General features: G+C 71.5%; 41 protein-coding genes. 14 read left to right on the top strand and 27 right to left on the bottom strand.

Translation table 11 applies throughout. The annotated features are described in order from the left end of the window. Positions 1 to 272 precede the first annotated feature (272 nt). Positions 273 to 2099, top strand: a complete 1827-nt coding sequence (locus ACGFW6_RS38535; RefSeq protein WP_393520844.1) for an AMP-dependent synthetase/ligase — start codon at positions 273 to 275, stop codon at positions 2097 to 2099. A gap of 12 nt (positions 2100 to 2111) precedes the next feature. Here ACGFW6_RS38535 and ACGFW6_RS38530 read toward each other — a convergent pair whose 3' ends face one another. From ACGFW6_RS38530 to pqqA, 7 genes are all read right to left on the bottom strand, one after another. Next, complete coding sequence (locus ACGFW6_RS38530) at positions 2112 to 4181, bottom strand: PQQ-dependent sugar dehydrogenase (RefSeq protein ID WP_393520842.1); 2070 nt, start codon at positions 4179 to 4181, stop codon at positions 2112 to 2114. Between the two features lie 97 nt (positions 4182 to 4278). After that, positions 4279 to 5064 carry a heparin lyase I family protein gene (locus ACGFW6_RS38525; RefSeq protein WP_393520840.1) on the bottom strand — a complete coding sequence of 262 codons (786 nt, stop codon included), beginning with the start codon at positions 5062 to 5064 and terminating at the stop codon, positions 4279 to 4281. Between the two features lie 4 nt (positions 5065 to 5068). Continuing rightward, positions 5069 to 6316, bottom strand: a complete 1248-nt coding sequence (locus tag ACGFW6_RS38520) for a glycoside hydrolase family 105 protein (protein ID WP_393520838.1) — start codon at positions 6314 to 6316, stop codon at positions 5069 to 5071. Beyond that, entirely contained in the window at positions 6313 to 7398 is a 1086-nt protein-coding gene (gene pqqE, locus ACGFW6_RS38515) for a pyrroloquinoline quinone biosynthesis protein PqqE (protein ID WP_393520836.1), read from the bottom strand. Before pqqE ends, ACGFW6_RS38520 begins: the two co-directional genes overlap by 4 nt. Next, positions 7395 to 7649 carry a pyrroloquinoline quinone biosynthesis peptide chaperone PqqD gene (pqqD, locus tag ACGFW6_RS38510; protein ID WP_393520834.1) on the bottom strand — a complete coding sequence of 85 codons (255 nt, stop codon included), beginning with the start codon at positions 7647 to 7649 and terminating at the stop codon, positions 7395 to 7397. Before pqqD ends, pqqE begins: the two co-directional genes overlap by 4 nt. Next, on the bottom strand, positions 7646 to 8461 hold the full coding sequence (gene pqqC, locus ACGFW6_RS38505) for a pyrroloquinoline-quinone synthase PqqC (protein ID WP_393520832.1): 816 nt from the start codon (positions 8459 to 8461) through the stop codon (positions 7646 to 7648). The genes pqqD and pqqC overlap by 4 nt, the downstream gene beginning before the upstream one ends. A 22-nt stretch (positions 8462 to 8483) precedes the next feature. Further along, complete coding sequence (pqqA, locus tag ACGFW6_RS38500) at positions 8484 to 8633, bottom strand: pyrroloquinoline quinone precursor peptide PqqA (RefSeq protein WP_393520830.1); 150 nt, start codon at positions 8631 to 8633, stop codon at positions 8484 to 8486. 312 nt (positions 8634 to 8945) lie between these two features. Here pqqA and ACGFW6_RS38495 point away from each other — a divergent pair, with 312 nt between their 5' ends. After that, a complete protein-coding gene (locus ACGFW6_RS38495) occupies positions 8946 to 9776 on the top strand; it encodes an aldo/keto reductase (protein ID WP_393520828.1) in 831 nt (276 codons plus the stop codon). A gap of 81 nt (positions 9777 to 9857) precedes the next feature. Here the strand turns inward: ACGFW6_RS38495 and ACGFW6_RS38490 are convergent, their stop codons facing one another. From ACGFW6_RS38490 to ACGFW6_RS38480, 3 genes are all read right to left on the bottom strand, one after another. Further along, entirely contained in the window at positions 9858 to 10469 is a 612-nt protein-coding gene (locus ACGFW6_RS38490) for a hypothetical protein (protein WP_393520826.1), read from the bottom strand. A 287-nt stretch (positions 10470 to 10756) separates the two neighbouring features. Next, positions 10757 to 11458, bottom strand: coding sequence for an SDR family oxidoreductase (locus ACGFW6_RS38485; protein WP_393520824.1), 702 nt, complete (start codon positions 11456 to 11458; stop codon positions 10757 to 10759). Positions 11459 to 11550: 92 nt separating this feature from the next. Beyond that, the gene (locus ACGFW6_RS38480; protein ID WP_393520822.1) at positions 11551 to 12465 is read right to left on the bottom strand and encodes a class I SAM-dependent methyltransferase; all 915 of its coding nucleotides are present in this window, start codon (positions 12463 to 12465) and stop codon (positions 11551 to 11553) included. 137 nt (positions 12466 to 12602) lie between these two features. Between ACGFW6_RS38480 and ACGFW6_RS38475 the strand changes: the two genes are divergently transcribed. Next, on the top strand, positions 12603 to 13373 hold the full coding sequence (locus ACGFW6_RS38475; protein WP_393520820.1) for a phytanoyl-CoA dioxygenase family protein: 771 nt from the start codon (positions 12603 to 12605) through the stop codon (positions 13371 to 13373). A 61-nt stretch (positions 13374 to 13434) separates the two neighbouring features. Here ACGFW6_RS38475 and ACGFW6_RS38470 read toward each other — a convergent pair whose 3' ends face one another. Next, complete coding sequence (locus ACGFW6_RS38470) at positions 13435 to 15153, bottom strand: glycoside hydrolase family 6 protein (protein ID WP_393520818.1); 1719 nt, start codon at positions 15151 to 15153, stop codon at positions 13435 to 13437. A gap of 29 nt (positions 15154 to 15182) precedes the next feature. After that, complete coding sequence (locus ACGFW6_RS38465) at positions 15183 to 16652, bottom strand: cellulose binding domain-containing protein (RefSeq protein ID WP_393520816.1); 1470 nt, start codon at positions 16650 to 16652, stop codon at positions 15183 to 15185. A 251-nt stretch (positions 16653 to 16903) separates the two neighbouring features. On the opposite strand from ACGFW6_RS38465, the gene ACGFW6_RS38460 reads away from it, so the two are divergent. Beyond that, positions 16904 to 19819: a glycoside hydrolase family 48 protein gene (locus ACGFW6_RS38460; protein WP_393520814.1), complete on the top strand. Its 2916-nt coding sequence runs from the start codon at positions 16904 to 16906 to the stop codon at positions 19817 to 19819. 296 nt (positions 19820 to 20115) lie between these two features. Beyond that, complete coding sequence (locus ACGFW6_RS38455) at positions 20116 to 22764, top strand: cellulose binding domain-containing protein (protein WP_393520812.1); 2649 nt, start codon at positions 20116 to 20118, stop codon at positions 22762 to 22764. Between the two features lie 25 nt (positions 22765 to 22789). On the opposite strand, the gene ACGFW6_RS38450 is transcribed toward ACGFW6_RS38455, so the two are convergent. The 5 genes from ACGFW6_RS38450 to ACGFW6_RS38430 form a co-directional block, all read right to left on the bottom strand. Beyond that, positions 22790 to 24544, bottom strand: coding sequence for an MFS transporter (locus tag ACGFW6_RS38450; protein ID WP_393520810.1), 1755 nt, complete (start codon positions 24542 to 24544; stop codon positions 22790 to 22792). A 52-nt stretch (positions 24545 to 24596) separates the two neighbouring features. After that, positions 24597 to 25046 carry a MarR family winged helix-turn-helix transcriptional regulator gene (locus ACGFW6_RS38445; RefSeq protein ID WP_393520808.1) on the bottom strand — a complete coding sequence of 150 codons (450 nt, stop codon included), beginning with the start codon at positions 25044 to 25046 and terminating at the stop codon, positions 24597 to 24599. Positions 25047 to 25155: 109 nt separating this feature from the next. Beyond that, complete coding sequence (locus ACGFW6_RS38440; protein ID WP_393520806.1) at positions 25156 to 27030, bottom strand: rhamnogalacturonan lyase; 1875 nt, start codon at positions 27028 to 27030, stop codon at positions 25156 to 25158. 97 nt (positions 27031 to 27127) lie between these two features. Continuing rightward, positions 27128 to 27871, bottom strand: coding sequence for a class I SAM-dependent methyltransferase (locus ACGFW6_RS38435; RefSeq protein ID WP_393520804.1), 744 nt, complete (start codon positions 27869 to 27871; stop codon positions 27128 to 27130). A gap of 5 nt (positions 27872 to 27876) precedes the next feature. After that, complete coding sequence (locus tag ACGFW6_RS38430; RefSeq protein WP_393520802.1) at positions 27877 to 28179, bottom strand: 4a-hydroxytetrahydrobiopterin dehydratase; 303 nt, start codon at positions 28177 to 28179, stop codon at positions 27877 to 27879. Between the two features lie 184 nt (positions 28180 to 28363). Here ACGFW6_RS38430 and ACGFW6_RS38425 point away from each other — a divergent pair, with 184 nt between their 5' ends. Beyond that, complete coding sequence (locus tag ACGFW6_RS38425) at positions 28364 to 29194, top strand: helix-turn-helix domain-containing protein (RefSeq protein WP_393520800.1); 831 nt, start codon at positions 28364 to 28366, stop codon at positions 29192 to 29194. On the opposite strand, the gene ACGFW6_RS38420 is transcribed toward ACGFW6_RS38425, so the two are convergent. Continuing rightward, a complete protein-coding gene (locus ACGFW6_RS38420; protein WP_393520798.1) occupies positions 29176 to 29601 on the bottom strand; it encodes a hypothetical protein in 426 nt (141 codons plus the stop codon). The genes ACGFW6_RS38425 and ACGFW6_RS38420 overlap by 19 nt on opposite strands. A 275-nt stretch (positions 29602 to 29876) precedes the next feature. Here ACGFW6_RS38420 and ACGFW6_RS38415 point away from each other — a divergent pair, with 275 nt between their 5' ends. The 6 genes from ACGFW6_RS38415 to narI all read left to right on the top strand — a co-directional run bounded on the left by ACGFW6_RS38415 (position 29877) and on the right by narI (position 38231). Further along, a complete protein-coding gene (locus tag ACGFW6_RS38415) occupies positions 29877 to 30740 on the top strand; it encodes a helix-turn-helix domain-containing protein (RefSeq protein ID WP_393520796.1) in 864 nt (287 codons plus the stop codon). Between the two features lie 61 nt (positions 30741 to 30801). Next, complete coding sequence (locus ACGFW6_RS38410; RefSeq protein ID WP_393520794.1) at positions 30802 to 31617, top strand: SAM-dependent methyltransferase; 816 nt, start codon at positions 30802 to 30804, stop codon at positions 31615 to 31617. A 77-nt stretch (positions 31618 to 31694) separates the two neighbouring features. Continuing rightward, positions 31695 to 35387 (top strand): nitrate reductase subunit alpha, encoded by a 3693-nt coding sequence (locus tag ACGFW6_RS38405; RefSeq protein ID WP_393520792.1) that lies wholly within the window; start codon positions 31695 to 31697, stop codon positions 35385 to 35387. After that, entirely contained in the window at positions 35387 to 37018 is a 1632-nt protein-coding gene (gene narH, locus ACGFW6_RS38400; protein WP_393520790.1) for a nitrate reductase subunit beta, read from the top strand. Before ACGFW6_RS38405 ends, narH begins: the two co-directional genes overlap by 1 nt. Beyond that, complete coding sequence (narJ, locus tag ACGFW6_RS38395) at positions 37018 to 37512, top strand: nitrate reductase molybdenum cofactor assembly chaperone (protein ID WP_393520788.1); 495 nt, start codon at positions 37018 to 37020, stop codon at positions 37510 to 37512. Before narH ends, narJ begins: the two co-directional genes overlap by 1 nt. After that, positions 37509 to 38231, top strand: a complete 723-nt coding sequence (gene narI / locus ACGFW6_RS38390) for a respiratory nitrate reductase subunit gamma (RefSeq protein WP_393520786.1) — start codon at positions 37509 to 37511, stop codon at positions 38229 to 38231. The genes narJ and narI overlap by 4 nt, the downstream gene beginning before the upstream one ends. Here narI and dnaK read toward each other — a convergent pair. The 6 genes from dnaK to ACGFW6_RS38360 all read right to left on the bottom strand — a co-directional run bounded on the left by dnaK (position 38228) and on the right by ACGFW6_RS38360 (position 46462). Then, entirely contained in the window at positions 38228 to 40111 is a 1884-nt protein-coding gene (dnaK, locus tag ACGFW6_RS38385) for a molecular chaperone DnaK (RefSeq protein ID WP_393520784.1), read from the bottom strand. The genes narI and dnaK overlap by 4 nt on opposite strands. Before the next feature lie 230 nt (positions 40112 to 40341). After that, entirely contained in the window at positions 40342 to 40770 is a 429-nt protein-coding gene (locus tag ACGFW6_RS38380) for an OsmC family protein (protein ID WP_030946875.1), read from the bottom strand. 64 nt (positions 40771 to 40834) lie between these two features. Continuing rightward, positions 40835 to 42643 (bottom strand): hypothetical protein, encoded by a 1809-nt coding sequence (locus ACGFW6_RS38375; protein WP_393520781.1) that lies wholly within the window; start codon positions 42641 to 42643, stop codon positions 40835 to 40837. Beyond that, complete coding sequence (locus tag ACGFW6_RS38370; protein ID WP_393520779.1) at positions 42640 to 43701, bottom strand: ATP-binding protein; 1062 nt, start codon at positions 43699 to 43701, stop codon at positions 42640 to 42642. Before ACGFW6_RS38370 ends, ACGFW6_RS38375 begins: the two co-directional genes overlap by 4 nt. An 81-nt stretch (positions 43702 to 43782) precedes the next feature. Then, positions 43783 to 45801: a phage holin family protein gene (locus ACGFW6_RS38365; protein WP_393520848.1), complete on the bottom strand. Its 2019-nt coding sequence runs from the start codon at positions 45799 to 45801 to the stop codon at positions 43783 to 43785. 253 nt (positions 45802 to 46054) lie between these two features. Then, positions 46055 to 46462, bottom strand: a complete 408-nt coding sequence (locus ACGFW6_RS38360; protein WP_393520777.1) for a hypothetical protein — start codon at positions 46460 to 46462, stop codon at positions 46055 to 46057. Positions 46463 to 46546: 84 nt separating this feature from the next. On the opposite strand from ACGFW6_RS38360, the gene ACGFW6_RS38355 reads away from it, so the two are divergent. Together ACGFW6_RS38355 and ACGFW6_RS38350 are read left to right on the top strand one after the other, a co-directional pair. Then, entirely contained in the window at positions 46547 to 47320 is a 774-nt protein-coding gene (locus ACGFW6_RS38355) for an MBL fold metallo-hydrolase (protein ID WP_393520775.1), read from the top strand. Beyond that, positions 47317 to 47937, top strand: a complete 621-nt coding sequence (locus ACGFW6_RS38350; protein ID WP_393520773.1) for a DedA family protein — start codon at positions 47317 to 47319, stop codon at positions 47935 to 47937. The genes ACGFW6_RS38355 and ACGFW6_RS38350 overlap by 4 nt, the downstream gene beginning before the upstream one ends. A gap of 200 nt (positions 47938 to 48137) precedes the next feature. On the opposite strand, the gene ACGFW6_RS38345 is transcribed toward ACGFW6_RS38350, so the two are convergent. From ACGFW6_RS38345 to ACGFW6_RS38335, 3 genes are all read right to left on the bottom strand, one after another. After that, entirely contained in the window at positions 48138 to 49289 is a 1152-nt protein-coding gene (locus ACGFW6_RS38345) for an MBL fold metallo-hydrolase (RefSeq protein WP_393520771.1), read from the bottom strand. Further along, positions 49286 to 50533, bottom strand: coding sequence for an aminotransferase class I/II-fold pyridoxal phosphate-dependent enzyme (locus tag ACGFW6_RS38340; RefSeq protein WP_393520769.1), 1248 nt, complete (start codon positions 50531 to 50533; stop codon positions 49286 to 49288). The genes ACGFW6_RS38345 and ACGFW6_RS38340 overlap by 4 nt, the downstream gene beginning before the upstream one ends. A gap of 230 nt (positions 50534 to 50763) precedes the next feature. Further along, on the bottom strand, positions 50764 to 51951 hold the full coding sequence (locus tag ACGFW6_RS38335; RefSeq protein ID WP_393520767.1) for a hypothetical protein: 1188 nt from the start codon (positions 51949 to 51951) through the stop codon (positions 50764 to 50766). Positions 51952 to 52076 lie beyond the last annotated feature (125 nt).

Below are 52076 nucleotides of genomic sequence, written 5' to 3'. Positions count from 1 at the left end.
GACGCCCGTACGCAGGGGATGACATGATCGACAGGGCCCTTGCCCGGTAATCGGGTCGTACAGATTCGGTGGAGATTACGGGCCCGAAACTTACTCAACCGTCAGTTTTCTGTCCGACCCTTCCCCATGTGAGCGCATTTTCCTGCGCTGACCTGTGCGTACCTGAGCACCGCTCGGCTTTCCACCCCCTCCCGCCCTCTCGGCGGGTGGGGTAGCTTTCACGGCGCTGAGCGGAGCTTTTCAGCCGAGGCATTCGGAGCGGGGAGCGGGGTTTGCGCGAGTTCACCAACCCTCCGTTGGCGTTGGCACCGCCGGTGGGCGGCCTGGCCGACGTCGTCTTCGAGCATGCCCAGGAGGACCCGTTGTATGTGGTCCTGGGCCGCAAGGACGAGGACGACCAGTGGCGGGACGTCACCGCCGCCGAGTTCCGTGACGAGGTCCTGGCCCTGGCCAAGGGCCTGCTGGCCCGGGGCATCCGGTTCGGCGACCGCGTCGCGATCATGTCCCGCACGCGCTACGAGTGGACGCTCTTCGACTTCGCGCTGTGGACGATCGGCGCGCAGGTGGTGCCGATCTATCCGACCTCCTCGGCCGAGCAGTGCTTCTGGATGCTGTACGACGCCGAGTGCTCGGCGGCGATCGTGGAGCACGAGGACCACGCGATGACCATCGCGACCGTCATCGACCGGCTGCCGCGGCTGCACCAGCTGTGGCAGCTGGACGCGGGCGCCGTGCAGGAGCTGTACGACGCCGGCGCGCACCTCGACGACGACGTGGTCCACCGCCACCGGCAGGCGGTCACGCCGGACTCGACCGCCACGGTCATCTACACCTCGGGCACCACGGGGCGCCCCAAGGGCTGTGTCATCTCGCACGGCAACTTCATGTACGAGGCGGACACCGTGATCGAGCGGTGGGAGCCGGTGTTCCACTCCAAGAAGGGCGACGAGGCGGCGACCCTGCTGTTCCTGCCGCTCGCGCACGTCTTCGGGCGGATGGTGCAGGTCGCCGCGATCCGCGGCCGGGTCCGCTTCGGGCACCAGCCGCAGATGAACGCCGCAGCGCTGCTGCCGGACCTCGCCGCGTTCAAGCCGACCTTCTTCCTCGCCGTGCCGTACATCTTCGAGAAGGTCTTCAACGCCGCCCGCCGCAAGGCCGAGAAGGAGGGCAGGTCCGGTCCCTTCGAGAAGGCCGTCGAGGTGGCCGTGCGGTACGCGGACGCGATGGAGGCCAAGGCGTGGGGCATCGGGCCCGGCCCGTCGGCGGGGCTGCGGATGCAGCACCAGCTGTTCGACAAGCTCGTGTACTCCAAGATGCGGGCGGCGATGGGCGGCCGGATCCGGCACGCGATGTCCGGCGGCTCGGCGATGGACCGGCGCCTCGGGCTGTTCTTCGCGGGCGCGGGCGTGCACATCTACGAGGGCTACGGCCTGACCGAGTCCACGGCCGCCGCGACCGCGAACCCACCCGAGCGCACCCGGTACGGCACCGTCGGCCGGCCCATTCCCGGCATGACCGTGCACATCGCGGACGACGGCGAGATCTGGCTGCACGGCGGCAACGTTTTCCAGGGGTACCTCAACAACCAGAAGGCCACCGACGAGTCCCTGCACGACGGCTGGCTGGCCACCGGTGACCTGGGCTCCCTCGACGAGGACGGCTATCTCACCATCACGGGCCGCAAGAAGGAGATCCTGGTGACCTCCGGCGGCAAGAGCGTCTCGCCCGGGGTGCTGGAGGAACGCGTCCGGGACCATCCGCTGGTCTCCCAGTGCATCGTCGTCGGCAACGACCGCCCGTACATCGCGGCCCTGGTCACGCTCGACCAGGAGGCCGTGGAGCACTGGCTGATGATGCGGGACAAGCCGCAGATGACCCCGGCCCAGTTGGTGCGCGACGCCGACCTGGAGACCGAGGTGCGGCGTGCGGTCGTCGCCGCCAACACCCTGGTCTCGCAGGCCGAGTCGATCCGCACCTTCCGTATCCTGGCCCAGCCGTTCACCGAGGAGCACGGACTGCTCACGCCGTCGCTGAAGCTGAAGCGCAAGGCGATCGAGAACGCGTACTCGGGCGAGGTGGAGGCGCTGTACCAGGCGTGAGCGCGGGCCGGGTCAGCCGATGCTCACGCGGAAGATCTTGTCCGCCCCGTCCGGCTCACCCCCGTTGTTGTCGCTGTTGGTCGTGGACAGCCACAGCTGGTCGGCGCCGGGCACCTTGGTGACCGTGCGCAGCCTGCCGTAGGTGCCCACGTAGTAGGCGGTGGCCGGGCCGACGTTCTCGGTGTCGCCCTCGATCGGGACGCGCCACAGGCGTTCGCCGCGCAGGGCCGCCATGTAGATGACGTTGCGGACGATGGCGATACCGCTCGGGGAAGCCTCGGAGACCCGCCAGGTCTTCCTGGGGTTGGTCATGCCGGCGACCGAGCAGGTGCCTTCGCAGGTCGGCCAGCCGTAGTTGGCGCCCGGCTTGATGAGGTTGAGCTCGTCGAAGGAGCTGTTGCCGAACTCCGCCTCCCACAGGCGGCCGTTCCGGTCGAAGGCCAGGCCCTGGGGGTTGCGGTGGCCGAGGGAGTAGACGTAGCTGCCGAAGGGGTTGCCGGGGGCCGCCTTCCCCTCGGTCGTCAGGCGCAGGATCTTGCCGTTGAGGGAGTTCCTGTCCTGGGCGAGTGACGAGGTCTGGGCGTCGCCGGTGGAGGCGTAGAGCAGGCCGTCCGGGCCGAAGGCGAGGCGGCCGCCGTTGTGGTAGCGGTTCTTCTTGATGCCCTGGAGCAGGACGGTGTAGCCGCTCAGTGAGCTGCCGTCGTAGGTCATGCGCACGATGCGGTTGCCCTCGGAGGCCGTGTGCATGAAGTACACGCGGTGGTTGGTGGCCCAGCCGGGGTCGACGGCCACGCCGAGCAGGCCGCCCTCGCCGTCGGTGGTGACCGCGTTCGGCACGCTGCCGACCTGCGTCTTCGTGCCGTCCTTGGTCAGTTTGAGCACCTTGAAGCTGTCGCGTTCGGTGACCAGGGCGCTGGTGCCGTCGGGCATCCAGTACGTGCCCCAGGGAATGCTCCAGCCGGACGACACGGTGCCGATGGACGACGGGACACCGCCGTCCGTGGCGCAGGCCCGGGTGGTGAAGGTGACCGTGTTGCTCTGCGGGGAGGTGTTCCCGGCGGCGTCCCGGGCCACGACGTTCAGGTTGTAGGGGCTGTTGCAGGCCAGCCCGGTGACGGTGCCCGAGGTGGCGGGCGGCGTACCGGTGACGGTCTGGTAGACGGTGGAGCCGCTGCGGATGTCGTACGCGGTGACGGCCTTGTCGTCCGTGGCGGCGCCCCAGCTCAGTTTGGCGCTGTTCGCGGTGACGTCGGTGTACGACAGGGTGCCGGGCCCGGTCGGCGGGCTGGTGTCGGAGCTGGGCGCGGTCGTGCAGTCGACGGCCGGGGAAGCAGGGGAGGCGTTGCCGGCGGCGTCGCGGGCGATGACCGTGAGGTTGTAGGTGGTGGCCGGAGTGAGCCCGGTGAGGTTCTCGGCCGTGCTGCTTCCCGGGGCTTCGTCGATCTTGTTGCCGTGCTCGTAGATGTCGTACGCCGTCACCGCCACGTCGTCCGTTGAGGCGCCCCAGGTCAGGGTGAGGGCGTTCTCGGTGACGGCGGAGCATTCCGGCGTGCCGGGGCGGGTCGGGGCCCCGGTGTCGGCCGCCGCGTCCACCGTCAGCTTGTCGAGGTTGGGGCCCCCGGCCGAGGTGGTCGCGGTGGCCCGGACCTTGTTGCTGCCCGCGGTGAGGCCGGCGCTGATCGTCTTCGTGGCCCAGGTGGCCCAGTTCGCGGTGGGCGGGAAGGAGACGTTCGGCGCGACGACCTTGCCTCCGACCGAGATGTCCATGGGCCGGTCGGCGCCGGTGCCGTTGGCGTAGCGGAAAGCCAGCGAGGCGCCGCCCGCCGCGTCCGCGCTCACGGTGAACTCGACGTAGGAACCGGTCACGTTCGTGTAGTCGACGAAGCCCGAGCCCGTGTATCCGCCGTGGTTCGTGGCCACCGTGCCCTGCGAGACGGTCGCGGTCTCGGCCTGGTGGTCACTCGCGGCGGCGGCCGCGGCGCCGGACGGTGGGGAGGCGGTGAGGAGGGAGAGCAGCAGGCCGCCCAGCGCGGCGGCGAGCACGCCCCGGTGGGTGCGGCGTCTGGTGGGGATGACATGCATGGAGGTCCACCTCCAGGTGGGGGATGTCGTGCGGAGGGGCCGAGAGCCGCGAGGAGACCGGGCGGGGCTGCGGGGCAGGTCTCAACGGGCTTTCGGCTCACACGAGTTGGTAGCCGCGGAGGTTGCTGAGCAGCAGGTGGCAGTCCTGGAGCGAGCCGGAGGTGTCTCCGAGGGAACGGTAGATGCCCCACTTGGGGCGCACCCGGTCGGCCAGGAAGGTGTCGACGCCCGTCTTCGACTTGTCGATCACGGTGGCGCCGCCGCTCTTGAGGATCCAGCGGACCGAGCCCGCCGAGCCGTTGCCGACCTTGATCTGGAAGTCGACGTCGGTCCACTTGTCGTGCAGCGGCGCGAGGTCCGTACGCCCGACGAGGGTGTCGCTGTCGAAGAGCTTCAGCTCGATGGTCTGCGTCCCGTTCACCCGGCGCAGCGACTGCACGACGATCGGCGAGGAGCCGGTGCCCGGCTGCTTCATCTGCATGATGTGCGTGAAGCTGGTGGTCGCCTTCAGCGAGCTCGGGATGTACATCGAGTAGGTGATCCGCCAGGTCTGGCCCTGGGTCCACTTCAGATAGCTGCTGGCGGAGGTGCGCAGTCCGGTGACCTCCTGGCGCTGGCGGTCGGTCGAGGTGTCCCGGTCGGCCAGGTGCATGTTGAAGCGCCAGTTGCTGCCGGTGGCGTAGATGTGGGGCTGTCCGCCGGGATGGGAGTCCGCTCGGTCGTCCTCGATCGTCTCGAAGGCGCCGAGTCCGTCGCTCGCGGACGGGGACCACTTCAGCTGCCAGGACGCGGCCCGTGCGGGCTGCGCGGCCGGCAGTCCGACGGCGGCCGAGGCCACCCCGCCGAGTGCGGCGCCCAGCAACACCCTTCTGGATGTGTTCATGACACTAATCACTCCTCAGCTGTTCGTTCATGATCAGGAAGGCTCCGAGGCCGTGGAGGTCGTTGGTGGCCCGGGTGCGGGCGGCGTAGTAGGCGTAGTCGCCGACGTTGGTGCCCACGGAGATGTCGGTGAGGTCGGTGCGGCCGTCGGCACCGAGCGAGACCTTCGCGAGGACGCCCCGGTAGCCGCGTTCGGCGACGGCCGTGTAGCGCCGGTCGAGGTAGCCCTGCCGGGCACCGCGCGAGAGCGCGTAGGTGAACATGCTGGAGCAGGAGGTCTCGGTCCAGTTGTCGGCACGGTCACCCTTGTCGATCACCTGGAACCAGCGTCCGGTGGCCGGGTCCTGGTGGCGCTCCAGGCCGGCGGCGAGCCGGCGCAGGATGCGCAGCAGCGCCGGGCGGCGCGGGTGACCGGACGGGACGGCGTCCAGGACGTTCACCATCGCCATCGAGTACCAGCCCACCGCACGGCACCAGTGCTCGGGGGCGAGACCGGTGGCCGGGTCGGACCAGACGGCGGCGCGCGACGCGTCGTAGGCGTGCCGGAGCAGGCCGCCCGCGACCTGGAGATGACTGCCGTACAGCTGGAGCTGCTTCGCCGCCTCGTCGTTCGCGTACGCGGAGTCGTGGAACTCCTTGCCGTACTCCACCAGGAACGGGGTGACCATGTAGACACCGTCGGCCCACAGCTGGTGCGCGCGGCTGGGGGTGTCGGCGTGCCAGAAGCCGCCGTCCTTGGTGCGCGGGTAGGTGTCGAGGCGGTCGCGGATCTTCCTCGCCGCGATGCGGTAGCGGTCCTCGCCGGTCTCGTGGTGCAGGATCGTCAGCAGCCGTCCGGCCTGCATGCTGTCGAGGTTGTCGAAGCTCCGGCTCATGGAGCCGTCCGCGGTCACGAACCGGTCGACGTAGCTCTTGACGTACGCCAGGTACCGCGGGTCGTGGGTGCGGCGGAAGACCAGGTACTGGCCGTAGAGGTAGAGGCCGACCGGGTACGACCAGCCGCCGATGGTCGTCGGTGTGTAGCGGGCCGTGGTGGAGTCGACCATGGCGATCGACCAGTCCACCACCGTGGCGACGGCGGCCGTGCGGGCGGTCGCGGGCGGTGCCGGCTCGGCCGCGCCGGCGGAGACGGCGGGCACGGCAGGCACGGCAGGCACGGCAGGCACGGCAGGCACGGCAGGCACGGCGGGCACGGCGGTGAGGGTCGCTGCGGCGAGCACGGTCGCCGTCAGCAGCGCGCGCAGGCGTCTCATGGTGCTCCTTCGCGGTAGACGTGGACAGGGATCCCGGCCGGCGGGCGGGCGCTGTCGACCAGGTCCCTCACCAGGGCGTGGTCGGGCGAGAGCCGGCAGGCGGGGTCGGTGCGGGTGGCATCGCCGGTGAGGGCGTACGCCTGGCAGCGGCAGCCGCCGTGGTCGGTGGTGCTCAGGGCGCAGCCCCGGCAGGGTTCGCGCATCCAGGAGTCGCCGCGGTAGGCGTTGAACGCTTTCGACTCCTCCCAGATCCAGGCGAGTTGACGGGTCCTCACGTCGGGCGGGTCGAGGCCGGGGAGGGCTGCCGCGGCCGGGCACGGCAGGACCGTGCCGTCCGGGGCGACGGTGAGCGAGAGGGCGCCCCAGCCGCCCATGCAGGGTTTCGCGACACCGTCGACGTAGTCGGGAGTGACCCAGATCAACTCCGGTGTGGCGTCCGGGCGTTCACGCCACCTGGCGAGCGTGGCGCGGGCGCGGTCGACCTGGTCCCGGGTAGGCAGCAGGGCGGCACGGTTGCGCAGGGCCCAGCCGTGGAACTGGGTGTGGGCGAGCTCGATCCGGTCGGCGCCCCAGGCCGTTCCCAGGGCGATCAGCTCGTCGAGGGCGTCGATGTTGGCGCGGTGCAGGACGATGTTCAGGCCGAACGGCAGCCCGGCGGCCCGGATCAGCCGTGCGGCCCGCTCCTTCGCGGCGAACGAGCGGGCGCCCGCGATGCGGTCGGAGGTGTCCGGGTCGGCGTGCTGCACGGACAGCTGGACGCTGCGCAGCCCCGCCTCGACGAGTTCGCCGAGCCGCCGCTCCCCCAGTCCGACGCCGCTGGTGACCAGTTGGGTGTAGAGGCCCACACGCTCGGCGGCGGCGACGATCTGCGCGAGGTCCCGCCGCAGCAGGGGCTCGCCGCCCGACAGATGGGTCTGTACGACGCCCAGGTCAGCGGCCTGCCGGAACACTCCGGCCCATGCGTCGGCGGTCAGCTCTGTTGACCGACCGACCAGTTCGACGGGGTTGGAGCAGTACCCGCAGCGCAACGGGCAGCGGTGGGTGAGTTCCGCGAGCAGGGCCCACGGTGCCTCGACGGTCATCGCAGCCAGCCCTCCTTCCGCAGCGTCCGGAGGAATTCCGGGACTTCCTCGGCGACCGGGGCGCCGGGGAACCGTGCCACCAGTTCGGCGACGACGTCGGCCACCGCCCTGCTGCCGTCGCACAGCCGCAGCACGCCGCCCGCGTTGCCGTGCAGCACGACCACCCGCTCGGGCAGCAGCAACAGGTAGGTGCCGCGCACCCGGTCGTATCGGAGGACGACCGAGCGGGCGAGGACGGGACGCCAGGTCATGGGCCCCCTCCCCCGGCCGCTCGACCTCCTCCGGCCGCTCGGCCTCTCGCTCTCGTGCGCTCTGCGTCTGCGGCCGCCCCGCCGCCGCGATCTCCGTCTCCGGCCGCGTCCACCGCGTCCAGCAGCGCCCACAGCACGTCGCACTTGTAGGCCAGCGCGGCCACCGCCCGCTCCTGCTGCTCCCGGGTGCGGGCCCGTTCCAGCACGAGGGCGAGGGCCTCCTCGCCGTCCCGGGCGCCCTGGCCGACCCGGGTGCGGAAGTAGGCGAGGCCGGCCGGGTCGATCCACGGGTAGTGGGTCGCGAAGGCGGCGATGCGGGTGCGCATCAGATCCGGTGCGGACAGCTCGGTCAGGGACGCGGCGACGGCCTCGACGACGGGGCTCAGCCGGCAGAAGTTGACGTATCCGTCGACCGCGAGACGCACCCCGGGCAGTACCCGGGAGGCGTCCCACAGCTCCCCCCGGTCGAGTCCGGCCGCCTCGCCGAGGCGCAGCCAGCGCTCGATGCCGCCCTCGCCCTCGGCCGTGCCGTCGTGGTCACGGATGCGGCGCAGCCAGGCGCGGCGCAGGGCGGGCCGCTCGAGCCCGGCGAGGATCAGGGCGTCCTTGACGGGGATGTGGCGCTGGTAGTGGAAGCGGTTGGCGATCCAGCGGCGCAGTTCGGCCGGGGTCAACTCGCCTTGGTGCATCCGGAGGTTGAAGGGGTGACGGTCGTGGTAGCGGGCCGCGGTGACGGCGCGCAGTCGCCCGGTGAACTCGGTGGTCGTCCAGGGGGCTGCGGCGCCGTCGGCGTGCACCCGCGTCGCGGTCACGATGCTCTCGCGGTGCGGCCGGCTAGCGGTCGGCGAGGGCGTAGGCGGTCACTTCGAGCGCGGTGTCCACGACGGCGTAACCGGGGCTACGCCAGACCGTTTCCTCCGATGTTTCCTGAATGATCTGTTCCGTCGGGAGGGCCGGGAGGGCACGGAGCAGCTTCTCGTCCATGTGCGCATACCTGCTTTCCTGAGGAAGTGGGGGGGTCTCAGAGCCCAGACAGGCGGCTGCCGTTCACATGCATGCACCGAGTTCATCGACACGTTCGGTGGCGCGATACAGAGTCGCGGCATGACGAGCCACGGTCAATGGTCCGGACCGATAACGTCGGATGCGTTTCCGGCCAATCTCCCCGCCGCCCACTGACTCACCGGTCAGTTGCCGTGACTTCCCGGACGGATTCCGGCGTCAGGAATGCATCACGCCTCGTGATCGTTGACGATATGAGTACCACCTGACGACAACCGTAAGGATCAAGAGCTCGTGAGCAGCAAGGTCCCCCCGATCATCCTCAACAACGGCGTCGAGATGCCCCAGCTGGGCTTCGGCGTCTGGCAGGTGCCGGACGACGAGGCCACGCGGGCGGTCGGCACCGCGCTGGAGGCCGGGTACCGCAGCATCGACACAGCGGCGATCTACGGCAACGAGGAGGGCACCGGCCGGGCCATCGCCGCCTCCGGCGTCCCTCGCGAGGACATCTTCGTCACCACCAAGCTCTGGAACCGCGACCAGGGCTACGACTCCACGCTGCGCGCCTTCGACACGTCGCTGGCGAAGCTGGGCCTGGACCACGTCGACCTCTACCTCATCCACTGGCCGGCCCCGTCGCGCGACAAGTACGTCGACACCTACAAGGCGTTCGAGAAGCTGCACGCCGACGGCCGTATCCGCGCGATCGGTGTCTCCAACTTCCTTCCGGAGCACCTCGAGCGGCTGATCGGCGAGACGTCGGTCGTCCCGGCGGTCAACCAGATCGAGCTGCACCCGCACCTTCAGCAGCACACCTCCCGGGCGCTCCACGCCGAGCAGGGCATCGCCACCGAGGCCTGGTCGCCGCTCGGTTCGGGCAAGGGCCTGCTGGAGGTCCCGGCGATCGTCGCCATCGCACAGAAGCACGGCCGCACCCCGGCCCAGATCGTGCTGCGCTGGCACCTCCAGATCGGCAACATCGTGATCCCGAAGTCCGTGACGCCGTCCCGGATCAAGGAGAACATCGAGGTCTTCGACTTCAGCCTGGACGACGAGGACCTCGCGGCGATCAGCGCGCTCAACGAGGACCGGCGGATCGGCAGCGACCCGGCCACCGTCGACTGACAGCGCTCCCACGCGACCGTCCGCCCGCCGCCCGGCAGCCCGAGCGGCGGGCGGACGCGCGTGGAGAACCGGTACCGCGCGTCAGTCCCCCCGCACATCGGTGAAGACGACCTCGAACTCCTCCAGTCCGGTCACGGTCACGTGGGCCTTGGCCGCACCCTCGTGCCGGGCCGCCGCCTGACCCGCGCGGGACGCCGCCAGGGACACCTGGTCGACGAAGATCGCCCCGACCATGCCCCGGCCGCGCTCCCGGTCGACCAGCAGGGACGCCCGGGCCAGCCCCGGCAGCGTCTCCAGCCGGGGCACCACCGTCGCCCGGAACGTGTCGGCGAGCAGGTCGGTGTCCATCGGGTCGAACTCCAGCCTGGTCAGCCGCAGTCCGCCGCCCGCCTGCGGCTGACGTGCCTGATGGAAGACGAGCGCCTCGTAGTTGTCGACCGACAGCGTCCCCGCGAACGGGTCCAGCATCGCCGCGCGCCGCTCACGCAGCACTTCGTCGCTGTTGTGCCGGGCCCGCTCCGACTCCCACCAGCTGGCGGCGAGCAGTTTCCCGAGCGTCCGGTCCACGAAGACACTCGCCCCGCGGTAACCCGGACGGTCCTCCAGCAGGTCCCGCCCCTCGGTGTTCATCGCCCTGATGGCAGTGTCGATCTTCGTGGGATCGCCGGTCGTGTAGATGGCGCGTACGAACATGGCACCTCCCGAAAATCCGGGGCACACATCCAAAAACTCGGCATCTCCAGTCTTCTACCGGGGCGATCCCGCCGCAATCAGCCCCGGAATCCCGAGGTCGTACGCGGGGTCTTGACGCGGCCACGCAAAGAGGGCCACCTTGTTGACCCCGTCAGGAAACTTTCCTAACAGAAAGACTCCCGGGTCTCGCCCATCGAGAACCACAGCGCGGCGGTCTCGCTGGGCGAGCGGCTGGCGAAGGAGTTCATGGCCGACAACCGAGTCGGCCGACTCAGCGGTCAGGCAGGTCAGTTGGGCTGTCCGATCGGCCGTACGACGACGGTGTTGACGTCCACGCCGTCGGGCTGCCGGACGGCCCACACCACCGAGTCGGCGATCTGGTCGGCCGTCAGCAGATGCCCCGGCGGCAGGCTGCCGTAGCTGTCCCAGAACGGTGTCTCCACCCGGCCGGGGGCGATGTGGGTGACGCCCACGCCCCAGTCGGTGACCTGCCGCCGGGTGTTCTCGGCGAGCCCGGTCACGGCCCACTTCGTCGCCCCGTAGATGTTGCCGGGCCCCGGCACGAAGCCGGCCACGCTGCCGACCAGCACGATCCGGCCGCGGGTCTCCTTCAGGGCGTCGATGGAGGCACGGATGAGCAGCGCCGGGCCGAGGACGTTGGTCAGCACCATCTCGGTCCAGCCCGCCGGGTCGCCCTCGGCGACACTGTCATGGGTGGCGAACCCGGCGTTGGCGACGACCGTGTCCAGCCTCCCGAACGCCTTCAGGGTGGCCTCGACCGCCGCCTGTACGTCCGGGTACTCGGCGGCGTTCCCCACGATCGTCAACAGGCCGTCCGGTTCGCCGAGTTCCTCGGCGAAGGCCCGCAGCCGCGCGGCACCGCGGCCGGTGACGGTGCCCCGGTACCCGGCGTCCAGCAACTGCCGTGCGACGGCGGCGCCGATGCCGCTGCCGCCGCCGGTGATGAGCGCGACCGGAGAGTCGGTCATGGTGCTTCCCCCTCTGTCTCGGTTCGGACGACGGGGAGTCCATCACTTCGAGAGCTCTCGAAGTCAAGCCCCGCCCGCCGGCGTTCCCGGTGTCAGCTGGTCCGCACCGCCGTGTACACCGTCTGCGCGGCCAGCACGAACAGATCGGGGCGGTGGTGCACGCTCGCCTTGTCGTCCGGGTCGAGCAGCCGGTCGAGGGCCGCGCGGTCGTCGGCGTCGAGGCGGTCGCCGACGCCGTCACGGGTGCGGGTGAGGATGTCGGCGACGTAGGCACGGGCGCGGTCCGTGGTCGGGGCGGGCAGGTCGAGGAGGAAGGTGCGGGTGCCGGTGGGCCGCAGCCCCGCGGCGGCGATCAGCGCGGGCCAGTCCTCGGTCTCGGCGACGGAGCCGGGCAGTTCGTCCCTCATCTGCGCGAACCACTCCGTCTCCAGCACGTCGAGCCGCGCCTGGAGTCCGGGCCGCCCGAAGCCGATGTCGCGCGGCAGGAAACGCGACGGCAGGCCGCCCTCCTGGAGGGCCAGCGTGCCGCCGGAGGCGAGCCGGTCGGCGAACGCGGCGAGGGCGGCCCGCTGGTCGCCCAGGTGGTGCAGACTGCGGCCCGCCCACAGCAGATCGACGGGATAATCCAACTCCCCCAGCACAGCGGGGAGTTCACCGGCCAGCGTGCCGAAGCGGTCGGCGACACCGAGGCGCTCCGCCCGAGCCTGGGCCCGTTCCAGGAGCGGCTCGGACCCGTCGACGGCGACGATCCGGGCGCCGGGGAAGGTGTCGGCGAGCAGACAGGACACCACGCCGGGGCCGCTGCCCGCGTCCACGATCAGCCCCGGCTCGGTCTGCCGCTTGCCGAGCCAGGCCATGGCGTGCTCGTACAAGGGCAGGAACAGCTCGGCCTGCGCCTCCAGCATCGGGCCCATCGCGGCCCAGTCGACGTCGGTGTGGTCGTGGTGGTGCTGGTGTCGAGGGTGCTCGTGCTCGTGCCGGTGGTGCGGGTGGTCCTCGTGCGCCATGGTGGTCAGCCTCTCGTCCGGTTGACGCCAGCCTGCTCCGACGCACCGCCCCGGTGCCACTGTCCTTGCCGTAGCGGCAAAAACCGGGCAAAGAAAATGAGGTGCGAGGACGGGTGCCGGTCGCCCACCATGGCCGGATGGACGACGAGATGGTGGAGCGCTTCCTCGAGGACGGGTTCGTGAGGGTCGAGGGCGCCTTTCCGCCACGTGTCGCCGAGCACTGCGCACGGCTGCTGTGGCGCGAGACCGGGTACGACCCCGAGGATCCGGGCACCTGGAAGGACCCCGTGCACTGGGTGTACGACATGGCGCAGGGCCCCTTCGCGGCCGCCGTCAACACGCCCGTCCTGCACGAGGCCTTCGATGTGCTGGTGGGTGAGGACCGCTGGCAGTCGCGCTACTCCCTGGGCAGCTTCCCTTTGCGGTTTCCGCACGAGGAGGAGCCCGACGACGCGGGCTGGCACATCGAGGGCAGCTACCTGCCCGACGGCGCCCGGCACGTGCACGCGAACGTGCATTCGAAGGGCCGCGCGCTGCTGATGCTGTTCCTGTTCAGCGAGGTCACCGAGGACGACGCCCCGACCCGCATCCGGGTCGGCTCCCACCTCGACGTACCCGCGGTCCTGGAGCCCTACGGCGAGGCCGGCGCGACCTTCCTGGAGCTGGGCCCGCAGGTCGCCGAGGCCTCCGCGCACCGCCCGCTCGACCACGCCACCGGCCGCCCCGGCGACGTCTACCTCTGCCACCCCTTCCTGGTCCACGCCGCCCAGCCCCACCACGGCACCCGCCCCCGCTTCATGGCCCAGCCGCCCCTGCACCCGTCGAAACCGCTGGAACTGGACCGCCCCGACGCCGACTACTCCGCGGTGGAGTTCGCGATCCGCCGGGGCCTGGCCAGAGAGAACTGACCGGACCCCGGCGGCCTGTCGCGCGACCGGCCGCAGACGGCCGGCAGCCGAGGTCACCGCACTACGACAACGGCGGGTAGGCGTTCTGCATCAGCTGCTGGAACTGCGCGGAGAACCAGTGCCCCGACAGCGGAGCGTTCGGCAACGCACCGGACAGGTTGTTGCCGTTGCGCGGATTACCCGTGTACGTCGGGTCGCACATCCGGTCGAACCCCTTGCCCTCGTCGTTCGGGATCTCCGAGCTGGCACCGTCCGACTCACCCGGCGGCTTGATCCAGACGTAGGCGTCGATCCCCGCCGCCGGCGCGGCCTGCGGACGCTCGCCGAGACCGGCACCGGACTGGTTGCACCAGTTGCCGACATGGATCCGGCGGTCGTAGCGGCCGCCGTTGACGTAGGTGTCGACGTCGGTCGTGGCACCCGGGCCGGCGGGCCGTGCGCTGCCGCCCCAGCCGTTCCTCGACGTGTCGATCAGCATGCCGATGCCGGAGTTGAAGCCGGTCGTCACGAGCTGGTTGCGGAAGCCCTGCGCGAAGGACAGCTCGTCGGTGTAGCGGTTCCAGTCGACCCACTTCGACTCCCGGACGGACTTGCCGCCGACGGAGTCGTTGATGGTGAAGTTGTTCTCCTTCAGGGCGCTGTAGTTGGCCGTGTTGGCGATGAAGCCGTGCACGTCGCCGACGGTCGCCCCCTCGGAGGTGGCCGCCTCCTTCATCACGGCGGCGCTGGCGGCGAAGTTGTCGTCCCAGCCGATCCAGCCGTGGTGGCCGGCGTCGATGTAGTTGTAGACGTTGCCCGCGTCGCCCAGCTTGTTCAGGGCGTAGCCGACACCCTTCTGGTAGTTGCCGTTGGCCTTCATCACGTCGCACTGCGGGGTGGCCGTGGGCCGGCTGCCGGTGTTGGTGACCAGGTTCGGCAGCGAGTCGATCTCGATCGTGGTGACGATCCGCAGCGAGGCGTACTTCGGGTCGGCGAGAATCGCCGCGATCGGGTCGATGTACTGCGTCTTGTACTTGTCGATCTCCGTCGGGCCGAGTTCGCCGTTGGAGGCGAGGGCGGCACAGTCACGGCCCGGCAGGTTGTAGATGACGAGCTGGACAACCAGTTCGCCGGAGCCCTTCTGGGTCAGGGCCTCGTCGAGGTGGTCGCGCAGGCCCATGCCGCCGTTCACGCCGTTGATCGCGGCGATCCGGTCCAGCCAGACACCGGTCGGCTGACTCGCGATCCGGCTGCCGCCCGGTTCGGCGGCCGCCTTCGCGGACCACTCCGGGTTCACGTACACCTTGGCGCCGGAGTAGGGGTTGTCGACCTTCGGCCCGGTCGGGCCGGGGTCGGTCGGATCGGTGGGGCCGCCACCGCCGTCGTCGACGTTGCAGGTCACACCGTCGAGGGTGAAGGTGGCCGGGACGGCGTTGGTGCCGCTGTAGGAGCCCTGGAAGCCGAAGCTGACCGAACCTCCGGTCGCGAGGGTGCCGTTGTAGGTCTCGTTGGCCGCGGTGACGGCTGCGCCGCTCTGGCTGATCTTCGCGTTCCAGCCGCTGGTGACCTTCTGGTTCCCGGCGTACGACCACTTCACCGACCAGTTCGACCTGGCGGCGCCCTGGTTGGTGACCGTGACGGCGGCGGTGAAGCCGGTGTCCCACTGGTTCTGGACCTTGTAGTCGACGGTGCAGGGCACGGCGGCCGTGCCGATTCCACCCGGGTCCGCGGCGAGCGCGGTTCCCGAGGCCCCGGCGACCAGCGCCGCGGCGGCGAGCATCGCTGTTCTGGTACGACTCATGAGTGCGGGTTCCTTCTGAGTGAGAGGGATTACCGGTCGAGGGCGCGCAGGTGGTCGCGCAACCCGATGCCGAACGACGTGGGGGTTCCGTCGTAGGCGGAGATCAGGGCCGGCCCTGAGGAACAGTCCCAGGTGTTCCAGGTCCAGCCGAGGTAGGACAGGTCCCGGTCGTCGAACCACTTCATGACCCGGTCGACGAAGGAGTGCGAGCAGGTGTTCTCCCCGATCTCCCCCGCCACCAGCGGCACCCGGTCCGCGACGGGGGCGAGCGTGGAGTTCCAGCAGCTCTCGTTCGCGCAGGTGTTGAAGTTGTAGACGTGCCAGGCGGCGGCGAGATTGCCCGCCGGGTCGGTGGGCTCGTGGGTCAGCCACTGACTCAGGTCGTTCGCGTACGCGAGCCCGCCGAGCAGGATCGGGTTGCCGGCGCCCGTGTCCCGTACGGCGTCGACGAGGTCCTGCATGCCGGCGACCTCGTACCCGATGCCGGGACAGGTGCCGCCGTCCCGCCAGCACTGCCACGCCTGGGTGGTCGTGGACGTGGCGCGGTCCGGGTAGGGCTCGTTGAACAGGTCGAACACGACCGTCGGGTCGTCCTTGAAGGTGCTGGCGACCGACGTCCAGAAGGCGGGCGTGTACCGCATGTTGGGCATCGGCTTCTGGCAGGTGGCGTGCTCGTCGGAGCAGCCCGCCGAGTTGCCGGTGTACTGGCCCCAGGACCAGTGCAGTTCGAGCATCGGCGTCATGCCGTGCGCCTTGACCCGCCCCACCAGGTCCTTGACGGCGTTCACGTAGTTCGTGCCGCCGTACTCGGGCTTGATATTGGACAGGCCCAGCCAGCACTCCTCGTTCAGCGGAATGCGGACCGTGTTGGCGTTCCAGTCGGCGATCGCCCCGATGGCGGCGTCGTCGACCGGACCGTCCCAGATGCCGTGGCCCTGGACGCACATGAACTCGCCGCCGGAGCGATTGACGCCGAGCAGGCGACGGGTGGTGCCGTCGGCGTCCACGAGCTTGTTCCCGGCGACGTGCAGCACCGGCACCGAGCCCTCACCGGGGTCCGGCGGATCGGTCGGGTCCGGTTCCGCGCCGGCATTGCAGGTGGTGCCGTTGAGCTCGAACACGGCCGGAACGGCGTTGCTCCCCGACCACGAGGCGATGAACCCGGCGCTGACGCTCGCGCCGGTGGCGAGTGAGCCGTTCCAGCTCTCGTTCGTCGCCGTCACCGTCGTACCGGACTGGGACCACTTGGCGTTCCAGCCCTGGGTGACCTGCTGCCCGCCCGCGAAGTCGAAGCCGAGGCTCCAACCGCTTACGGGTGCGGCGTTGTTGGTGACGGTCACGGCCCCCTGGAAGCCGCTGTCCCACTGTCCGGTGACGGAGTACTCCACCGTGCAGGCGGGTGTGGCTCCCTGCGCCGTGACCACCGGCACCGTCACGGCCGCGACAAGGGCGACCGCTCCGGTGACGGCTAAAAGTACTGAACGCGGGGGGTGTCGCATGAGCGACTCCTTGCAGATCAGGCGCGCCGTGACGGACGCGTCGACTGATGGAATCGCTCCCACTGGTGCCCAAGAAGGTAGCGCCAAGTGACGATGAAGGACAGAGGAGTTACTGACTTTCACTCAACTCGACTCGTCGAATCTTTTCGACTCTTCAAGCGCCTTGACCCCTCGCACCCCCGTCCGCACTATGGGAGCGCTCCCACTGGTTCAAGCCTTGACCTCTCCGAGCCACGAGGAGGAACCAGCACGTGCATCCCCCACGCAGACGCAGAACCGTACGGCGGTTGTGGACGGCCGTCGTCGCGGCCATGGCACTCCCCTTGACGATGCTGAGCACGGGTTCGACACCCGCCCAGGCAGCGGCGGTTCAGTGCGGTGTCGACTACAGGACCAATGACTGGGGCTCCGGCTTCACCGCGGATCTGACGATCACCAACCGGGGTACGGACGTCATCGACGGCTGGACCCTGACGTACGGCTACGCGGGCAACCAGAGGCTCAGCAACGGCTGGAACGGCACCTGGTCCCAGTCCGGGCAGACGGTCACCGTGAAGGACGCCGGCTACAACGGGCGGATCCCCGCCGGCGCCGCCGTCACCACGGGCGCGCAGTTCACGTACAGCGGCAGCAATGCCGCGCCGACGAACTTCGCCGTCAACGGCACGAGTTGCACGGGCGCCCATCAGCCGCCCATCACCGTGCTGACCAGCCCGGCGGCCGGCGCCGTCTACTCGCAGGGCGACGCCGTCCCGCTCGCGGCGACGGCCGCCGCCGCGGACGGCGCGACGATCGGCAAGGTCGAGTTCTACGACGACACGACCCTGCTGGGCACGGACACGACGGCTCCGTACTCGCTCTCGGCCTCAAGCTTGACCGTGGGCAGTCATTCGCTCCTCGCGAAGGCGTACGACAGCCTGGGCGCGTCCGCGGACTCCACGCCGGTCGGCATCACGGTCGCCTCGGGTCCCGCCGTAGTGGCCGCGCCGACCCAACTCCCGGTCCAGCAGGGCAAGTCGGCGACCTACGACGTGAAGCTGTCGACCCAGCCGTCGGGCAACGTCACCGTCACGACCGCCCGCACGAGCGGCAACTCGGGTCTGTCGGTGACCGGCGGTGCCTCGCTCACCTTCACGTCCTCGAACTGGAACACGGCCCAGAAGGTGACCATCACCGCGGCCGCCTCCGGCACCGGCTCGGCGACCTTCGAGTCGACGGCCACGGGGCACGCCAAGGCATCGGTGACGGCGACCCAGATCGCGGCGACGAAGGCGTACGACGCCCGCTTCCTGGAGCTGTACGGCAAGATCACCAACCCGGCGAACGGCTACTTCTCGCCCGAGGGCATCCCGTACCACTCGGTCGAGACGCTGATCGTCGAGGCGCCGGACCACGGCCATGAGACCACGTCGGAGGCCTACAGCTACCTTCTCTGGTTGCAGGCGATGTACGGCAAGGTCACCGGCGACTGGTCCAAGTTCAACGGGGCCTGGGAGATCATGGAGAAGTACATGATCCCGACCCACGCCGACCAGCCGACGAACTCCTTCTACAACGCCTCCAAGCCGGCGACCTACGCGCCCGAGCTGGACACCCCGAACGAGTACCCGGCGAAGCTCGACACCGCCGTCTCGGTCGGTCCGGACCCGATCGCGGCCGAGCTGAAGAGCGCGTACGGCACGGACGACGTCTACGGCATGCACTGGCTCCAGGACGTCGACAACGTCTACGGGTACGGCAACTCGCCGGGCAAGTGCGAGGCGGGGCCGAGCGACACGGGGCCGTCGTACATCAACACCTTCCAGCGCGGCGCGCAGGAGTCGGTGTGGGAGACGGTGCCGCAGCCGACCTGCGACCAGTTCAAGTACGGCGGGAAGAACGGGTACCTGGACCTGTTCACCGGTGACGCGTCCTATGCCAAGCAGTGGAAGTTCACCAACGCCCCGGACGCCGACGCGCGTGCGGTGCAGGCCGCCTACTGGGCCGACAAGTGGGCCGACGCGCAGGGCAAGGGCGGTGACATCTCCGCAACCGTGGCCAAGGCCGCGAAGATGGGCGACTACCTGCGCTACGCCATGTACGACAAGTACTTCAAGAAGGTCGGCAACTGCGTCGGTCCGTCGGCCTGCCCGGCCGGCACCGGCAAGGACGCCTCGCACTATCTGCTCTCCTGGTACTACGCCTGGGGCGGCGCCACCGACACCTCGGCGGGCTGGGCCTGGCGCATCGGCTCCAGCCACACGCACGGCGGCTACCAGAACCCGATGGCCGCGTACGCCCTGGCCTCCTACGCCGATCTGAAGCCCAAGTCGGGGACGGGGCAGGCGGACTGGGCCAAGTCGCTGGAGCGTCAGGTCGAGTTCTACCGCTGGCTGCAGTCCAGCGAGGGCGCGATCGCCGGCGGTGCCACGAACAGCTGGGCCGGCCGGTACGCCACGCCGCCCACCGGCACGTCGACGTTCTACGGCATGTACTACGACCAGCAGCCCGTCTATCACGACCCGCCGTCCAACCAGTGGTTCGGCTTCCAGGCGTGGTCGATGGAGCGGGTCGCCGAGTACTACCAGCAGACGGGGAACGCCTCCGCGAAGGCCGTCCTCGACAAGTGGGTCGACTGGGCGCTGTCCGAGACGACCGTCAATCCGGACGGCACGTACCGGATTCCGTCGACGCTCCAGTGGTCGGGGCAGCCCGACACCTGGAACGCCTCAAGTCCGGGTGCCAACAACGGACTGCATGTCACCGTCGCCGACTACACGAACGACGTCGGCGTGGCGGCCGCGTACGCCAAGACCCTGACGTACTACGCCGACCGCTCCGGTGACACGCAGGCCGCGGCCACGGCCAAGGCGTTGCTCGACGGCATGTGGGACAACCACCAGGACGCCCTGGGCATCGCCGTCCCGGAGAGCCGCGCCGACTACAACCGCTTCGACGACGCGATCCACGTCCCGAGCGGCTGGACCGGCACCATGCCGAACGGCGACGCGATCAGCTCGTCGTCGACCTTCGACTCGATCCGTTCGTTCTACGAGGACGACCCGGCCTGGTCGAAGATCGAGGCGTGTCTCGCGGGCGGTGCGGTGCCGTCGTTCACGTACCACCGGTTCTGGGCTCAGGCGGACATCGCCCTGGCCATGGGTTCGTACGCGGAGCTTCTCGAATAGTCCCCGCCGGGCGCTCCGCGGGTCGGCCGTGTTCTGTCTGCGGGTCCGCTGTGGCTGGTCGCGCCCGCGCGGCGAAGCCGCAAATGGACACAGCCCCGCGCCCCTGAAGGGGCGCCTCCGGGCACGGCATTTCCCCGGAACCGCTCGAAGGCTCCACGTGCGTGGTCCCGTCACCTGACGGCGGGACCGACCGGCCGGGCGGCCCCTCCCGCACAGGGGGTCGCCCGGCAATTCTCGGGCCACGCGGAAAGCGCTTACCGCCTCACTTCTCCCCCCCTTACCGGAAAGGACCCCCCGTGCGAAGAACCCGCATCCTCACGGCGGTGCTCGCGCTGGCGGCCGGGCTGCTCGCGGGCGCGCCGCCCGCGCTCGGCGCCGGCTCCACGAAGGACGTGTCGGTCACCGCCGACACCTACACCTGGAAGAACGCCCGCATCGACGGCGGCGGTTTCGTCCCCGGCATCGTCTTCAACCGCAAGGAGAGGAACCTCGCGTACGCCCGTACCGACATCGGCGGCGCCTACCGCTGGCAGCAGGCGTCGAAGACCTGGACGCCGTTGCTGGACTCGGTCGGCTGGGACGACTGGGGGCACACGGGTGTGGTGAGCCTGGCGTCCGACTCCGTGGACCCGGACAAGGTGTACGCGGCGGTCGGGACGTACACCAACGGCTGGGACCCGGGGAACGGCGCCGTCATGCGCTCCGCCGACCGGGGCGCGAGCTGGCAGAAGGCCGACCTGCCGTTCAAGCTGGGCGGCAACATGCCCGGCCGCGGCATGGGCGAGCGGCTCGCGGTCGACCCGAACCGGAACAGCGTCCTGTACCTGGGGGCGCCCAGCGGCAAGGGGCTGTGGCGCTCGACCGACTCAGGGGTGTCCTGGTCGCAGGTGGCGAACTTCCCCAACGTCGGCACCTACGTGCAGGATCCGAGCGACACGAGCGGGTACGCCAGTGACAACCAGGGCATCGTGTGGGTCACCTTCGACGAGTCCACGGGAACGGCCGGGAGCGCGACGCGGACGATCTACGTCGGGGTCGCCGACCAGGACAACGCGGTGTACCGGTCGACGGACGCGGGCGCGACGTGGTCACGTCTCGCCGGGCAGCCGACCGGGTATCTGGCACACAAGGGCGTCCTGGACGCGGCGAACGGCTACCTCTATCTCGCCTACAGCGACAAGGGCGGCCCCTACGACGGGGGCAAGGGCCGGCTGTGGCGGTACGCGACGGCGACCGGCACCTGGACCGACATCAGCCCGGTCGCGGAGGCCGACACCTACTACGGCTTCAGCGGCCTGACCGTCGACCGGCAGAGGCCGGGCACCGTGATGGCGACGGCGTACAGCTCCTGGTGGCCGGACACCCAGATCTTCCGCTCGACGGACAGCGGCGGCGCCTGGACGAAGGCGTGGGACTACACGTCGTATCCCGACCGCGCCAACCGCTACACCCTGGACGTCTCGTCGTCGCCGTGGCTGACCTGGGGCGCGAACCCTTCGCCGCCCGAGCAGACACCGAAGCTGGGCTGGATGACGGAGGCGCTGGAGATCGACCCGTTCGACTCGGACCGGATGATGTACGGGACGGGCGCGACGATCTACGGCACCGAGGAGCTGACGAAGTGGGACAGCGGCAGCCGGTTCACGATCCGGCCGATGGTGCAGGGACTGGAGGAGACGGCGGTCAACGACCTCGCCTCTCCCCCGTCCGGCGCCCCGTTGCTGAGCGCCCTCGGTGACATCGGTGGCTTCCGGCACACGGACCTCGCCAAGGTGCCGTCGATGATGTTCACCCAGCCGAACTTCACCACGACGACCAGCCTGGACTTCGCCGAGACCAACCCCGGCACAGTGGTCCGGGTGGGCGATCTCGACTCGGGTCCGCACATCGCGTTCTCGACCGACAACGGCGCCAACTGGTTCGCGGGCACCGACCCTTCGGGGGTCAGCGGCGGCGGCACCGTCGCGGCGGCGGCGGACGGGAGCCGGTTCGTGTGGAGCCCGGCCGGGGCGGGCGTGCAGTACACGACGGGCTTCGGCACGTCGTGGCAGGCGTCGAGCGGGATCCCGGCCGGGGCGGTCGTGGAGTCGGACCGGGTCGACCCGAAGGTCTTCTACGGCTTCAAGTCAGGTAAGTTCTACGTCAGTTCGGACGGCGGCGCGACCTTCACCGCCTCCGCGGCGAGCGGGCTGCCGGGCGGGGACAGCGTCCGCTTCAAGGCGCTGCCCGGGGCAAAGGGTGACGTGTGGCTGGCGGGCGGTGCGACGGACGGGGCGTACGGTCTGTGGCACTCCACCGACGCGGGCGCCACCTTCACCGAGCTGTCCGGTGTCGAGCAGGCCGACACGATCGGCTTCGGCAAGGCGGCGCCGGGCGCGTCCTACCAGACCCTCTACACCAGCGCGAAGATCGGCGGGGTACGCGGCATCTTCCGCTCCACCGACAAGGGCGCGACCTGGAGCCGCATCAACGACGACGCCCATCAGTGGGGTTGGACAGGTGCGGCGATCACGGGTGATCCGCGGGTGTACGGCCGGGTGTACGTGTCCACGAACGGCCGCGGGGTCGTCTACGGCGACATCCCGGACGCGGGCGGCGGGACCGACCCCACTCCTACGCCGACCGGCGCCTGCACCGTGACGTACACCGTCACCAACCAGTGGGCCGGCGGTTTCCAGGCTGAGGTGCGGCTCACCAACACCGGCTCGTCGGCGTGGAGCGGCTGGTCGCTCGGGTGGTCGTTCGCGGACGGCCAGCGGATCACTCAGCTGTGGAACGCCGAGTACACACAGTCGGGTTCGGCAGTGACCGCGCGGAACGTGGGCTGGAACGGGGGCGTGGCTGCCGGGTCCTCGGTGAGCTTCGGGTTCACGGGGACCTGGTCGGGGGCGAACACGAGACCGCCGTCGTTCCAGCTCGGTGAGCAGAGCTGCACCATCGTGTGACGCTGCGGGGCACTGGGGCGCGCGTTCACGGGCGTTCCGCCGGTGCGGACGTCGTCGTGCGCCTCCGTCCCCGGATCAGGGAGGCGGCCGCCGCGGCCAGGGACATCGCGATCGCGAGGGAGAAGACCACGACCAGGCCGTCGTGGAAGGGCTGGGAGATCAGGTGCGGGAAGAACTCCCGTCCGGTGAGGTGCGCGGCGTTCTCCGGCGGGAGCCCGCCGAGGATGGTGCCGCCGAGCAGGTGCTGGACGGGGTTGTAACCGAGGAACGCGGCGAACAGGACACCGACGGGCGGGAGCCCGGCCACCGTGTGCGCGGCGTCGGCCGGGACGCCCTGCGCCGTCAGCCCGGAGGTCAGGGTCTGCGGCAGGGAGCCGGAGAGTCCGGCGACCATGAGCGAGAAGAACACGCCCATGGACAGCACCATGCCGGCGTTCTGGAAAGTGGCGCGCATCCCGGAGGCGGCGCCGCGCGCCTCGGCGGGCACGCTCGACATGATGATCGAGGTGTTGGGAGCGGCGAACAGCCCGCCACCGAGGCCGTTGAGGAAGGCGAGCAGCGCGAAGAGCCCGTAGCCGAAGTCGGTGGGCAGGGCGAGCAGTCCGGCGAAGGAGGCGGCCATGACGACGAACCCGGAGGCGGCGAACGGCCTCGCCCCGTACTTGTCCGACAGGTACCCCGAGACGGGTCCGGCGACGAGGAAGCCGACGGTCAGCGGCAGCATGTAGATGCCGGCCCACAGCGGGGTGTCGGCGTAGTCGTAGCCGTGCAGGGGCAGCCAGATGCCCTGGAGCCAGATGATGAGCATGAACTGCAGCCCGCCGCGCGCGACGGAACCGAGCAGCGCGGCGAGGTTGCCGCCCGCGAACGCCGCGTCGCGGAAGAGCCGCAGCGGGAACATCGGTTCGGCGACCTTGGTCTCGATCACGCAGAAGAGCGCGAGCACGGCGACGCCGCCGATCAGCCCGGCCAGCACCCAGGGGTTGGTCCAGCCCATGGTGTGGCCGCCGTAGGGCTGGATGCCGTAGGTGATGCCGGCCAGCAGCGCGGTCAGCCCGACGGCGAAGGTGAGGTTGCCCCACCAGTCCATCCGGCCGGGGGTGCGGACGCCGGTCTCGTGCAGCGACTTGTACGCCCACACCGTCCCGATGATGCCGATCGGGACGTTGACCCAGAAGACCGAGCGCCAGTTCCAGGTGACCAGGGCCCCGCCGAGCACCAGGCCGAGGAAGGACCCGGCGATGCCCGCGACCATGTTGACGCCGAGGGCCATGCCGCGCTGCCGGGCGGGAAAGGCGTCGGTGAGGATGGCGGCGGAGTTGGCCATCAGCATGGCGCCGGCGACGGCCTGCGCGATCCGCCAGCCGATCAGCCACAGCGCCCCGCCGGCCCCCTGGAAGGGGTCGAGGGAGAGGATCACCGAGGTCAGGGTGAAGATCAGGAATCCGGCGTTGTAGATCCGGACCCGGCCCCACATGTCGCCGAGCCGGCCGAGGGCGACCACCAGCACCGCCGTGACGAGCATGTAGCCCATCAGCATCCACAGGAGATAGCTGACGTTGCCGGGCTGGAGCGGGTCGAGCCGGATGCCGGTGAAGATGCCCGGCAGGGAGATCAGCACGATGGAGCTGTTGATGGTGGCGAGCAGGATGCCGAGGGTGGTGTTGGTCAGCGCCACCCACTTGTAGCGGGGGTGGTCGGCGCCGATCCAGGCGCTGTGTCCGCGCTGCCGGGCGGCGGGGGCGCCGGCCCGGCGGTCCGTGGTCTCCTCGGTGGCCATGTCCTGCTCTCTCTGCGTTCGGGTACCGGCCGTCCGCCTCGGTCGGGCCGGGTCAGCGCTGGAGGTCGCCGGGGCGGTCCGGCTCCCCGACCATCCGCCGGACGAGCGGTACGGCCGTCTTCATCGCCGCGCCCAGCGCCTCCCGCTCGTCCTCGGAGAGGGCGTCCAGCAGGCCGGCCAGCCGCGCCTCCCGTTCCCGTCTGCGCTCGGCCAGCACCGTGCGCCCGGCGTCCGTGATGGCGACGAGGCTCACCCGTCCGTCGTCGGGGTCGCCGACCCGGGTCGCCAGCCCCTGGCTCTCCAGCCGCTGCACGAGCTGCGTCATCGACGGCTGCGCGACGCCTTCCGCCGCCGCGAGCACGGTCAGCCGGACGGGGCCCTCCCGCTCCAGCCGGCCCAGCGTGGAGGCGGTCGTGAAGCTCATGCCCCTGCGGTCCACCAGGCTGCGGATCACGGTTCCCGCGACTTCGGCGAGCGCCCGGGCGATCTCTTCCGGCTCCATCCGCTCCACACCTTCATTCGTATCACGTGCCTATATAGTTACCCTATTAAAAATAGGGTAAGAGAGGCGGGCACCCGTGCACCGGGGTGACCGCCTCTCCCCTACCGGGTCACGGTGTGTACACCGCCGGCCTCGGCGCCGTCCCCATCCCGTTCCCGAGGAAGAAGCTCGGGTGCGGTGGCTGGTTGTATCCGCTGTTCTGCCAGGCCAGGCCCGTGCGGTACATCGTGTCGTGGAGCAGGGTCGTGATCCTCGTGTTCGTCTCGTACGGCGTGGAGTAGATCCGCAGGGCCGTGTTGCCGCTGGTGCGCCAGACGACCTCCTCGCGCCAGTCGCCGAGGATGTCGCCGGACAGCACGGGCGTGGCCTTGGTGCCGTTGTTGGAGGCGACACCTGAGCCGGTCAGCAGGCGGGTGTCGGACGAGGTGCCGTACTTGTCGACATGGGTGCCGTCGAGGAGTTCGCGGACGGTGTCGCCGTCCCACCAGGACAGGAAGTTCACGGACGACGGCTCTCGGCCCTTGGTGGCGCCGGCCTCGTCGCGGACGGAGGTGTCGGAGGCGGACCAGACCTCGGCGCCGTCGTTGCCCGCGTAGATGTCCCCCGCCACGCCCCGGCCGTTGTCGCAGCATGCGGCCAGGGACCAGTTCACGGCTCCGTCGGCCGGGTCGATGTACAGCTCGGCGGGCTGGGACGTGGACTCCGAGACCTTGAAGTACTCGAGTCCCGCGTGCCCGGGGTCGAGGTCGCCGAGATGCTGGGCGTCACCGTGGCCGGTCCTGGTGGTCCACAGGCCGCCTCCGTTGTCGTCGATGGCCATCGCGCCGTAGACGATCTCGTCCCTGCCGTCGCCGTCGACGTCCCCGACGGACAGGCTGTGCGAGCCCTGGCCGTCGAATCCCTTGCCGCTGTTGGTGGAGGAGTTGGTGTCGAAGGTCCAGCGGCGGGTGAAGGCGCCGCCCCGCCAGTCCCAGGCCGCCACGACCGTACGGGTGTAGTAGCCGCGGGCCATGATCAGCGAGGGGCGGGAGCCGTCCAGATAGGCGGTGCCGGCGAGGAACCGGTCGACGCGGTTGCCGTAGGAGTCCCCCCACGACGACACCGTCCCCCGGGCCGGCACGTAGTCCACCGTCCCCATCGCGCGGCCGGTCCGGCCGTTGAACATGGTCAGGTACTCGGGGCCGGACAGGACGTAACCGCTGGAGTTGCGGTGGTCGGCCGACGAGCTGCCGATCACCGCCCCGGTTCCGTCGACCGTGCCGTCGGCCGTCTTCATGGCGACCTCGGCCTCGCCGTCGCCGTCGTAGTCGTACACCTGGAACTGCGTGTAGTGCGCGCCGGAGCGGATGTTGCGGCCCAGGTCGACCCGCCACAGCCGGGTGCCGTCGAGCTTCATGCCGTCGACGACCGTGTTGCCGGTGTAGCCGGACTGGGAGTTGTCCTTGGCGTTGGTGGGCTGCCACTTCAGGACGAGGTCGAGGGCGCCGTCGCCGTCGAGGTCGCCGACGGAGGCGTCGTTGGCCTCGTAGGTGTACGCCACCCCGTCGGGGGTCGTGCCGCCGGCCGGCGGGCTGAGGGGGACGTCCTTGTAGCCCGGGCGGAACTGCACGGCGTGCACGGAGTCACCCTGCTCGACGCCGCCCACGACGGCCCGCACGGTGTAGTCGGCCTGCTCGGGGGCGCCGGAGTGGAAGTAGTTCGTGGAGCCGGTGATCGGCGCGGAGTTGACCTTGGTGCCGGCCCGGTAGACGTTGAAGGAGACGCTGTCCGGATCGGTGCCGAGCCAGCGCCAGCTGACCAGGTTGCCACTGGAGGTGTGGACGCTGACCACACCGCGGTCGAGTACCTCGACCTGACGGGCGGTGGCCGCTTCGGCCGTGCCGGCGCCGCCCAGCGTGGTGATTCCGGCGGCGATCAGAGCGGTGGCGGCGACGGCCGCGGAGAGTGCGGCCCGCCGTCTGCGGTGCCTGCGCGGGTGCTGCACGTGACGTACCTCCTCGGGAGGACGGACGGGTTCCGTTCCCTCAGTCGCCACCGTGCGGACGGGGGTTGCCGCGATTTCCGGCCGGTCCTGTGAAGGGTCACCCGGGTTTGCGGAAGGCCCGGACGGTGAACACCGGATCGGGCCTGGGGCGGTCCTGGTCCGGGAGCCGCGCCAGCCGGGCGGCGAATCCGGCGGCGAGCTCACCGCCGGGCGGTACCGTCACGAACCAGCCCCTGCGCAGGTCCGCGACCGTGCGGCGCGGGCTGCGGCCCTGTCCGTGTCCGGTGAAGCGGGTCTCCCCCGCCGGAAGCAGCGCGTGGTCGAGGGCGTACGACTCGACGAGCGCCGCCGCGTCCCGTGCCGCGCGGCACGGGCGGGAGGCCATCACGGCGTCGATGTCGCTGCCCACGTTGTGCGCGGCCGCCTTGTCGACCGTGGTGACGTAGACCCCGCCGGGTCGCAGCACCCGGGCGCACTCGCCGACGATGGTCCGCACGTCCTCGGGGGTCGGCGCGAGGTGCAGCAGCCAGACGCTGCTGACGGCGTCGAAGTGGTCCGCGCGAAACGGCAGCCGACGGCTGTCGGCGAGCACCACGGAGCCGGGCAGCCGGGCGGCGGCCTGCCGGGCCATGGCGGGCGCGAGGTCGACGCCGGTCACGCGCAGTCCGTCCCGCCCGGCGACCAGCCGCCGGGTCACGATGCCGGTGCCGCAGGCGACGTCGAGCAGGCGCCGGGTGCCGTCCGGCAGCAGGCCCAGCACGGCCTGCGCGGCGGCCGCCGCTCGGGGCTCGCCGCCGCGCGAGGCGTCGTAGCGCTCCGCTTCCTTGTCGTAGTCGAGCACGCTCGTCACTGCGCCCCGTGACCGGGGGCGAGATCCTCGATCCTGCGGGCCAGGGCGAAGTCCCGCTTGGTGACGGCACCGACGGTGTGGGTGTTCACGGTGAGTGACACCGTGTTGTAGCCCAGGGTGAGGTCGGAGTGGTGGTCGAGCTCCTCCTGGACCTGGGCGATGTGCACGACCATCGCCGTGGCCGCGAAGTGCGAGGGGAGCCGGTAGGAGCGGGCGAGGCGGTCGCCCTGCAGCGACCAGCCCGGCAGCTCCGCGAGCCGGTCCTCGATCTCCTTCTGCGACAGCGGTTCGAGGGGCATGGCCTCGCTCCTTCCTGCACGGGAGGGTTCGTCTTCAGCCTGCCACAGCCTGGGGGCCGCGGGCTGGTCGGACGGGTTCCCCCGGGGGCCGGCGCCGCGCGCACGGGCCGTGCCCCGGGCCACCGCCGATCACCGCCGCGCCCGGCCCGGCCGTTCCCCGGGCTCCTCGACTACCGTCGTACCCATGACCTCCGTCCCGCCCGGCAACACCGCGCCCGCCACCGCCCCGACCGGCCAGGGCGTGGGCCCCCTGCTGCGGGCCTGGCGGGAGCAACGCAGGGTCAGCCAGCTGGAGTTGGCGCTGCGGGCGGACTCCTCGGCGCGGCACATCAGCTTCATCGAGACGGGCCGCTCCCGGCCGAGCGAGGAGATGGTGCTGCGGCTGGCCGAGCACCTGGACGTGCCGGTGCGCGAGCGCAACGCGCTGCTGCTGGCCGCCGGCTACGCCCCGCGCTACCCGGAGACCCCGCTGGACGACCCGGCGCTGGACGCGCTGCGCGCGGGCATGGAGCAGCTGATCCAGGGCTACGAGCCCTACCCGGCGCTGGTGGTCGACGCGATGTACAACGTGCACGCCGCCAACCGGGGCATCCTCATGCTCCTCGACGACATCCCCGGCCATCTCCTCCAGCCCCCGCTCAACGCGATGCGGCTGACGCTGCACCCGGAGGGTCTCGCGCCGCGCATCCGTAATCTGCGCGAGTGGCGGGGCCATCTCCTCGCCCAGATGCAGCGGCAGATCGCCCTGCACCGCTCGGAGCCGCTGCGGGAGCTGTACGAGGAGGTCGCGGCCTACCCGGTGCCGCAGGACGCGCCGGGCACGGAGCCGGACGAGCCCGTCCCGTACTTCGCGCTGCCGATGCAGATCGAGCACGAGGGACGCGTCCTGTCGTTCATCTCCTCCATCTCCACGTTCAACACGCCCATGGACGTGACCGTCGCCGAGCTGGCCATCGAGACGCTGCTCCCGGCCGACCCGGCGACGGTCAAGTACCTTCAGTCGCTGCTGCCCTGACGGATCCTCAGGGCCGCGTACTGCAGGCCGGCGAACCCGGCGACGGTGAGCGCCTGCAGCACGGTCCACACCGCGCCCGCAGTGGTCGGCGACAGCCACAGCGCGAGCGCGACGAGGCTCAGCACGGTCCAGGCCAGGTTGGTCTCGATCACCGCCCGTACCGGGAGGTCGGCGGGACGGGCCCGGGAGGCGAGCAGCGCGACGGCACCGGCGTACCCGGCGAGGAACGCGCCGAGGGTGAGCAGCAGGGCCCGCTCGACGCCGAGGAGCCGGCTCAGCGGGCCGGAGGCGACGAGGTAGGCGAGCCCGTTCGCCCCGGTCACCACCGCGTCCAGGGCCAGGAAGCGGCGCAGCACGGTCTGCGGGTCGGAGGTCCGGGCGAGCACGGTGAGCGAGGTGGCGGACATGACGAATCACCCTCCGTCGGGGTCGAGTGGCATGCGACAGGACCCGGATCCCGGACCGGAGTGCGCCGGCCCGGAACCCGGTGCGTTCAAGGTCTCGCGCGCGAGCGCGCCGGTCGATTACCTGCCGGGTCATGCCAACCCCCCAAGGGGCGCGGGGAACTGCGCGACCGGCCCCACGGACCCGCACCCGGCCCACGACAGCGGCCACCCCCCACGGCCAACCGGAACGTGGCACACTGCACCCCGTACTTTCGGCGCGTAGGGGAGGGCGTGGCGTGAGTGAGCGGCGGCCCGCGCCCACCGTGGGCCAGGTGGTGCTCGGCAAACGCCTGCAGGAGCTGCGGGAGGCGTCCGGGCTGGGACGCGACGAGGCCGCGCGCGCCCTGCGGGTGACCGCGGCGACCGTACGGCGCATGGAGACGGCCGAGGTCGCGCTGAAGATCCCGTACGTGCAGGTGCTGCTGGAGACCTATGGCGTCCCCGAGGAGGAGGCGGCCGCGTTCGTCTCGCTGGCCGAGGAGGCCAACCAGCCCGGTTGGTGGCAGCGCTTCCACGACGTGCTGCCGGACTGGTTCAGCCTGTACGTGAGCCTGGAGGGCGCCGCCCGGCTCGTCCGCTCCTACGAGCCGCACTTCGTGCCCGGTCTGCTCCAGACCGAGGACTACGCGCGAGCCGTGCTGCGGGCCGGGACGATAGGGCAGACGGGGCCGGAGACGATAGAGCGGCATGTGTCCCTGCGCATGGAGCGACAGCGACTGCTGGAGCGCCCCGATCCGCCCCATCTGTGGGTGATCATGGACGAGACGGTGCTGCTGCGGCCGGTGAACGGCGGCGGCGAGGTGATGCGCGACCAGTTGGACAAGCTGCTGGAGTTCGCCGAGCGGGACCGCGTCACGCTCCAGATCGCCGAGTTCGCCTCCGGCCCGCACCCCGGGACGTACGCGCCCTTCACCCTGTTCCGCTTCGCCGAGCCGGAGCTGCCCGACATGGTCTACACGGAGTATCTGAGCGGCGCCCTGTACCTGGACTCCCGCAAGGAGGTCGCGGCGCATCTGGAGGTCCTGGACCACATGTCGACGGCCGCCGCCTCCGCCGAGCGCACCCGGAAGATCCTGCGGGAGCACCGCGAGGACTGCTGAGACCGAGGACCGTCCAGGCAGAGGACCGTCCAGGCAACCGACCCCGAGGAGACGACCGCGCATGTCCGGATCCGAGTCCGCGCCCGCCCGCGTCGACACCAGCCGGCCGCATCCGGCCCGCGTCTACGACTGGTGGCTGGGCGGCAAGGACAACTACCCGGTGGACGAGGAACTGGCCCGCAGGATCCTCGCCGTGGACGGCACGGTCCTGCGCGGCGCCCGCGCCAACCGCCGGTTCATGCACCGGGCCGTGCGCACGGTCGCGGAGGCCGGGACACGTCAGTTCCTGGACATCGGCACGGGCATCCCGACCGAGCCCAACCTGCACCAGGTGGCGCAGGGCGTCGCCCCGGAGTCCAGGGTCGTGTACGCCGACAACGACCCCATCGTGCTGCGGCACGCGGAGGCCCTGCTGCACGGGTCGGCGCAGGGCAGCACCGAGTACGTGCACGCCGACGTCCGGGACGCCGACGCCCTGCTGGCCCGGGCGGCCGAGTCCCTGGACTTCGACCGGCCGGTCGCGCTGTCGCTGGTGGCGCTGACCCACTACCTGAGTGACGACCCCGCGGGCGACGACGTGTACGGCCTGCTGGAGAAGTACGTGGCGGCGCTGGCCCCGGGCAGCCATCTGATCCTGTCGCAGGTCACCCCGGACCTCAGCCCGCAGGCCATCGAGAACGCGGCGAACCACTTCCGGCGCAGCGGCACCCCGTTCTTCCCCCGCTCGCTCGCCGAGTTCTCCCGCTTCTTCGACGGCCTGGAGCTGCTCGGCCCGGGTGTCATCCCCGTCTACGGCTGGCGCCCCGAGCCGGCCGACGTGGCGGCCCAGGCGGAGGGCATCGTGCCCGTGTACGCGGGGGTCGCCCGCAAGCCCTGACCCGTACGGGTGCCGTGAACGGGTGCGCTCCCGCGCCCCGCCCTAGGTTCGTGATCAGGGCAAGCAAGGGAGCGCCTGTGACCGACACCCGGGTACCGCCCACCCCGCCCGCCGAGCCGGGCGCGGCGCTGCTGAGGGCCGGCAGGTTCTTCCGGCCCGGCACGCCCGCGCCCGATCTGCACAGCGTCGCGCTGACCGGCGGGCGCGAGGCGGACGCGTTCTACCGGGACCGGTGGAGCCACGACAAGGTCGTGAACTCCACGCACGGCGTGAACTGCACCGGCTCCTGCCGCTGGAAGGTGTACGTCAAGGACGGCATCATCACCTGGGAGACCCAGCAGACGGACTACCCGTCGGTGGGCCCCGACCGTCCCGAGTACGAGCCCCGCGGCTGCCCGCGCGGCGCCGCGTTCTCCTGGTACACCTACTCCCCCACCCGGGTCCGCCACCCGTACGTCCGCGGTGTGCTGCTGAAGATGTACCGGGAGGCGAAGGAGCGTCTGGGCGACCCCGTGCTGGCCTGGGCGGACATCCAGGGCGACCCCGAGCGCCGCCGCGGCTACCAGCGGGCGCGCGGCAAGGGCGGCCTGGTGCGGGCGAGTTGGGACGAGGCGATCGAGATGGTCGCCGCGGCGCATGTGCACACCATCAAGACGTACGGCCCCGACCGCATCGCCGGCTTCTCGCCCATCCCGGCGATGTCGATGGTGTCGCATGCGGCGGGCGCCCGCTTCCACTCCCTGATCGGCGCCCCGATGCTGTCGTTCTACGACTGGTACGCCGATCTGCCGGTCGCCTCCCCGCAGGTCTTCGGCGACCAGACCGACGTACCGGAGTCCGGCGACTGGTGGGACGCGGCGTATCTGATCATGTGGGGTTCGAACGTCCCGGTGACCCGCACGCCCGACGCGCACTGGATGGCGGAGGCCCGCTACCGGGGCCAGAAGGTCGTGGTGGTCGCGCCCGACTACGCCGACAACGCCAAGTTCGCCGACGAGTGGCTCCATCCGCACCCGGGCACGGACGGCGCGCTGGCCCTCGCCATGGGGCATGTCGTCCTCAAGGAGTTCTTCGTCGACCGCCGCACCGAGTTCTTCACGGACTACGTGCGCAGGTTCACCGACCTGCCCTTCCTGGTCACCCTGGAGGCACGGGACGGCGCCTACGTCCCCGCGAAGTTCCTGCGCGCCTCGGACCTGGGCCAGGAGGGCGACGGCGCGGACTGGAAGACGGTCGTGCTGGACGAGGTGTCGGGGCGCGCGGTCGCCCCGAACGGCTCCCTGGGCTTTCGCTGGACGGAGTCGGGCAAGGGCCGGTGGAACCTCGAACTCGGCGACACGGAACCGAAGTTGAGCTTGTACGGCAGCGAGGTGTCGGCGGGTGTCGAGGTACTGCTGCCTCGCTTCGACACCGAGGGCGGGCCGCACGGGCAGGGCCGCGGCGGCGTCATACGCCGGGGCGTCCCGGTGACGAAGCTCGGCGGTGCGGACGGCCCCCTGGTGACGACGGTCTTCGATCTGCTGCTCGCGCAGTACGGGGTGGCGCGGCCGGGGCTGCCGGGCCGCTGGCCCACGTCGTACGACGACGCCGACTCCCCCGGCACGCCCGCCTGGCAGGAGGCGCACACCTCCGTCCCGGCGGCCAAGTGCGTACGGATCGCACGGGAGTTCGCACAGACGGCCGAACGGTCCAAGGGCCGCTGCATGATCCTGATGGGCGCGGGCACCAATCACTGGTTCCACTCCGAGACGATCTACCGTTCCTTCCTCGCCCTGCTCCAGCTCACCGGCTGTCAGGGCCGCAACGGCGGCGGCTGGGCACATTACGTGGGTCAGGAGAAGTGCCGTCCGGCGACCGGCTGGGCGACGCTCGCCGCCGCGTCGGACTGGTCGCGCCCGCCGCGCCAGATGATCGGCACGGCCTACTGGTTCCTCAACACCGACCAGTGGCGCTACGACCGGTTCACGGCCGACGTGCTCGCCTCGCCGCTCGGCGCGGGACGCTTGCGCGGGATGACGGGCGCGGACTGTCTGGCGCTGTCGGCGCGCGTGGGATGGATGCCGTCGTACCCGACGTTCGACCGCAATCCGCTGGAGCTGGGCGACGTGTTCGGCGACGCGGTGTCACGGGTGGTGGCCGAACTGCGCGCGGGCACGCTGAAGTTCGCCTGCGAGGACCCCGACGCCCCGGAGAACTGGCCGCGGATCGTGACGCTGTGGCGGGCCAATCTGCTGGGCTCGTCGGCGAAGGGCGCGGAGTACTTCACCCGGCACCTGCTGGGCACGCAGTCGTCGCTGCGGGCCGAGGAGGCCCCCGAGGACGTCCGCCCGAAGGAGGTGACCTGGCACGACGAGGCACCGGAGGGCAAGCTCGACCTGCTGCTGTCGCTGGACTTCCGGCAGACGTCGTCCACACTGCTGTCGGACGTCGTGCTGCCCGCCGCCACCTGGTACGAGAAGCACGACCTGTCCAGCACGGACATGCACCCCTACGTGCACTCCTTCACCCCGGCCGTGGACCCGCCGTGGCAGGCGCGCACCGACTTCGAGGCGTTCAAGGCGCTCGCCGAGCGGCTGAGCGAGCTGGCCGTGGGCCATCTCGGCGTGCGCAGGGATCTGGTGGCGACCCCGCTCCAGCACGACACCCCGGGCGAGATCGCCCAGCCGGGCGGGGTGGCTTTGGACTGGCGGCGCGGCGAGTGCGATCCGGTGCCCGGCAGGACCATGCCGAACCTGACGGTCGTGGAGCGGGACTACACCGCGATCGGCGCCAAGTTCGCCTCGCTGGGCCCGCTGGCCGAGCGACTCGGCCTGCCCGCCAAGGGCATCACGCTCCGGCCGGACGAGGAGGTCGAGGACCTGCGGCTGCTGAACGGCACGACCGGTGACGGGCGCCCCCTGCTCGACACGGCCGTGAAGGCGGCGAACACCATCCTCGCCCTGTCCGGCACCACCAACGGCCGCCTCGCCACCCAGGGCTTTCGCACCCTGGAGGCCCGGACCGGGCAGGAGATGGCCCACCTGGCGGCCGAGCACGAGGGCAGACGGACCACGTACGCGGACACCCAGGCCGCGCCGGTGCCGGTGATCACCTCGCCGGAGTGGTCGGGCAGCGAGTCGGGCGGGCGCCGCTACACCGCGTTCACGCTCAACACCGAGCACCTCAAGCCCTGGCACACCCTCACCGGCCGCCAGCACTTCTTCCTCGACCACGACTGGATCCACGAGCTCGGCGAGGCGCTGCCCGTGTACCGGCCGCCGCTGGACATGAACAAGCTGTTCGGCGAACCACGGCTCGGCCCGGACGGGCAGCGGGAGGTGACGGTCCGCTTCCTCACCCCGCACAACAAGTGGTCCATCCACTCCGAGTACCAGGACAACCTGTTCATGCTGGCGCTCTCCCGCGGCGGCCAGAACATCTGGATGTCCCCGCAGGACGCGGACGCGATCGGCGTCGTCGACAACGACTGGATCGAGGCGGTCAACCGCAACGGCGTGGTCGTCGCCCGGGCCGTCGTCTCGCACCGGATACCGCACGGCACCGTCTACATGCACCACGCGCAGGAACGCACGGTCGCCGTCCCGAAGACGGAGACCACCGGCCGGCGGGGCGGCATCCACAACTCGCTGACCCGGCTGATCCTCAAGCCGTCCCACCTCGTCGGCGGCTACGCCCAGCTCTCCTGGGCCTTCAACTACCTCGGCCCGACGGGCAACCAGCGCGACGAGGTCACGGTGATCCGCCGCCGCAGCCAGGAGGTCGACTACTGATGCGTCCGATGGCCCAGATCGCGATGGTGATGAACCTCGACAAGTGCATCGGCTGTCACACCTGCTCGGTCACCTGCAAGCAGGCGTGGACGAACCGCCGCGGCATGGAGTACGTCTGGTTCAACAACGTCGAGACCCGCCCCGGCCAGGGCTACCCGCGCCGCTACGAGGACCAGGAGCGCTGGCGCGGCGGCTGGGAGCTGAACCGGCGGGGCGCGCTGAAGCTGAAGGCGGGCGGGCGGCTGCGCAAGCTCGCCGGGATCTTCTCCAATCCCGAACTGCCGGAGATCAAGGACTACTACGAGCCCTGGACGTACGACTACAAGAACCTCACCGACGCCCCGCTGGGCGACGACTACCCGGTGGCCCGGCCGATCTCGCAGCTCGACCGCAAGCCGATGAAGATCGAGTGGTCCTCGAACTGGGACGACAACCTCGCCGGCGCCCCCGCCTACGGCGATCTCGACCCGATGGTGGAGCGGACGCGCACCCAGGCGTCCGAGAAGGTGCGGTTCGAGTTCGAGCAGAGCTTCATGTTCTATCTGCCGCGCATCTGCGAGCACTGCCTCAACCCGTCGTGTGTGGCGTCGTGCCCGTCGGGTGCGATGTACAAGCGGGCGGAGGACGGCATCGTCCTGGTCGACCAGGACCGCTGCCGGGGCTGGCGGATGTGCGTGACCGGATGCCCGTACAAGAAGGTGTACTTCAACCACGCCACCGGCAAGGCCGAGAAGTGCACGATGTGCTACCCGCGCGTCGAGGTCGGTCTGCCGACGGTCTGTTCGGAGACGTGCGTGGGCCGGCTGCGCTATCTCGGCGTCGTGCTCTACGACGCGGACCGGGTGACGGCCGCGGCCTCCGTACCACGCGAACGGGACCTGTACGAGGCACAGTTGGGCGTCTTCCTCGATCCCGAGGACGCCGAGGTGCGGCGGGCGTGCAAGGACGCGGGGATCCCCCACGACTGGCTGGAGGCGGCCCGCCGCTCGCCCGTGTACGCGCTGATCAGCAAGTACCGGGTGGCGCTGCCGCTGCATCCGGAGTACCGGACGATGCCGATGGTCTGGTACATCCCGCCGCTGTCGCCGGTGGTGGACGCGCTGGCGGAGACCGGGCACGACGGGGAGGACGCCCGGAACCTGTTCGGCGCGATCGACACGTTGCGCATTCCGCTGGAGTACCTGGCGGAGATGTTCACGGCCGGCGCCATCGGCCCGGTCCGCGCCTCGTTGGAGAAACTCGCCGCGATGCGCTCCCACATGCGGGCGATCAACCTCGGTGAGGAGCCGGATCCGTCGGTGCCGGCCGCCGTGGACATGGCGGCCGGGGAGATCGAGGAGATGTACCGGCTGCTGGCGATCGCCAAGTACGAGGACCGGTACGTCATTCCGACGGCGGCGGTCGGGGACGCCCGGCGCCTGGAGGAGTCGGCGCTGCCCAAGGGGTGCAGCCTCGACTTCGACGGCGGGCCCGGGATGGGCGGGGACGGCCCCTTCGGCCAGGACTCGGGGCGCAAGCTGCTGCCGCTGGTGACGGTGGAGAACTTCCACGCGCTGCGCGGACGGCAGACCTCTGACGACGCCGCCGACGCCGCCGACATGACCCGCACAGCCGACGCCGAGGAGACCTGATGCCGTCCTTCGAGGTGCTCTACCAGGCGGCCGCGCTCTGTCTGACGTATCCGGACGAGGACTTCCGCGCGCGTCTGCCCCTGCTGCGTGAGGCCGCGCCGCAGCTACGGGAGTTCACCGACCACGCGGCCGTCACGCCGCCGGACGAACTGGCCGCGCACTACGTCGAGGTGTTCGACTTCAAGAACCGCCACAGCCTGTATCTGACCTGGTGGCTCGACGGGGACACGCGGCGGCGCGGCATGTCGCTGCTGCGGTTCAAGGAGGTCTACCGGGCCCACGGCCTGGAGTTCACCCACGAGGAACTGCCCGACTTCCTGCCCGCGGTACTGGAGTTCGCCGCCCGCACCGGCGACACCGATCTGCTGCTGGAGCACCGCGACTGCCTGGAGCAGCTCCGCTCCCGCCTCACCGACTTCGGCACGCCGTACGCGTCCGTCCTGGACGCCGTGTGCGCGACCCTGCCGACCGAACGCACGGGGGTGCGCCCATGACGACGCTGCTGTGGGGCGTCCTGCCCTATGTCACCTTCGCCCTGCTGGTCGCGGGGCTGGTCTGGCGGCACCGCTACGACCGCTTCGGCTGGACCACGCGTTCCTCCCAGGTCTATGAGTCGAGGCTGCTGAACATCGCCTCGCCCGCCTTCCACTACGGCATCCTGTTCGTGCTGGTCGGCCATCTGGTGGGCCTGTTCGTCCCGGAGTCCTGGACGCACTCGCTCGGTGTGAGCGAGCACGCGTACCACCTGCTCTCCCTGTACGGCGGCACCGCGGCCGGCGCGCTGACCGTCGCCGGGATCGCCCTGCTGATCTACCGGCGCCGCACGAACGCACCGGTGTTCCGGGCGACCACGGCCAACGACAAGCTGATGTACGTCGTGCTGCTCGGCGCGATCGTGCTCGGCATGGTCGCCAAACTCACCCACGTCTCCGGCGACGGCTACGACTACCGCCGGTCCATCGCCCCGTGGGCCCGCAGCCTGTTCACCCTCCAGCCCGACCTGGACCGGATGACGGGCGTGCCGGTGCTGTACCAGATCCACGCGGTCGTCGGCATGGCGCTGATCGCGCTGGTGCCGTACACCCGGCTGGTGCACATGTTCAGCGCGCCGGTGCAGTACCTGTTCCGGCCGTACCTGGTGTACCGCAGCCGCGACCCCCGGGACCTGGGGCCGCGGCCGGAGCGGCGGGGCTGGGAGAAGACGGGCTCCTAGGCCGCCGGGCCCTTCTGGTCCCTCTCGTCGTCGACGATCTCCGCGTCGACCACGTCGTCGTCCGGTGCCGCGCTCTGCTCGGTGCCGGTGCCGGTGCCGGCGTCGGCCGTGGTGTCCGTCGGGGTCTGCTGGGACTGGGCGTACATCGCCTGGCCCATCTGCTGGCTGACCGTGGCGAGCTTCTCGATGCCGGTGCGCAGGACGTTCGTCTCGGCGTTGCGCTCCAACTGCTCCTTCAGCTCCGTGATCGCCGCCTCGACCTCGGTCTTGGTGTCGGCCGGGACCTTGTCCTCGTTGTCGCGCAGGAACTTCTCGGTCTGGTAGACGAGCTGCTCGCCCTGGTTGCGGGTCTCGGCGGCCTCGCGGCGCTTGTGGTCCTCCTCGGCGTACTGCTCGGCCTCCCGCATCATCCGGTCGATGTCGTCCTTGGGCAGCGCCGAGCCGCCGGTCACGGTCATCTTCTGCTCACGGCCCGTCGCGAGGTCCTTCGCCGAGACGTGCATGATGCCGTTGGCGTCGATGTCGAAGGCGACCTCGATCTGCGGCACTCCGCGCGGGGCGGGCGGCAGGCCGGTGAGGTCGAAGACGCCGAGCTTCTTGTTGTACGCGGCGATCTCGCGTTCGCCCTGGTAGACCTGGATGCCGACCGAGGGCTGGTTGTCGGCGGCGGTCGTGAAGATCTCCGAACGCCGGGTCGGGATCGTCGTGTTGCGCTCGATGAGCTTCGTCATGATGCCGCCCTTGGTCTCGATGCCCAGGGACAGCGGGGTGACGTCGAGCAGCAGGACGTCCTTGACGTCGCCGCGGATGACGCCCGCCTGCAGGGCCGCGCCGACGGCCACGACCTCGTCGGGGTTGACGCCCTTGTGCGGGTCCTTGCCGGTGAGTTCCTTGACCAGGTCGGTGACGGCGGGCATCCGGGTGGAGCCGCCGACGAGGATGACGTGATCGACCGCGGAGAGCTTGATGCCGGCGTCCTTGACCGCCTGGTGGAAGGGGGTCTTGCAGCGGTCGAGGAGGTCCGCGGTGAGCTCCTGGAACTGCGCGCGGGTCAGCTTCTCGTCGAGGTGGAGGGGGCCCTCGGCGGAGGCGGTGATGTAGGGCAGGTTGATCGTGGTCTCGGAGGAGCTGGACAGCTCGATCTTGGCCTTCTCGGCGCCCTCGCGCAGCCGCTGCAGCGCCATCTTGTCGTTGCCGAGGTCGATGCCGTTCTGGCCCTTGAACTTCTTCACCAGGTACTCGACGACCCGCTGGTCCCAGTCGTCGCCGCCGAGGTGCGTGTCGCCGTTGGTGGCCTTGACCTCGATGACACCGTCGCCGATCTCCAGCAGCGAGACGTCGAAGGTTCCGCCGCCGAGGTCGAAGACCAGCACGGTCTGCTCCTCGCCGCGGTCCAGGCCGTAGGCGAGGGCGGCGGCCGTGGGCTCGTTGATGATCCTCAGGACCTTCAGGCCCGCGATCTCCCCGGCCTCCTTGGTGGCCTGCCGCTGGGCGTCGTCGAAGTAGGCGGGGACCGTGATCACCGCGTCGGTGACGTCCTCGCCGAGATAGGACTCGGCGTCCCGCTTCAGCTTCTGCAGCACCCGGGCCGACAGCTCCTGGGCCCGGTAGCGGGTGCCGTCGATGTCGCCCTGCTCGGGGAAACGCCAGTTCGAGTCCCCCATGTACCGCTTCACGGAGCGGGCGGTGCGCTCGACGTTGGTCACCGCCTGCCGCTTGGCCACCTCCCCCACGAGCACCTCGCCGTTCTTGGCGAAGGCCACGACCGACGGCGTGGTCCTGGCCCCCTCCGCATTGGCGACGACCGTGGGTTCGCCGCCCTCCAGAACGGCGACCACCGAGTTCGTGGTCCCGAGATCGATCCCGACCGCGCGTGCCATCGCTGTCCCCTTCCGCCAGGGCACCCCTTGAACTCCAGCACAAAACTTGAGTGGGCTCTTGTCAATGGGGCGAGTGACCCGGGGGGCGGGTACCAAACGGCGGCTGAGCGGGCGCTCAGGGGTCGGGGGGCAGGCCCGGAGGGCCGCCCCCCGAGGGGCGCGGGGAACTGCGCGACCAGCCACGACGGCGCCGTGGGGACGCTCGGCCCCTCGCGGCTCCCCGCGGAGCGCTATGCCAGCTTCGCCGACAGCGTGATCGTCGTCCCCGTCAGCGCCTGACTGACCGGGCAGTTCTTCTTGGCGTCCTCCGCGGCCGCGACGAACGCGTCGTTGTCGATGCCCGGAACCGTCCCCTCCACGGTCAGGTGGATCCCGGTGATCCCCTCACCCGGCTGGAAGTTCACGTCGGCCGAGGTGACGAGCTTGGTGGGCGGCGTGCCGGCGCCGTTCAGGGCGTGCGACAGCGCCATCGAGAAGCAGCTGGAGTGCGCGGCGGCGATGAGCTCCTCGGGGCTGGTCTTGCCGTTCGCGTCCTGGGAGCGCGAGGCCCACGTGACCGGCTGCGCGGCGATGGCGCCAGAAGAGTCGAAGTTGACGACACCGTTGCCCTCGAGCAGGTTGCCTTCCCAGACGGTGTGTGCGGAGCGCGTGGTAGCCACGATTCTTCCTTTCGCGTGGGGGCCCGTTTCCTGGGTCCGTGCCCCCATCCGATCACACTCCGGCTCAACTCACCCGGAAGACCGGCCCACGCGGGGTGAACGGCAGGCGACGTCCCGGGGGAATCAGGTACGCGTGCTCGCGGCGCACCCGCAGCACGTCGCACCAGCCGTCCGTGATGACCAGGACGGGCGCACCGGGCGGGAAGTCGTCCGCGCGCAGCAACAGATCGATGCCGGGCTGGAGAACCGTGCCGCCACGGCCGCGCACCCGTACCCGCCCGGCGATGTCCGTCACCGGCACGTACCCGGCGTCGTACGGCCCCGCGTCGCAGAACACCACGCGCGCGGCCGGTACGTCCCGCGCCTCGGCGTACGAGGCGATCGCGCCGAGCGCCTTGCCGAGCAGGCCCGCGCTCATGGAGCCCGAGGTGTCGAGGACGACGCCGAAGGTGCAGCGGGCGATCTCCTCGGGCGGGAAGTAGCGGCCCGCGCGCGGGATTTCGGGCGTGGAGGCCTGGCGGCGGGCGGGGCGGGCGTACGTCCGCACCGGCTCCGGGCGGGGCACGAACTCGTCGAACCAGCGGGCCAGTCGGGCGTCCCAGGGCAGCGGCGGATGGCTGAGCGCGCGGATCTCCTGGACCAGGCCACCGGGCAGGAAGCCGCGTTCCTGCTGCTGGTGCAGGTCCAGGCCCTGGCACAGGCCGCGGCGGTAGAACTCGTCCAGGTCGACGTAGTCGCCGGGCGCGCCGAGCGGGGCACCGAGCACATCGCCGACGCCCTTGCCGCGCAGGGTGGCCAGCCGGCGCATCCGGCGCAGGTCGCCGCCGATCCGGTCGTAGACCTCCTCCGCCGACAGACCCGTCAACTCCTGGTCGTACAGCAGCCCTTGGGGCATCTCACCCACCTGCATCTCGCGCAGCCAGCCGTTGATGACGTAGTCGCAGGCGACGTTGAACAGGTAGGGGTCGCGGCCGCCGCAGCGGTCGCCGTGCCGCAGGGCGGCGTGCAGCATCTCGTGGGCGAGGATGAACCGCCATTCCTCGGGCTCGAACTGGCGCAGCGGGTTGATGTAGATCTCGCCGGCCTCGGCGTTGACGGCGGCGACGGCGATGCCGTGGGCGCGGGCGAGTTCGGCGTCGGCGACCAGCTTGATGCCGGCCGCGATGCCGCCGAGCAGCGGGTAGGACGTGATGAACCACTCCAGCGCCCACTGCCAGGGCCGCTTCTTGACGGGTTCGCCGAGCATGGAGTCACGGCGGCCGCCCGCCATGTCCATCGCGGTGGACACGGTGCGGGTCAGCGCGGTGGCGAACGCCAGCTGATGGTCGGGCGGGGACCCGAACCAGCCCTTCCACTCCATGAGCAGTTGGTCGGGCTCCGGGCCCGCCGTGCCGCAGCGCTCGTACGCCGCCGGGACGCCGTCGCGGCGCCAGGGCGCGGCGAGCCGTTCCTCGTCGCCGTCCGGGTACGTCAGCGGCAGATGGTCGGGGGCCTTGCCGACCGGGAAGGTGAGCAGGAAGCGGTTCACGGCGACACAGCGTGCGGCGACGTCGGCGCGGTCGGGCTGCACGGCCGTGCCCTTCCTGGAGGGGACGTGGCCGAAGCCGAGGTGCAGGACGGCGTGCGCGATCGCCCAGGCCCAGGTGGCGGGTTCGGCGAGCCGGGTGGGATGGACGTGCAGGACACCGTCGGAGTCGACGCGGATCAGGCCGTCGCGCGGCGCCTCCTCGCACTTCTCGTGGCGGCAGACGGTGAACTCGACGGCGGCGAGCGCCGGGTTGGCGCGTACCAGCCGCAGCCCCTCGGCGAAGGCCTCCGCCGCGAGGTCCCGCTTCTTCTGCCCCTTGCCGCCCTTGCCGCCGCCGCGGCTCACCGCCGTGCCTCCACCAGCCGGGGCATGTCGCGCGCGGCCTCCACCAGGAACCAGGACGGCAGGACGGGGTTGCCGTCCGCGTCGGAGGAGATGACGCTCTGGGCGACCTCGACGGAGATCTCCGCGAGCTGCACCAGCAGCGACTTGGCGCGGTACGCGGTCTGCCGGCCGGCCGCCGACATGTGCTCCTTGCTGACCGGCAGTTCCTTGATCAGGCGGCCCCGGAAGGACTCGGCGAGGTAGTAGAGCAGGTCGCGGTCCTGCATCCGCGACGGCCAGCCGGCGTCGCCCTTGATGATGGCCTCGATGCCGTACTGGCTGCGCACGATCTTGACGTAGCCGCAGAACGCGGTGGCGTGGGTGGGCGTCAGCGTGCCGTGCGCCACCACCTTCAGCGTCTCCTCGTCGAGGCCCTGGCCGAAGGAATGCAGTGCGTCGGAGAGCATGTGCCAGGAGCGGGGCGTGGAGAACGGCTCCTCGGTCTTCGGCGGCTTGGACCACAGGTGGTCGGGCCGGTCGGTGAGGTGGTCCAGGATCCACGGGTGGATGCCGTTGTTCGCGGCCCAGGTCAGCCAGTCCTTGGCGGACGCCTCCAGATGGACGTGGGTGAGGCGGTTGACGAGGGCGGAGGCGATGGGGCGGGCGAGCGCGTTGTCGGTGGCCCGGTTGCCGGCACCTATCACGATGGAGCCCTTGGGGAGTTCGTAGGTGCCGATACGGCGGTCCAGGATCAGCGAGTAGAACGCCTTCTGCACATCCGGGGTGGCCGCGTTCAGCTCGTCCAGGAACAGGCAGTACGGCTCGTCGCGGGCGATGGCCTCCGGCGGGCAGAACACCGAGCGCCCGTCGCGGATCTGCGGCACGCCGATCAGGTCCTCCGGGGCGAGCTGGGTGCCGAGCAGACTCACGCACTCCAGCCCCAGCGACGAGGCGAAGTCCCTGACGAGGGAGGACTTTCCGATGCCGGGGGCGCCCCAGATGAACACCGGCCGCACGGTGGCGAGGCCGAGCAGCAGTTCGGGGATGCGGGAGGGCGTGACGGTGACGGCAGCCTGCAACGCAGGGACTCCTTGGGAGTGTTCGAGTGATGTGCGACTCGAACAGTGTGTGGCCGCGGCCCCCGGGGACGCAGCCGATTTTCAGGCGGCCCGCTCCTGCGGCTCCGTCGCCACCGGCACCTGCGGCCCGTCCGCCTCGCTCAGCCAGCGCCGCAGGACCCGGTGCACCTGCTCCGCGCCGACCAGGTCCTCCCCGTCGCCCACCGGCGCCGAGAAGGCCGTCGGCGACAGCAGGAACGGCTCGCCCTGCGCCCCGCCGAGCCCGCCGTGCGAGCCGATCTGCTCCTCGAAGGCGAGCACCTCGCCGTCGGCGGGGTCGTACGCGGAGTTGACCATGATGTCGGCGGTGCTCGGGAAGGAGTGCGTACGGCGTACGGCGTCGGCGGCGCCCGGCCCGAAGACCTCCAGCGGGCCCGGCTCGTCGTCCAGCCGGTCCAGGGGGATCTCGGCGCCGTACGCGCCCAGCACGACGCCGCCGTGCCGTTCGCTGCGTACCAGCAGGAAGCCGATGCCGGGGTGGTTGGCGAGGGTGGTGAGCAGGGCGGGGTGGCGGGCGTCGATCTCCTCCCTGGTCATCCGGTGCGGCACGTCCGGGAAGGAGACCAGGCCGAGGTTGCCGGAGGCCAGCACGATCGGCTCGGAGCGGCGGTGCTGCTCGCCGCCCTCCTCGACGGGGCGGCGCAGCGCGGCCCGCACCGCCGCGCGGGCCTCGGCTCCGCTGTGGGTGCGCCGCGCCCTGCGCGGCACGGGCAGTCCGCAGCCGGCTCGCACGAGGTCGCCGAGGCCGAGGCCGTAGCGGGCACGGAAGGTCTCACCGGGGCTCTGGCCGTGGTCCGACAGCACGACGATCCGGTACGGCCGCGGCGCGTGCTCCGCGGCCTTCTCGATCAACGCGAGTGCCCGGTCGAGGCGTTCGAGGACCTTCTCGGCGTCACGGCCGAACGGCCCGGAGTGGTGCGCGACCTCGTCGTACGCCACGAGGTCGGCGTACACGGCGGTGCGGCCGGCGAACATGTCGCCGAGGACCGCCGCGACCACGACGTCCCGTTCCACGACGGTCGCGAAGGCCCGCACGAACGGGTAGAGACCGCCGCGGGAGACTCTCGGCCGGGCCTTGCGGACGCGGGCCCGGGTGGACTCGCCGATCTCGCGGCCGACGTCGGCGACGAAGGACAGGGCGGTGCGCACGGCGTTGGCCGGGTCGGAGAAGTAGGCGAAGTAACCGGCGCGGGAACGGTTGCGGCGATCGCGGCGTCTGGTGGCGATGGACAGCACGAGGGCCTGCTCGTCGGCGCCGCCGCTGAAGAGGTTGCCGCGGCTGGCGCCGTCGGCGGTGAGCAGTCCGCCGTCGCCGGTGCGGTCGATGGCACGGCGCTGGAGCTCGGCGGCGCTGGTGGGTCGGTTGCAGACCATCACCTCGCGGGCCGCCTTCTCGTACCAGCGGAAGGCCGGGACGTCGTGGTTGCTGCCGTGCAGAATGCCCAGCTGGCTGGCGCCGGTCTGGCTGGACCAGTCGGTGCGCCAGCGGGAGAGCCGGTGGGTGGGGCGGGCGCCGTCACCCGTGCCGGGCTCCAGCCAGCGGGCGACGGTGGGCATCAGGCCCTTGCCGGCGGCGGCGAGCAGGACGTCGTGTCCGACGCCGTCCAGCTGCATGAAGACGGTGCCCGGGCTGGAGGGGCCGGGTGGCAGGGCCCGGCGCCGGCGGTCGGCGAGGCGGTACAGCCGGCGCCGGTAGGCGTCGTCGTCGCGTACGGCCAGGGCGGCGCCGGTGGCGGAGGCGACGGCGGACATCACGGCGGCCACGATGACGGCGGTCTCCGGGGCGGCCTCGCTGTCGCCGGACGGCACCAGGCGCAGGGCGACGATGAGCAGCGAGCCGTTCAGGAAGAACACCAGCAGGCCGAGCACGAGCGCGGGCACGAGCAGCAGCAGCCGTACGAGCAAGGGCCACACGAGGGCGGAGAGCAGACCGAAGGCGCCGGCGCCGAGGGCTGCGGTGACGGCGATCCGGGTGGCGCTGTCATCGTTCGCCGACTGCAGCTGGAAGTCGGGCAGGATCCCGGCGAGCACGAGCATGGTGAGGGTGGAGACCGCCCACACGGCCACGCTCCGCCCGACCTGACTGGCAATCCGCCGCCAACGCCCACGCACGCCCAGCCCACCTCACGTCCCGGCCCACCACCCCGCATCGGGCCTTCACGCCCCCAGCCTGACACAACGGTCCTGCACGTCGGCTGGTTCCCCGGTCGGATGCGGTGGGGCAGCAAGACTCGAAGGTGCGCGGGGAGCGGCGTGGCCGGACCCGACGACGCCGCGGCCGGCCACGGGCGCGACGGCGCCGCCGGCGGAGCGTCTAGCGGCCGTCGTACCCCGCCGTCGGCATGGACAGCCGGCGGTGCACCCGCGCCTTCATCTGGGCGTCGTACCGGGGCTCGGCCCGCCCCACGGTCTCCACCCGGACCCCGCGCCGGGCGCACTCCGCGGTGAACTCCTCGACGGACGACAGCGCGCTCTCCAGCACCCTGCGGCTGGGCGCCACGAACAGATCCAGTCCGGGCCGTACGCCCTCCCACAGCACGCCGTGGTCCGCCCGCAGCCCCCGTACGAGGAGCTCGCGCGCGACGAAGTACCCGTGCTCGGCGGCCCAGCGCGCGCACATGGCGTGCTGGCTGCGGGAGTCCACCAGGAAGGGGTCGGCGTCCAGCTCTTCGAGCGGCGTCAGACTGGCGATCGCCGTGACGCGCACTATGGATGGCCCCATGGCGTCCCCCCTCACCTCCGGGTATCGCCGCCGACCCTACTCCAGCCCGTACGCTTCGGGGAGTCGCGCGAAGGAGGCAAAGAAGTGCCGGTGGAGATCACCTGGTGGGGTCACGCCACCTGCACGGTCGAGGACTCGAACGTGCGCATCCTCACCGACCCTCTGTTCGCACGCCGGCTCGCACACCTGCGCCGCCGCCGGGGCGCGCTCCCGGCGCCCGACTCCCGGCGCGCCGACGTCGCCGTGGTCTCCCACCTCCACGCCGACCACCTGCACGTACCCTCACTGGCCGGGCTGCCCCGGGACACCCGTCTGCTCGTGCCCCGGGGCGCGCCGGGCGCGGTACCGGGTCTGCGCCGGCTCAGCCATCTGCGGGTGACCGAGATGGCGCCGGGCGACGTGACGACGGTGGGCGGTGTGTCCGTACGGGCCGTTCCGGCGCGGCACGACGGGCGGCGGCTGCCCGTGGGGCGGCACCGCTCCCCCGCCCTCGGCTATGTCATCGAGGGCCAGGCACGCACGTATTTCGCCGGGGACACCGGGCTGTTCGACGCCATGGCGCAGGAGGTCGGGCCGGTCGACGTGGCCCTGTTGCCGGTGGGCGGCTGGGGGCCCTACCTCGGGGAGGGGCACCTGGACGCGGGGCGTGCGGCCGAGGCGCTGGCCCGGCTCGGGCCGGGCAGTGCGGTGCCGGTGCACTACGGGACGTACTGGCCGATCGGCATGGACGCCGTGCGCCCCCATGAATTCCATGCGCCCGGGGACGAGTTCGCGCGCCTCGCGGCGGAGCGCACGCCCGGCGTGTCGGTGCACCGGCTCGCGCACGGCGAGAGCGTGCGCGTGGAGGTGGCCCGGTGACGGTGCTGGCCGCCGCCACGACGACGGTGTCGCCGGAGTCGACGCAGCAGGCGTTCGGCTATCCCACCCTGTTCCTGCTGGTGCTGGTCGGGGCGCTGGTGCCGGTCGTGCCGACGGGGGCGCTGGTCAGTTCGGCGGCGGTGGTGGCGTTCCACCAGACGGCGCCGTTCTCGCTGGCGCTGGTGTTCGTGACGGCGTCGACGGCCGCGTTCCTGGGCGATGTGACGCTGTACTGGCTGGGGCGGCGTGGCATGGGGTCGAAGAACGGCTCGCGCTGGCTGGAGGCGATCCGCTCGCGCGCGCCGGAGGAGCGGCTCGCTCAGGCGCAGGAGAAGCTCGCCGAGCACGGCGTGGCGGTGCTGGTGCTGTCCCGGCTGGTGCCGGCGGGCCGGCTGCCGGTGATGCTGGCGTGTCTGCTCGCGAAGTGGTCGCTGCGGCGGTTCGCGCGGGGGAATCTGCCGGCCTGTCTGGCCTGGGCGGTGACCTACCAGTTGATCGGGATCCTCGGGGGTTCGTTGTTCGACGAGCCGTGGGAGGGCGTGGTCGCGGCCGTCGGGCTGACCCTGCTGATCAGTGCGGTGCCGAGTGTCTGGAAGCGGGTCCGGTCCGACAAGTGAGGGCGCGGGGCGGGGTACGGGCCGGTCGCGGGGTGCCGAGCCGTCGCCGGGGTGGCCGACCCGTCGCGGGGTGTAGGCCCCTCTCGGGGTGCGGGCCGGTCTCGGGGTGCCGGCCTCGGTCGCGGGCTGCGGGCCGGTCTCGGGGTGGCGGCCTCGGTCGCGTGCTGCGGGCCGGACGGCGGGGTGTCGGCCCGTCGTGGCTAGTCGCGCACTTCCTCGCGTCCCTGGGTCGTCCGGCCGGCCGACTGTGGGTTCAGTACGCGTGATCCTCCCACCGGGAGGTCCCACAGGTCGGCCCGTTCCAGGCCCGCCTTCTCCCACGCCGCCCGGACGCGGGTCAGGGGCTCCAGGACCGGCTCCGCCGAGAGGACGAACGTCCCCCAGTGCATCGGGGCCATCCGGCGTGCGCCGAGGTCCTGGGCGGCGCGGACCGCCTCCTCCGGGTCGCAGTGCACGTCGCTGAGCCACCAGCGCGGGTCGTAGGCGCCGATGGGGAGCAGGGCGAGGTCGATGCCGGGGTGGCGTTCGCCGATGCGGGTGAACCAGTGGCCGTAGCCGGTGTCGCCGGCGAAGTACACGCGCAGGCCGTCCGGCGCGGTGAGCACCCAGCCGCCCCACAGGCTGCGGCAGGTGTCGACGAGGGTGCGCTTGGACCAGTGGTGGGCCGGCACGAAGTCGAAGCGCACGCCGGACAGTTCGGCCGCCTCCCACCAGTCCAGCTCGGTGACCTGGGTGAACCTCCGGCGCCGGAACCAGCCGGCGAGGCCGGCCGGCACGAACACGGGGGTCTCGCGCGGGAGCCGTCGCAAGGTGGGGGCGTCCAGGTGGTCGTAGTGGTTGTGGCTGATCACGACCGCGTCCACGCGCGGCAGGGAGTTCCACGCGACGCCCACCGGGGTGATGCGGGGCGGGGTACCGAGGATGCGGCGCGACCAGACCGGGTCGGTGAGCACGGTCAGTCCGCCGATCTGCACGACCCAACTGGCGTGCCCCGCCCAGGAGACGGCGACCGTGCGGGCGTCCACGCGGGGCACCGGGCCCGGTTCGAAGGGCAGCAGCGGGATGTCGGCGAGGCCCTCGCGGCCCGGGCGCACGGCGCCCTCGCGGGCGAAGCGGGCGAGGGCCTTGATGCCGGGCAGCGGGGCGGTCAGCCGGTCGTGGAAGGAACGGGGCCAGACGCGGCGTTCGCCCAGCGGACGCGGGTCGGCGACGGAAGGGAGCGGGGGCGCGAGGGCCGCGGGGTGGTCGGTCGGGTCGTCGGTTTCCTCGGTGGTCGTACGCGGGGTGGTCGTACGCGGGCTGGCCGAGCGCGTGGTGGTGCGCCCTGTGGTCGACTCGGACTGCTGCGTCATCGAGGAGGCTCCCATCGCTGAGCGTCGTCTCGGAGATCGTCGAAGACCGACTTCAAGTGGATCAACGCGCGTTGCACGTGTGGCAGTTCCAACGGCGTGGGTGAACCGATGCATTCCGCGCGTTCCTCGTCCGTGCCCGCCAGCAGCGCGCCGGTGGACAGCCGTACGCGCAACGCCGCGAGGTCGTCGCCGAAGCGGTGTCCGCCCGGCGCGGGCATGCCGAGCCGGGCGGCGAGGAAGTCCTCCAGGTCCTGCGCGTCGCCCACGCCGTGCGAGGACAGCCCGGCACGCAGCGGGCCGAGGTCGACGTACAGGTGCCGCCCGGCCTGCGGGGGCCGGGACAGGGCGCCGGCGCCCACGGCGGCGGCGTGCGCGGCGGCGGCCACGCGCGCGTGCAGGCGTACGGTGTCGGCGATCCGCGTGGTGACCGGCTCGGGCTCCCCGAGCGCGTACCCGGCGGCGAGGGCGACCGGGCCGGCGACGCGGGCGCCGAGCGCCGTGAGCACGTCGAGCACCCGCGCGTGCAGGCCGTTGCCGGCGTGGTGCGCGGGGAACCGGGCGACCGCGGCCGGCCAGCCCGGCGGGAGATGCGCCCCGGCCAGGTCGGTGACGACGGTGACGTGCTCGGGCAGCATCTCGGCGGGGCTGACCAGCACGGTGTCGTGCGGGGCGTGCACGGTGTCGCGCCAGGTCTCGTCGCTGACCAGGTACAGGCCCTCGCCGGCGGCGGCCTCCACGGTCTCGTGCAGCACCTCGGGCGGCGCCACGGTGGCGGTGGGGTCGTCGGCGACGGACAGCACGAGCAGCCGGGGGTCACCGCCTTCGTCCCGGACCCGGCGGACGGTCTCCAGAAGGGCGTACGGATCCGGGACGCCGCCGCACTCCGCCGGTGTCGGCACGTGGAAGACGGGTCTGCCCAACAGGCGTGCGTACGGCGCCCACCAGGCCGCACAGGGGCGTGGCACGAGGACGTCGCCGCCGAGCGCGAAGGTCAGGCCCAGCAGCAGGGCGGGCGCGCCGGGGCCGGCCACCGCCTGCTCGGGTTCGGTCGGCAGTCCGCGCCGGCCCCAGTAGCCGCACGCCGCCTCCAGCAGGGCGCTGCCGCCACCGACCGGCTCGCTCTCGGCCCGGCCCGCGGCGGCGGCGAGCACGGCCGCGACCTCGGGCAGCACCGGCAGTCCGTCGTCGGGGAGAGGCGGCCCGTAACGGACGGGGCCGTGGCCTTCGGGGTCCGTCCGGCGCATCCGTGCCTCCGCTGTGCCTGGTGCCGTGGTGGGTCGACGTCGTCCGATGCTCCGCGCGGGCTGGTGTCGTGGGGGGGGTGGGGTGTGGGGTTGGTGGTGCGGGCCGAGAGGTTGCCTACGGTGTGTGTCGGGCACCCGGTGCTCGCGTGCCCCGCGCTCTGCGTACCCATGGTGGCGCAACTCCATGAACGGCCACCGGGGTTGCGCGGGTCACAGGGCGGCCGTACGGATCAGTCCTGCGGGGTGGGGGTCCTGCGGCGCAGTCGGTACGCCGCGCCTCCGAACGCGCCCGCGATGAGGACGCCGCCGGCGACCAGGGCGGGGACGGAGTCGGTGAAGGTGCCGCCGGTCCCGGCCTGGACCCCGTGCTGGTCGGTCCCTCCGCCGCAGTCCTCCGCCCCGGCCTCGCCCTCGCCCGTGTGGCCCCCACCGCCATCCCATTTCGGCTCGGTCGCGTCCGCGCGAGGCTCGGTCTCCGCCGCCCCGGCTCCGGTGTCCCACTCGGGCGCCACGCCGGTGCCGTCGGCTGCTTCCGTGCCGGTTCCGTCCGCTCCGGTTCCTCCGGCGCCGGCCTCGTCGGCCCCGGTCTCTCCGGTATCCGTCGCGCCGAGGTCGGTCTCGTCGGCTCCGGTCCCTCCGGCGTCCGTCCCACCGCCGTCGACCCCTTCGTCACCGAGCCCGCCGGTGCCGGTCCCGGTGTCTCCCAGGCCACCGGTCTCGGTCCCGGTGTCTCCCAGGCCACCGGTGCCGGTCTCTGTGTCTCCAAGGCCACCGGTCTCGGTCCCCGTGTCCCCAAGGCCACCGGTCTCGGCACCGGTGTCCCCGAGGCCGCCGGACTTGGTCCCCTCGGCCGCTGTGTCTCCGGTGTCGGTCCCGTCGGCTGCCGTGCCCCCGGTGTTGGTCCCGTCGGCAGCAGTGCCTCCGGTCTCGGTCCCGTTCCACTCGGGTTCGGCCTTGCCGGCCGCTGACTCGCCCGCGTAGGGCTCGGCCTTCTCGGCTCCGGTCCAGCCGGAGTGGGGGTCCTTACAGGTACGGCCACCGCCTCCGGTGCCGCCGGTACCACCACTCCAGCCTCCGGTGCCGCCGGTATCGCCACTCCAACCTCCGGTGGCTCCGGTACCGCCGGTGCCGCCGCTGCCGCCCTGATGGCCGCCGCTCTCTTCGCCCTTGCCGCCGTCGACGCCGCCCTTGCCACCGTCCACGCCGCCCTTGCCGCCCGCGTCGCTGCCTTTGCCCTCGCCGGCGTCGCTCCCTCCGGAGGCGCTGCCTCCGGTAACCGAGGCGGTCACGTCACCGCCCGGTGCGACCGTGCCCGGGCTGACCTCCGCGGCCGGGTCCGCTGGTGCGGCCGAGGCGGGGCTGCCCAGGGCGACACCCGCCAGAGCGGCGGCGGACAGGACGCGGGCGGTGCGGCGCATGGGGTGAGCTCCTTCGGCCGACTGCGGGGGAACGGCGGTCGTGCCCCCGCAGCCATGACAGCCCGCCGGGGGCCCGAGCGCGCGCGGCCGGGCCCCATTCGCGCGACGAGGGAGGGCCGAGCGGG

It is taken from the genome of Streptomyces sp. Y7 (assembly GCF_043195415.1).
Taxonomy (GTDB): domain Bacteria; phylum Actinomycetota; class Actinomycetes; order Streptomycetales; family Streptomycetaceae; genus Streptomyces.
Note: the sequence above shows the minus strand (reverse complement) of the source record. Positions and strands in the feature narration are given on the sequence as shown.

What these genes read in the sequence shown, in the direction of transcription:
- ACGFW6_RS38530 (WP_393520842.1), bottom strand. Translation starts at nt 4,181, where the DNA reads ATGCATGTCATCCCCACCAGACGCCGCACCCACCGGGGCGTGCTCGCC.
- ACGFW6_RS38525 (WP_393520840.1), bottom strand. Translation starts at nt 5,064, where the DNA reads ATGAACACATCCAGAAGGGTGTTGCTGGGCGCCGCACTCGGCGGGGTG.
- ACGFW6_RS38520 (WP_393520838.1), bottom strand. Translation starts at nt 6,316, where the DNA reads ATGAGACGCCTGCGCGCGCTGCTGACGGCGACCGTGCTCGCCGCAGCG.
- pqqE (WP_393520836.1), bottom strand. Translation starts at nt 7,398, where the DNA reads ATGACCGTCGAGGCACCGTGGGCCCTGCTCGCGGAACTCACCCACCGC.
- pqqD (WP_393520834.1), bottom strand. Translation starts at nt 7,649, where the DNA reads ATGACCTGGCGTCCCGTCCTCGCCCGCTCGGTCGTCCTCCGATACGAC.
- pqqA (WP_393520830.1), bottom strand. Translation starts at nt 8,633, where the DNA reads ATGGACGAGAAGCTGCTCCGTGCCCTCCCGGCCCTCCCGACGGAACAG.
- ACGFW6_RS38490 (WP_393520826.1), bottom strand. Translation starts at nt 10,469, where the DNA reads ATGTTCGTACGCGCCATCTACACGACCGGCGATCCCACGAAGATCGAC.
- ACGFW6_RS38485 (WP_393520824.1), bottom strand. Translation starts at nt 11,458, where the DNA reads ATGACCGACTCTCCGGTCGCGCTCATCACCGGCGGCGGCAGCGGCATC.
- ACGFW6_RS38480 (WP_393520822.1), bottom strand. Translation starts at nt 12,465, where the DNA reads ATGGCGCACGAGGACCACCCGCACCACCGGCACGAGCACGAGCACCCT.
- ACGFW6_RS38475 (WP_393520820.1), top strand. Translation starts at nt 12,603, where the DNA reads ATGGACGACGAGATGGTGGAGCGCTTCCTCGAGGACGGGTTCGTGAGG.
- ACGFW6_RS38470 (WP_393520818.1), bottom strand. Translation starts at nt 15,153, where the DNA reads ATGAGTCGTACCAGAACAGCGATGCTCGCCGCCGCGGCGCTGGTCGCC.
- ACGFW6_RS38465 (WP_393520816.1), bottom strand. Translation starts at nt 16,652, where the DNA reads ATGCGACACCCCCCGCGTTCAGTACTTTTAGCCGTCACCGGAGCGGTC.
- ACGFW6_RS38450 (WP_393520810.1), bottom strand. Translation starts at nt 24,544, where the DNA reads ATGGCCACCGAGGAGACCACGGACCGCCGGGCCGGCGCCCCCGCCGCC.
- ACGFW6_RS38445 (WP_393520808.1), bottom strand. Translation starts at nt 25,046, where the DNA reads ATGGAGCCGGAAGAGATCGCCCGGGCGCTCGCCGAAGTCGCGGGAACC.
- ACGFW6_RS38430 (WP_393520802.1), bottom strand. Translation starts at nt 28,179, where the DNA reads ATGCCCCTCGAACCGCTGTCGCAGAAGGAGATCGAGGACCGGCTCGCG.
- ACGFW6_RS38425 (WP_393520800.1), top strand. Translation starts at nt 28,364, where the DNA reads ATGACCTCCGTCCCGCCCGGCAACACCGCGCCCGCCACCGCCCCGACC.
- ACGFW6_RS38420 (WP_393520798.1), bottom strand. Translation starts at nt 29,601, where the DNA reads ATGTCCGCCACCTCGCTCACCGTGCTCGCCCGGACCTCCGACCCGCAG.
- ACGFW6_RS38410 (WP_393520794.1), top strand. Translation starts at nt 30,802, where the DNA reads ATGTCCGGATCCGAGTCCGCGCCCGCCCGCGTCGACACCAGCCGGCCG.
- narH (WP_393520790.1), top strand. Translation starts at nt 35,387, where the DNA reads ATGCGTCCGATGGCCCAGATCGCGATGGTGATGAACCTCGACAAGTGC.
- narJ (WP_393520788.1), top strand. Translation starts at nt 37,018, where the DNA reads ATGCCGTCCTTCGAGGTGCTCTACCAGGCGGCCGCGCTCTGTCTGACG.
- narI (WP_393520786.1), top strand. Translation starts at nt 37,509, where the DNA reads ATGACGACGCTGCTGTGGGGCGTCCTGCCCTATGTCACCTTCGCCCTG.
- dnaK (WP_393520784.1), bottom strand. Translation starts at nt 40,111, where the DNA reads ATGGCACGCGCGGTCGGGATCGATCTCGGGACCACGAACTCGGTGGTC.
- ACGFW6_RS38360 (WP_393520777.1), bottom strand. Translation starts at nt 46,462, where the DNA reads ATGGGGCCATCCATAGTGCGCGTCACGGCGATCGCCAGTCTGACGCCG.
- ACGFW6_RS38345 (WP_393520771.1), bottom strand. Translation starts at nt 49,289, where the DNA reads ATGACGCAGCAGTCCGAGTCGACCACAGGGCGCACCACCACGCGCTCG.
- ACGFW6_RS38340 (WP_393520769.1), bottom strand. Translation starts at nt 50,533, where the DNA reads ATGCGCCGGACGGACCCCGAAGGCCACGGCCCCGTCCGTTACGGGCCG.
- ACGFW6_RS38335 (WP_393520767.1), bottom strand. Translation starts at nt 51,951, where the DNA reads ATGCGCCGCACCGCCCGCGTCCTGTCCGCCGCCGCTCTGGCGGGTGTC.